Below are 57671 nucleotides of genomic sequence, written 5' to 3'. Positions count from 1 at the left end.
GGAAATCAGGCCGTAATTGGTGACCGTCACGCCGCTGGCGGAGTCGATGTCCACGCCATCGAACTTGTCATCGCGGGAGAAGGTGTCGCCAGTGGAGATCTCGCCGTAGTTAGTGATAGAAGCGTTGGCGCCGGTCTTCATGCCGTCGCTGGCCTCCCCGCGAATCAAGCCACCGGCACGGTTGATGATCGTGGTGGTGACGTTACTGCTGCGCAGCGCATCCAGGTCCAGCCCTTGGCCGGTGGCCGAGCGAATGGTGCCGCTGTTGTCGATCAGCACGCTGCCGCTGGCAACGTTACTGTTGATGCGCAACGCATCATTGGCGCCTTGGATCACCCCACCGGCAAGGTTGTAAATGCTGTACCTGCGCTCCCCGCTGACACTGCCCGAACTGTCGATACCCCGGCCGCCACTGGAGACCAGCTTGCCCGCGTTAGTCACCACCACCCCCGCACTGCGGGTGCCGTCCTTGAGCGTCACTGCTACCCCGGAGGTTGTAATGCTGCCAGGCGCCGACGTGGTCAACGTATCACTGCCACCCAGGGTTTGCCCCTGGGTGGTAGGCGTGTCGATCTGCAGGGTCTTGGCTGCGGCTGCTTCGATGAAACCACCGCCGGCCAACAGGGTGATGGCGAGCGCGAGGCGTTGTGGAGACGGGGGCATGCTGGGCGACCTTGTTATGGCAAGCGAGTCGACCTGTATAGCGGAGGGGAGTTGCAGGAATGTGTCGAAAAGATGACGACAATGAATATGCAATCTATTGCAGATCCTTGAGCCTATTCAGCCTGAGCGCTGCAATATATTGCACATTCTGCACGTCAACCGCGCCGCACGTAGCCCTTGCCGAAATGCCGCTCCATGCGCGCCTGGATCAATTCCAGCCCCAGGGACATCACCCAATAAATGATCGCCGCCGTCGTGAGCATCTCGATATAGCGGTAGCTCGAGCGGCCATAGGACTGTGCCAGGAACATCACTTCCCACACGCCCATCACCGAGATCAGGGAGGAGTCCTTGAGCATCGAGATGAACTGGTTGGTGGCCGGCGGGATGATGGTGCGCATGGCCTGGGGCAGGGTCACGTGCCAGAAGATCGCCCTGTCGCGCATGCCCAGGGCCAGCGCGGCCTCGCGTTGGCCATGGGGCACGCCGAGGATGCCGGCGCGGAAAATTTCACTCAGGTAGGCGCCGTAATTCAGCGACAGCGCGATGATGCCGGCGACGATGGCGCCTGGCACCAGCCCCAGTTGCGGCAGGCCCAAGTAGATCAACAAGATCTGGATCAGCAGCGGCGTGCCGCGAAAGAACGAGGCGTAGAAACTGGCGATGCCGAACGCCACCGCACTTTTGGACAGGCGCCCCAATGCGGTGATAAAGCCCAGCACCGACGAGGCGACGATGGCGCACAGGCACAAGAACAGCGTCAGCGCCGCACCTTGCAGGAAGCCGTTGGGCGCAAGGTGCAGGCCGACCAGGTTGGGCAGCTTGTCGAGGATGATCGAGAACTTCAGGTCAAAGCTCAGGAAGAAACTCGCAAACAGGCCGAACAGCGCCGCCCAGGTCAGGTAAAGCCGTAGGCGAAAACTCATCGGCTGATATCGGCGCCGATCCATTTTTGCGACAGCGCGCTCAAGGTGCCGTCCTGCTTGAGCTGGGCGAAGACCTCACGCACTTTGCTGTCCCACTGCGGGTCGCCTTTCTCGATGGCCACCGAGTTGGGCTCCGAGTACAGCGGCGCACCGGCGAGCTTGAAGCGCTTGTCCTGGCTCAGGCGCGGCTGCGCGGTGACCAGGTTGGTGAGGATCGCGTCCAGGCGCACGCCGGCGCCCAGGCCCAGGTCCTGGAATGCCACATTGTCGGTGTCGTACGGGGCGATCTGCACATCCTCGAACGGGTACTGCAACTGCGTGTCTTCGGCCCCTTCGATCACCAGGTTCTTGTTCAGGTAACTTTCGTAGCTGGAGGCGCTGGTGAGGCCGACTTTCTTGCCGCTCAGGTCCCGGGCTTCGTGGATGCGATCGTCCTTGGCATTGACCACGATCACGGCCGGCGAAGCGTAGTACTCCACCGGGAAGTCGAACACCTCGGCGCGTGCCTTGCTTGGGGTCATGGAGCAGATGCAGATGTCGTAGCGCCCGCTCCAGCGGCCGGCGGCGATCACGTCCCAGGACGGGGTTTCCAGGCGCAACTTCACGCCCAGTTTTTGTGCCACGGCCTTGGCCACGTCCACGTCGAAACCGTCGAGCTGGTTCTGGTCATTGAGAAATGAAAACGGCGGATAGCTTTCCATCAGCACGCCGACCAGTTCTTTCTTCTGCTCGACACGATCCAGCGTGGCACCGCCAAAGGCTTGGGTTGAAGCAGCCAACATCGTCAGGCCCAGGGCCAACAGCGGTCTGAATTTCAAAATCGAACACCTGAATAAAAAAGAGGTTGTTATTAACCGAACGGTACGCATTAAATAGTTATAAGAACGACTCTCATAGTGAGTTATTTTCATAAGCATATGAGTAAAAAGCATATGGGCGCAGTAAGCACAGTAATTCTCGATGGCGGCATGGGCCGTGAACTGCAACGCCGTGGCGCGCCGTTCCGTCAGCCGGAATGGTCGGCACTGGCCTTGAGCGAAGCGCCGCAAGCGGTGGAGGCGGTGCACGCGGCCTACATCGACAGTGGTGCCAATGTAATCACCAGCAACAGTTACGCGGTGGTGCCGTTCCATATTGGCGAAAAGCGGTTTGCCGCAGAAGGCCAGGCGTTGGCCGCGTTGGCCGGCGAGTTGGCGCGACGGGCGGTGCAGGCCTCCGGTAAAGCCGTGCAGGTAGCCGGCTCATTGCCGCCGCTGTTTGGCTCTTATCGCCCTGATCTGTTCCAGGCCGAGCGCGTCAGTGAGTTGCTGACACCGTTGGTGAACGGCCTGGCCCCGCATGTAGACCTGTGGCTGGCGGAAACCCAGAGCTCGATCGCTGAAGCACGGGCGATCCATGCCGGGCTGCCTAAAGATGGGAAGCCGTTCTGGCTGTCGTTTACCTTGAAAGACGAAGACACCGACGAGGTGCCGCGCCTGCGCTCCGGCGAACCGGTGGCGGACGCAGCCGAGGCGGCGGCGCAACTGGGCGTGCAGGTATTGCTGTTCAACTGCAGCCAGCCGGAAGTGATCGGCGCGGCGATTGATGCTGCCCGCCAGACCTTCGACCGACTGGGCGTGGCCATCCAGATTGGCGCCTACGCCAATGCCTTCCCACCGCAACCCAAGGAAGCCACGGCCAACGACGGCCTGGACCCGTTGCGCGACGACCTCGACCCGCCCGGCTACTTGCAATGGGCGGCGGATTGGCAAGCACGCGGCGCCAGCCATTTGGGTGGGTGCTGCGGCATCGGGCCGGAGCATATTGCGGTGCTGGCCCAGCGCCTGACCCACTGATTCACCGCTGGTCAAAACTGTGGGAGCTGGCTTGCCTGCGATGGCATCAACGGGTTTTGCCTGATACACCGAGGTGTCTGTATCGCAGGCAAGCCAGCTCCCACAGATGTGAGCATTAATCCCGACACTCTGTGAGTGTCTTCAACTGGCCCGAATCACTCTGGTTCGCCTCCGACAACCACGCCTCAAACCCGGCACCGACCTTCGGCCATTCCGAATCCAGGATCGAATACCACGCCGTATCGCGGTTCTGTCCCTTGACCACCATGTGCTGGCGGAACACCCCTTCAAAACTGAACCCCAACCGCTCGGCCGCGTACTTGGACCGCGCGTTGCCGTTGTTGCACTTCCACTCCAGCCGACGGTAGCCCTGCTCGAACGCATACTTGGCCAGCAGGTACACCGCTTCAGTACTTTTCGGCGAGCGCTGCATCGGCGCGCCGAAGGTAACGTGGCCGATTTCGATACGGCCTTGCGCCGGGACGATGGACATCAGGCTGAGGATGCCCTGAACCTGGCCCGTCGCACGGTCGATCACGCTGAAAAAGTACGGGTCGCTGTGGGCGGCGTGATTGTTCAACCAGGCGTCGAAGGCACTGCGTTCGGTGAACGGGCCGTAGGGCAAGTAATCCCACAGCTTCGGGTCGGCCCCTGGGCCTTCAAGGGCTTGCCACAGTTGGTCGGCATGGCGCGCCGGGTCGAGCTTTTCCAGGTGGATAAAGCGCCCTTCAAGCAGGTGCGCGCTGGGCGCCGGGGCGCCTTTCCAGTCGGCGAGGGAAGTAGTCATGCTGCGCTCCTTAGAGACCTTTGCGAAATTGAATGAAGCCTGGGCGTTCGGCGATGCGCTCATAGAGCTGGATCGCCGTGGCGTTGGTCTCATGGGTCAACCAGTGCACCTTGCAGCAGCCATCGGCCTTGGCGGTGGCGTAGACGAATTCGATCAGCTTGCGACCCACGCCCGTGCCACGTTGGGCCGGGTCTACCAGCAAGTCCTGCAGGTAGCAGGAGTTCTCGATGCTCCAGTTGGAGCGATGGTAGATGAAGTTGACCATGCCCACCGCCTTGCCGTCCTGCCAGGCCAGTGCCGAATGGGTCGGCTCGCTGGGGTCGATCAGGCGCCGCCAAGTGCTCTGGCTGACGGCGTCCGGCAGTTCGGTGTTATAGAACTTCAAGTACGCCTGCCACAGCGGCAGCCAGGCGGCGTGGTCGGCGGCGCTGACCTGGCGAATGTCGATCAAGCTCATTCTGAAACTCCTTGGGGAATAAAGCGGGCCAGGGTCTGGTCGCGTACATCGGCACTGGCGGCCAGGCCATCACGTACACCGGCCATGTCGGCGGCGCTGCGGTTCTGGCTGAGTTTGCGTTTGCCCACCAGGCGCTCGATCGGCAGGGCGAAGCCGACGATGGCTTTGAGCATGCCGTCAATGTAGTCCGCCGGTGCGTCGCTGACACGCCAGGGCTGGGCGCGGCCGCTTTCATGGCGGTCGGTAAGAGCCGTGACCACCTTGAGCAAGCGCTCGGCGTCGCTGAACACTTCGGGCTTGCCATAGGCGTGCACGGCGATGTAGTTCCAGGTTGGCACCACTTTGCCGTGCTCGGCCTTGGCGGGGTAAAACGCCGGGCTGATATAGGCCTCGGCACCCGCGAAGATCACCAGTGCCTCACTGCCGTTTTGCAGCTCGCGCCATTGCGGGTTGGCCTTGGCCAAGTGGCCGTACAGCGTGCCGTTGGGACCTTCATCGGGGTTGAGCAGCAAGGGCAAATGGCTGGCTTGTAGGCCGTTTTCACCCACGGTGACCAACTGCGCCAAGCGGGTGTGCTGGATCAGTTGCTGGATTTCGGGCAAGTCATCGAGAGCAAAGGCGCGGGGTGTGTACATGGAGATTTTCCTTGGCGAATGCCTGCATCCTAGGCAGGCTATTGGTTCGTTGTAAGAGCCATCTAGCGCTAATTTCATAGGTCCAATATGCCGCCCATTTCGCCGCCGTTGTCCTTCAACCCTGCCGGTATCGAGTTGGACCGCCGCCAGGGCCTCACGCGCCAGCTTTATGAGGCCCTGCGCCAGCGGGTATTGGATGGGCGATTGGTCAGTGGCACGCGGCTGCCCGCGACCCGCGATCTGGCGGCGGCATTGTCGATTTCCCGCAACAGCGTGGTGCGCGCCTACGATCAGCTGTACGCGGAGGGGTTTATCGAAAGCCGGGTCGGTGATGGCACCTATGTTGCCCAATTGCCGATGGCCAAAAAATTATCCACAAAAGTATCCACAGGGTTGTCAACAGGCTTATCCCCAGGGTTATCCACAAAATGGGCGAATTTGCCCGAGGATCTGGATGACGAAGTTATCCACAGTGCCGGGTTGGCGCGGGTGAAAGACCACCATCTGCCACAGCCGCCGTTGGGACCGCCTCGGGCATTTCGGGTGGGCGTACCCGCCTTCGACCTGTTCCCGTTTGAGGTCTGGGCCAAGCTGAATGGGGCGTTCTGGCGCAAGCCCGACCTGGAACAGCTGTGCTATGGCGACCCGGCAGGCGATGGCCGCCTGCGCGGTTTGATCGCCGCGTACCTGCGCAGCTCGCGGGGCATGCAATGCACGGCTGAACAAATTGTGATCACCAGTGGCGCACAGCAGGCCATCAGCCTTTGTGCACAGTTGCTGGTAGAGCCTGGAGACGGCGTGGCGGTTGAAAACCCTGGCTATCGTGCGGCTGGCCATGCATTCGCTTTGGCCGGGGGGCGACTGCACGGCGTGCCGGTGGACGGTGAGGGCATGGATTGCCAGGTGCTCAGTACCTTCAATGATTGCCGCGTGGCGTATGTCACGCCTTCCCATCAGTATCCGCTGGGCGTGGTGATGAGCCTGGCACGACGCCTGGAATTGCTGGCCTGGGCCGAACGTTCAGGCGGTTGGATCGTGGAAGACGATTACGACGGCGAGTACCGCTACAGTGGTGCGCCGCTGTCACCGTTGGCTGCGCTGGATCGCAATGGCCGCGTGCTGTACGTCGGCACCTTCGGCAAAGTGGCGTTTCCGGCGTTACGCCTGGGTTACCTGGTGTTGCCACCAGGCCTGGTGCAAGCCTTCACCCGGCGCCGCGCCGTGGATATGCGTCATTCCGAAGTCAGCACCCAGGCGGTGATGGCCGAGTTCATGGCGACGGGGCATTTCCAGCGTCACATTCGCCGCATGCGTCGCGCTGCGTTGAGCCGACGCAATGCCTTGCTGGCCGGTTGGCCCGACGGGTTGCCCGGCGTCGGCGTCTTGCCCAGTGTGGCGGCGGGGCTGCACATGACGGTGCGCGTGGATAGCCTGGCCCGTGAGCAGGCGCTACTCACTCAGGCCCACGCGGCCGCTGTGGAAATCAACGGCCTGAGCAGCTATTGGCTGACCGGCCCCAGCCCACCGCCGGACCAGCGTGCCGGCCTAGTGATGGGTTTCGCCGCCGTGCCCGAAGCCGACATCGCACAAGCGCTGGCCCGTTTGCGCCAGGCGTGGTTGCCGTAAAACGCGTTCAGCTTTTGAAGAACAGTGAAGTGGCCAGTGGTTTACCAATCCTGCGGCGGTGAATCTCGATGGTGTCCCAGTCGCTGGGGCCGGTACGCTGGCGAGCACCTCCTAAGCGTTGTTGTTCGCGGGTCTTCAGGTGGTCTGCGGTGAAGTCCTCCAGCGCCGCACCTTTGGCGTCATAGTGAAAGTGCGCATACCACAGCACCGTGCCGCTCTCTTTATCGCGAATCTCGTACTCGTCCAGATAGTCCTTGTTGGGCCCTTTCAGGGCACGGCGGCTGACGACCTTGACGATACTGATCAGCCCTTGGCTGTGCAGCCACTCGACACGCTCGGCGGTGGGTGCTTGATGCTTGATCATCTCGATGTAGGTTTTTCTGCCTAGCCGATAGAAGCGTTGCGCGGCATCGCTGAGGTCGCGGTTGGTCGTGGCGGCGGAAGTATGATCGCTTTCGGTGAGGTTGCGCTGGGTCAGGGCTTCTTCGATGTTGTTTGAGGCTCTTTCCAAGTCTCTTGCATAGCCATCGAACATATCTTGAATGTCCTGCGGGGCATGCCAGGGTTTCTTGGTGAAGCTCTGGTATTTGCGGATTTCCGCTTGTTCGCCATCCAACAACGCTTGGCCTGCGTTGATGCTGATGTCCAGGTCCACGGTGGCAGGCGTGGGCTGCTGTGACGGGGTTTTCTCCCTCTTGACCCAAACACCGGGTGCCTTCTCGTGGAACGTGGCGATCACCTTGCCGGTCATGCCTGTCTTGACATCGACCAGCGTACTGTCGCTTTCACGCGGTTCGCCCATCACCAAGCCGTGATGGCGCGTTTTGATCACTTTGCGCCGTGGTGGTGGTTTTGCCTTTGAGCTACCGGGTTTGGGCTCCAGGTTTTTTCTCTCTCTGAGCAACTGTGCCAGGTCGTGCACGGCCCGCTGCTTGAACTCGTCAATCTGCTGGCGAAAACTTTCCAAACGGCTTTTGAGCAAGTGCTGCGGGTAATCGGCATGCAGGTCCAGCAGGCGTTCATCAGCGCTGGAAAATTGCTCAACCAGGCTGTTGAGTACGTCAATACGCTCCTCCAGCGACGTGCTGTCGGCCCGTTCCATCATCTCACTGAAACTTTCGACGTTGAGTTCGGCGGTATCGGCGATCTGGCCCATCCGTTCACGTAGCGTGGCGGGAATCTGGCGCTGCTCTTCATCGATACACAGGTAACGGACCAAGCCGATTTCCAGGGATTTGAGTTCATCGAGATTGAGCTGCGGTAACTCCTGCTTGCTTTTCAGAATGACTGCGGCGCCTGCATCCCCCAGCTCTTCGAGATCGTCGAACCGATCATTTATGAAGGTCAAACGCTCGAGGATCGCCTGGTTCTGAATGGACAGGGCTTGTGCGGTGCTTGCCTGGCGTTTGTAGTCAATGTCTACCTCCGCTTCGAGGATTGAAGATGACGCCCTCAAGGCAACTTGGTAGCTCACCAACTGCTGTTGCAAGGCAAGCTGTGTCAGTTGCACCTGTTGTTTCAGATACCCGCTCATATTGCTCTGATAGGTAGGTACGGCGTCGATGGTACTCAACGACTTCAACTGGCTGATCGCTTCGTCGTACTCCGTCATCCGGCTATCGACTTTGCCGATGAACGACGCACGCCGCAGGTCGGTGGAAGGGCCGGGAGTTGCGTCCGGCGCAGGCATTGATTCAAGTACGTCCAGCTGTTTACTGGCGGCAACTGCGTCAAAGGTGTTGAGCTGGGCCTTAAGTTGCGGGATGCGCTCAGTTTGGTTGACCTTGACGGCTCGGCGTTGTTTTCGAAGGCCTGCGCCGCGCAGCCGCAGCCGGACGTCGACAAACCATTGGCCCGCCAGGTTGCCGATCAACGGTGGGCCGGTACGCAAGGGGTCCTTGGGGTCGACGATAATGACGCTGTCGTTGTCATCCACCTTCACCTCGAACCAACGCTCGCCCACCGGCGCATACCACTTGTCTGCAAGCGGATAGAGATTCAGGTGACGACCGGGGGTCTTGTCTTGTTCGCCCAGCATCTCGGGTTTGGCGATGTTGAAGCTGTCGAGTGTCGTGCCCAGCCCCAGGCGGCTATGGCTCAGGGCACCGCGGGTGTGCACGGCGCCTTGATGCTGGGCGGGCAGTTGGTTGTCGGTAAGAGTGGCCTGTTGTACGGCGGTGTATTTTTTCTCGGTAATAGCCGGTTTGCCTGCTGTTTCGATCGTCGTTGTCGCGGATTCTGCCTCGGTTGTGGGGGTATCGAATTGCTTGAGCGGGCGCGGGTGGCGTAGGGCGATGTGCAGCGTCAGTGCCATGCCCAAGTTGAGGAACACATCCGCCAACGCTGTCCAGGAAGCGCTCTGGTCACCCTTGTTCACCGCCTCCCCGGCAGCTTGCAGATCGTCCATGATTTGCCAGATCCAGGCGGCAACCCCGAGGGTGCGGCCCATGAAGGGCAGGGCGGCATTGAATATCTGCCAGCCGGCATGTCGCAACGTCGCCCAACGTTTTTGCACGTTGGACACTGACTGGCGTGTAGCCAACTCGACCATCGCATTGGCGTTGGTCTTGAATAGCGTCGTCAGGGTGTCATTACCCACTTCTTCATCGCTCAGCGTTATCGGGCCGCTCATGTAAAGCACGGTGAGCGGTTCTACCAGCGCGCGCACCACGGTCCAAGGCGAGGGCAGGGTGTCTGGAAAAACGTATTGGGCATAGTTGAAGCGCTGTGCTTCAGGCAACCAAGCCAACACCGACTCGCGCAAGGCGTGCTCGTGTTTGATGGCGTATAGCAGGTTTTGCCGCGACGCAAATTGCATCAGGGCCGGTTCCATCAGGGGTCGATAAAGTATGCAGGGGCCAGCCTCGGAACGCCTCGGGCCGATCACGAACATATTGGCGACCACATCTTGCTCATGGCCAGGGCGCAGGGTGGGCATGAAAGCCAGGTTTCGGATGACGATTGGCTGTCCGTCGACATGGCGCTCATGTACCTCGGCGTGCACCACCGCGGCGACGTAGCGGTAACCGAGCTCATCGATGCCGTTCTGATTGCGGATTTTCATCTGCAGGGCCAACAGCGGCAGTTGGATTTGCAGGTGGCGGGTATAGAGCTGCTGTCGGTGGCTCGATTGCTGCGGGTCATCGAGCAGTTTCTGTTTGACCAGGGCTGGGTAGTACTGGCCGATGTCGATGTCTTCGATGACGTCTTTCAGATAACGGTAGGTCAGCCAGGCGGGTGCGTTATTGTCCTTGCCGTTGTAGTGCACCGTCGCGTTGCCGGTGGGCAGGCCGGTAAGGTTTTCCAGGGCCAGGTCGATCAGGCTGCGACGAGTGATATCCACCGCCCCGGGAACGACAAACGTACCCCACAGCACCGGGCTCTCGATCACAATCTCAACTTTTTCCAGGTTCAGGTTCACGTCCTTTTCGGGGGCGCGGATACGGCTTTGCAACTGTGACAGGGCATAGTCACGAATAGGAGGGATGCCATCCTGAAAGGTCTCCCCATGGTAATGGCTATGCAGGAGGGCCATGTCGATCAGGTAACGGCTGTAAGCGGTAGTATCAGAGTCGGTCGCCGAGGCTAGCCAATCTGGAATTTGCTGATGAACCTCGCGGATATTCGACAGTTGATGGTCGCTCATCTCTTCGATGCTGGGCATGATACGGACGAGGGTGGGGGCCTGCATCTGCTCCGGCAGACGGGATTCGCCCAGGCTGCCGATGGCTTGGATCTGCAGCGAAATCAAGTTGCAGGCCAGTGCATCGAAGAAGTTGCCGTCAGGCTCGTACAGGCGCCATTGCAAGGTGGTGTCCTGCTCTGGCGCACTCAAGCGCGCGGGCAGCGAGGCGCCGAACTTGTCCAGTGACTCGAACGTCTCGTATCCGTTCACCAACGAGTACGTGAGGACCATCTGGCGCTTGTCGTGCTCGCCCACCAATACGGTGAGGTCCAGAAAGCTAGTGTGGTGGGGCTGGCCGTCCTTGAGGATATCGATATCTACCAGGTAGGCATGGCTGTCGTAAGGGTCTTTCAGCGATCGCCTGGCCCGGTCGGGTTCCTGGAAAACCGTACGGGCCATGGTGCATTCGTGTTCACCCAGGCCTTGCTCTTCAGTGATGTTCCATACCTTCTTCAGGGTGTTGGAAAAGGCCTGCCAGCGCGGACCGGTGCTGTCGTTGGAGGCGTTCCAGAAGTCCAACTGCTGTTCCTGTGCGGCGGTGAACAGCAGGTCGGACAATTCGTTGATCAGGCGGGCGATGTCATCGATTTTTACCGCCAGATGCACAGGCACCGCAGCGTTCGGTTGCAACGTGAGGAAGTGTTGGCCGTCGATGTAGGTCACTCTCTCGTCGGACAGTGCCTGATGTGCCAACACCGAAGTGAGTGACTCGACAAAGGGCGGCGCGCGCTCTATGGCGTTGTCGACCACCTGCCATTGAGGGCTGACCACCACGGCCAGGTCGGGATCGATGTTGAGCGTGGGGTACAGCTCCTTGAGTGCCGAGCGCAGTGTGGCGGCGGCGACTTCCCGGGTGGAGGGGCCGGTGGTCAATTGGGTGAGCACTTCATAGGTACTGGGTGGGCGGTGGTTGTTAGCGATGTCATTGGGCATGTGCCGCTCCTCTGCATTCGATGGCCCGGACGGGCATCAGGAGTCGGCAAGTTAGCGAGCGCCGGTGTGACGAGGGCGGTAGATACGTCGAGGCGCAGCCGTTCAGTGTGGGACAAGCACCCTCGCCACAGGTGGGTGATTTATTTCACGTTGAAAAACAACCGTCGTGCCTGGTCCAGATTGATTTCGCTGAGATAGATCGCGGTTTTCTGCTTCTCGCTAAGGCCGTTGAGGGTATCGGCTTCTTCGCCCCGCCCGTGCTCTTGTGGCGTTTTGAGGCGTGCGCGCAAAAACGCCTTGGCGGGCACCCAGTCGGTGGAGTAATGGAAATGGGCATACCACAGCACGCTTCGGTCGTTGCGGTTACTGATGGTGTACTCGTCCAGATAGTCCTTGTCAGGGCCTTTGATTCGGCGGCGCTTGACGGTTTTCTTGATGACGATCTCGTTGTTTTGCATCAGCCATTCCACACCTTGCACAGTGGGTGGGTGCTTTTTGATTAACAGCGACTTGTAGCTTCGCGCCTCGCTGTAAAGGGCTTGCACTGCTTCGCTGAGTTGTTTGTTGACAACCGCCGCTGAGCCTAGGCGGCTGTCGGTGATATTGCCTTCGGTCAAGGCCTGTTCAATGTTGGCCGAGGCCTGCTCCAATTTCAGCGCGTGCTGGTGATACAGCCATTCGATGCCGATGGCGCTGCGTTCCGGCTTGGCCGCTTGCTCGGCGGCACGTTGCTTGAAGGCTTGTAACTGGTCTAACAGATCCTGTGCCTGATTGACGCAGGTGGCGACATCAAGGGTAGGGGCGGACGATGCTTCGATGGGGCTCTCGCGCTGCACCCAGATGCCTGCGGGTTTTTCGTGAAAGGTCGCGATGATCTCGTCGTTGAGCGGTGATCTGATATCCACCAGTCCGGTTTCCTCGCCTAGGGCTGAGCGGCGGGGCTCCCCAATCAGAACGCCGTTGTAGCGCGTATAGATGATTTTTTTCCTGATTTTTGGAGGGGTGGGTGGCGGTGTGGGTCGGCTTCTGAGTGCTTCGCGGGCATTGTGCAGCAACTCTAGGTGACCCACGGTTTCGTTGTAGAAACCACGGACTTTTTCACGCAGGCGTGTGAGCGGGCTGGTCAGCGCGACGTCGTTGAACTCCTGGGCAAAATCCTGCAGGCGTTCATCAATGATGTTGAATTGCTCCACCAGGCTGGCGAGGATTTCGATGCGTTCGTCCAGCCGCGACTCGCTGCGCTCCAGCAGACTTTCACGAAAACTCAGGATGGTCAGGTCGGCGCTGTCGACAATACGGTCGATGGCATTCCACGCATCCAGTGCGGTGGTGCTGCTCTCGTCCACGCACAGGTTACGCGCCATCGTTACCTGCAGGGCCCTGAGGTATTGGGCGGTGTAGGCCGGCAAGTGCTTGCGGTGCTCGCGAATGGCTTCGAAGCCTTTCTTGCCCATTGCCCTGAGTTGATTAAAGCGCGATTCGATGTAATTGAGGCGCTCGATCATGTCCTGGCTCATATCGGTCAGGGCCCGGGCATCGTCAATCTGACGATCCTGCGGGTGGCTGATCTGATGTTTGATCTGGTCCAGCACGGCTTCGAGCTTGGGCGTAAAGGTGACTTGAGCCTCGCGTATCCCGGTTTCGCTCAGCTTCAGCTCGGCGTCTACATAGCTAACGGCTTGCTCCTGATAGGTTGCGGTCGGCGCGAAGACGTTCAAGATCTTGAGTTGTTGCAGCGCCGATTCGTAGCTGTTTCTCTGGGTTTCGAGTTTCTGCAGGTAGGTGTGACGGCGGGCCTGGGCCGACGTGCTGGCCTGAGGATCGTCCATGGCCACTCGCGCCTGTTGCAGTTGCTCTTGCGTGGCCGTCTTGTCTTGCTCGAATTGTGACAAGCGCTGTTGGGCCTTATCGGCCTCGGCCTGCGCGTCGGTCTGCGACTTTTGCTGCTGTTTCTTGGGGCCGCCGCCGCGCAAGCGCAAGCGTGTGTCGATGAACCATTGGCCCCTGGCGTTGTGGATCAATGCCGGGCCTGTGCGTTCAGGCTTCTTGGGATCGATGATGACCACCGGCTCATCCTCGCCGACGCTCACCTCGAACCAGCGCTCCCCCACGGGGGCGTAGTAGTGCTGCGCCTGGCGGTACAGGTACTGGTACTGGCCTTCGGCAGTTTCAACGGTGCCCAGGTTTTGCGGTTTACTGACCTTGAAGCTGTCGAGCAGTTTGACGAGTTCACCTGGGGCGCGCTTGATTGCGCCATCGATGTGCAAATGAGGTGCGGGCAGCTCATGAGATGCCGACGGCTGTTGTTTGACCGTGACGTCTTTGGCGGTTGTCGCCTTCGGCAATGCTGGCCTGGACTTGCGTGGGTAACCGGGGCGGTGGCTGCGGCTGGCGACGTGCAAGGTGATTGCCATGCCCAGATTGAGGAGCACATCGGTGAGCGCCGACCACTCGGCCTGCTTTTCACCGTGTTCCTGAGCCTCGATAAAGTTCTGCAGTTGATCGACCACCTGCCAGATCCACGCCGCCGTGCCTACGCTACGACCGAGAAAAGGCAGCACGAGATTGAAGATCAGCCAACCGGCGCGCTTGAAGGTGGCCCAGCGGTTTTCGGCGTTGGAGACCGATTGCCGATCGGCCAGTTCGATCAAGGCATCAGCGTTGGCTTTGAACAGCGCGTAGAACCGATCGCCGTTGAGTACCTGCTCACCCAGCGTCATGGGCCCGCTCATGGTCCACAGCTTATCGGGCTCTATCAGGGCATCGGCTACCTGCCAGGGGGATGGCAGCGTGCCGGGAAATACATAATTGGCATAGTCGCTGCGCACGGCTTCCGGTAGCCAGGCCAGCACCGACTCGCGCAGGCTGCTCGACTGCGAGATCGCATAGATCAGATTGGCCGGTGACGGGAACTGCATCAGTGCCGGCGTGAACATCGGCCGATACAGCAGACAGGGTCCCGCCGCCGGGTCGTCGGGGCCGATCACATACATGTTAGCCACCGTGTCCAAAGAAGCCGACGTGCGCCGTAATGGCCGGAAAGCCAATGGCCTGAGCACAAGGGTTTGTCCGTCCACTAGACGGTCAGTGGGGTCGTCCTGTAAGACGGCGGCCACGTAACGGTAGCCACGCTCGTCGATACCTTCCTGCTGGCGAATCTTGGCTTGCAAGGCCTGCATTGGCAGCTGGATACGCAGGTGCTGTTTGAAGAGCGTTTTACGGCGCGAGGATTCCTGCGGGTCATCCAGCAGTTTCTCTTTGACCAGGGCGGGATAGGTGCTGCCGATATCGACAGCGGTGACCAGTGATACAACATAATCCGCGTCCAACCATTCGGGCAGGTTGAAGCCATTTTCGGTCTTGAGAGAGCGATTACCGGTCGGCAGCGCAATCAGATTCTGCAGGGCCAACTCGGCCACGCTGAAGGTGCTGGTGTCGAACTGACCCGGCACCACGAAGGCGCCCCAGATGACCGGGCTTTTTACCTCCAGCCGGATTTTATCCAAGGGAACGTTGGCGCTGTCAGGATGATCCTTGAGCATTTGCGCTTTGGCCATCTTCAACGCGTACGCTTCGATGGAAGGGATATCGTCCAGGTAGGAGCGGCCGTCGTTCTGGCTGTGCAGCGCAGCGAGGTCCTTCAAGTGGCGAGCGAAGAAATCCTGGTCTGCGTTGGAGGCATTCATCAACCAATCGGGCAATTGGCTCTGATACCACGCAAGGTCGGGGCTTTTATCCGTCGCAAGGGGGACGACGGCGGGCGGCGTGCCCACTGCGACATCAGCGGCGTGGGTGTGATGCACGTCTGAAAAATCAATGTCACCCACGGCCTCCACCAGCACAGACACCAACGCGCAAGCTTGCTGATCAAAAAAATTGCCCTCGGGTTCGTACAGGCGCCAATGGATTTCCTGCTTTGCGGTAGAGCCCGGCAAATGCTCAGGCAGCGAATGGCCCAGTTGCTCCAGCGAAGGGAATTTTTCATAACCCTTGAGCAGCGAATGCATGAGGATCGAGGTTTGCCCTTCATGTTCGCCGAGCAGTACCGCGATCACCACCTCATTGCGGTGTGTCACTTGTTCTGCGTCGATTCGGTCGATTTCAATCAGGCAGGCCTTGAGGTTATAGGGGTCTTTACCCTTGCGGTCGGCTTTATCGGGGGACGTGAACAGGGTGCGCGCCATGGCGCATTCGGTGGCGCTCCAGTCATCGGCGGTCTCAACGCTCCAGATCGCTCGCAATACGCTCGACAGTCGCTGCCAGTGAGCGCCGTTGCCGTTGGTCTGGTTCCAATAATCGACCAGCTGTTGCTGGAAGGCCCGCAGCATGACCGGGGCCAGCAGGTTGAGGGTCTTGGCTATTTCACAGATGCGCACGGGCAGGTGCACCGCTGGTTCGACGATCGGTTGCTGGGTGAGAAAGTGCTCGCCCTCGATGTACAGGGCGGGCTCGGCCACGACGGCCTGTATCGCGAGGATTTCACTGAGCGACTGATAATGCGTGGGGCCGGCGACGATCTCAGTGTCGATCAATTGCCAGGTGGGTGTACCGACCATGGCGATGTCCGGGTCAATATCCAGCGTTGGGTAGTGTTCTCGCAGCGACTGGCGCAACAAGTGGGACGCGGTCTCCCTGAATGAGGGACCGACGTAGAGTTCGGTGAACAGCGCTGAACGTTCATCCAGGCGCTTTGCGTTCGTAGAGGGCGTGTTTGCAGCGGCTGAGGTCATGAGGCTTCCCTGTCTGGCCGATTGATGGAAATAACCCGAGGTCCAGGCTCGGGATTTCCATGCTAGGGCTCGGCCAGCCGGGGAGGCGGTGCTTACGTAGGCCTACTGTAAAATCTGCAGGGCGTTACCTGCCGGATTTGATCTTGGTCCAGGCCCGCGTCCTGGCGCGTTCGGCTTTGCTGTCCAGGGGTTTGAGGGTATAGAGCGTGGCCATGGCTGCGTCGGTCGGGTACAGGTTGGGGTTGTTACGAATGGCTGGTTCGACCAACCCGCTGGCATCCTTGTTGGGGTTGGGGTAACCGACAAAGTCGCTGATCGGCGCGATCACGTTGGGTTGCAGCAGGTAGTCGATAAAGGTGTAGGCGTCGCCCGGGTTGCTGGCGCCCTTGGGGATGGCGAGCATGTCGAACCAGATCGGCGCGCCTTCCTTGGGCAGGCGCATGTCCACGGTCACGCCATTCTTGGCTTCCTTGGCGCGGTTGGCGGCCTGGGAGAAACTGCCGGAATAGCCCACCGCCACACAGATGTCGCCGTTGGCGATGTCGGCCATGTATTTGGAGGAGTGAAAGTAGGTGATGTACGGGCGGATCTTCATCAACAGGGCTTCGGCCTTGTCGTAGTCCTTGGGGTTGCTGCTGTTGGGGTCCAGGCCCAGGTGCTGCAAGGCCAGGGGCAGGATCTCCGAGGGCGAGTCCAGCAGTGCGACGCCGCATTGCTTGAGCTTGCTGATGTTCTCTTCCTTGAAGATCAGGTCCCAGCTGTCCACGGGGGCGTTGTCGCCCAGGGCCGCCTTGACCTTGGCTGGGTTGAAACCGATCAGGATGGTGCCGTACATGTAGGGCACGGCGTATTGATTGCCGGGGTCGTTGGCCTCGATCAGCTTCATCAGCTTGGGATCGAGGTGGTTCCAGTTGGGCAGTTGGCTGCGGTCCAGGGGCTGGAACACGCCGGCTTCGATCTGTTTGGCCAGGAACACGTTGGACGGTACCACCACGTCATAGCCGGAGTTGCCGGTGAGCAGTTTGGCTTCCAGGGCTTCGTTGGTGTCAAAGATGTCGTACACCAGCTTGATCGACGGGTGCTGGGCCTTGAAGTCTTCCAGCGCCTTGGGCGTGATGTAGTCGAACCAGTTGTAGACCTTCAGGGTTTTTTCTTCGGCCTGGGCTGCGCCGCTGACAACCACGGCGCACAGGGCGAGCGACTTGAGTATGTTCATTGGGCTGCTTCCTCGAAACCTTCCAGCACGTTGACGGCGTTGATGCCGATTTCTTCCACCGCGTAGCCGCCTTCCATCACGAACAGCGTGGGTTTGCCCAGGCGCGCAATGCGTGCGCCCATGGCTAGGTAGTCGGGGCTGTCGAGCTTGAACTGCGAGATAGGGTCGTCCTTGAACGTGTCCACGCCCAGGGACACCACGATGATGTCGGCAGCGTAGCGCTCGATCTCGGCGCAGGCCTGTTCCAGCGCCGCGCTCCAGACCTGCCAGCCGGAGCCCGCCGGCAACGGATAGTTGAAATTGAAACCCGCGCCTTCGCCTTCGCCGTGCTCATCGGCATAACCGAGAAAGAACGGAAACTCTGCCTCCGGATGGCCGTGAATCGAGGTGAACAGCACGTCGCTGCGCTCATAGAAAATCGACTGCGTGCCGTTGCCATGGTGGTAATCCACGTCGAGGATCGCGACCTTTTTGCAGCCCTGATCAAGGAACGCCTGGGCCGCGATGGCCGCGTTGTTGAGGTAGCAATAACCGCCCATCAAATCGCTGGCGGCGTGATGCCCCGGCGGGCGGCACAACGCGAAGGCACTATGGGCGCCATGGGCGATAGCGGCCTGGGCGGTGAGGGCAACTTGTGCTGCGCTGTAAGCCGCTTGCCAGGTGCCGGCGGTGATCGGCGCGCCACCGTCGAAGCTGTAATAGCCCAACTGGCCGTGCAGGCTGGTGGGCAACACGCGGCGCAACGTGCGCGCAGGCCAGGTGTAAGGCAGCAGGTCGCCGTCCTGGCCGTATTCGGTCCAGCGTTGCCAGGCGCCTTTGAAGAAGTCGAGGTAGTCGCGGCTGTGGATACGTTGCAGCGGTGCCAGGCCGAAATCCTCCGGGGCCTGCACCGGGCCCAGTTCGCGGTCCTTGACCCGTTGCAGCACATGGTCGGCGCGCGAGGGCATTTCGAAGCAGGGCATCAGTTGCCCGTCCATCAGCTCACAGCGGCCATGGTGCAGGTGGTGATCGTCCGAGTAGATCGTCAGCATGTTGTTGTTCTCCGCAGGCTGTATTCGTGAGTGCAGTCTTGCGGCGCACGCGGTTTATGAGAACGACAGGAGCGGCCAAAAGGGGATCAATATGGCCAAAGTGTGTGTCCGCAATTCGCCCCTCATTGGCGCGTCATGCACGAAATTGGCTCGGCGTGACGCCGCTCCAGCGCACGAACGCATGCCTGAAGCTTGCCGTTTCGCTGAACCCCAGCGTCTCGGCAATCCGGTGGATCGGCCACAGGCCGTTAGCCAACAACTGTTTGGCGCGTTCGAAACGCAGCTCATCGAGCAGTTCCTGATAGCTGCAACCCAGGTTGTGCAGGTGCCGGCGCAGGGTGCGCGCAGAACAGTTCATCTGCTGAGCCAGGCCATCGAGCCCAGGTGCGGCGTGCAATTGTGCAGCCAGCAGCTGGCGGATTCGCCCCAGCCAGGCCTCGCGCCCGGTGAATTCGGTGTTCTGTTTGCGGCAACGTTCGACCATGGCCTGGTGGGTGACCGCGTCGGCCAGGGGCAAAGGTTGGGCGAGCCAGCGTTTATCAAAGGCGAACGCGTTGGCGATAGCCTGAAACTGCAGCGGGCAGTCGAAGCTCTCGGCGTAGCGGGCCTGATAATCCGGCGCATCGTGCTCGAACCGAGCGCCCAGCAACGGCAGTGGATGGCCGAGCAGGTCGTCGCAAATGACCTTCAGTGATCCCAGGCACAGCTCGACATTGAAGGCAGTCAGTGCCGGGTTTTCGCGGTAATCGCCGGCCGTGAACCAGATACGCTCGCCGTCCTCTTCCAGGCTCAGTTCGAAGAGTGTTCCCAACAGCGCCGGATACCGCAGGGCCAGGCGCAAAGCGTCACCGAAAGTGGCACTGGTGAGCAGGGCATAGCCCAGTAGGCCGTACGAGGAAACATGCATACGCCGTCCAACGATCAGGCCGATATCACGCTGATGGGCCACGGCATTGGCACACACTTGCATCTCCTGATGTGTGGCGATACGCGTGTCGGCGCGGCTCAAATCCGCCGCACAGATGCCGCTGCCGGCCAGCAATGCTTCAGGGGGCAAGCCTTCGACCTCGAAGGTACGCAGCACTAGGGAAACGGCATTGAGGGTGGTGAGGTGGGAATGCAGCATGGGAACTTCCAGCCAGGGGATAGCTGGAAGTGGAGCAAGTTACATGCCGGTCAGCTCAGCTCGCCGCACAGGTCCAATTCCACCAGGCGGCGGATTTCTGCGCTGTCCAGCCCCGCGCCGATCAAGGCGTTGAGCTTGCCGAAGGCCGCTTCTCGGGTCATGCCGCCGCCGGACAGTACACCCACGCTGCGCAGGCGGCTGCCGGCTTCGTAGACATCCAGTTCCACGCCGCCTTCATGGCATTGGGTGATCGCGACCACCACCACATCCTGGTCCTGCGCACGCTGGAGACTGGCCAGGAAGGCTGGGTTGTCACTTGGGCCGGTGCCGCTACCGAAGCACTCGAGCACCAGGGCCTGGATGCCGCTGTCGATCAATGCATCCAGTTGCGCGGCAGCAATGCCAGGAACCAGCGGCAGGACACCAACGTTGGCCGGGGCCTTGTCGTTGCGGTAGGCCAGCGCGGCGGGAAGCTTGTCTGCCAGCGCAACACCGCCATTGCGTTGCAGTGCGGCAAACGGGTTGCGCCCAAAACTGCGAATTTTCGCGCAGCGAGTCGGCGCCATCAGCGCGCCGTGGAAGTACAGGTGCACACCCGGCTTCAGGCCTTCGCCCAAGGCCGTCAACGCACCGCTGACGTTCTCCCAGGCATCGCTATCCGGTACACCCGCTGGCAGCATCGAACCGGTGAACACCACCGGCGCCGGCAGGCCCAGCAGTTGGAAGCTCATGGCCGCCGCGCTGTAGGCCAGGGTGTCGGTGCCGTGCAGGATCAGCACGGCGTCGCAGCCGGCATCTACCGCCTCGACCACGGCGCTGCGCAGGCGTTGCCAGTAGGCAGGGTTCATGTTGGCGCTGTCGATCAGTGGCGACATTTCCTGGAAGCGCCACGCGGGCAGGTCTGCGCCGGCAAACTGTTCACGCATGCGCACTTCAAAACCAGACGCGGGCGCCAGGCCGTTGGCGCTGGCCTGCATGCCAATGGTGCCGCCGGTATAGAGCACCATCACGTTATTAGCTGATTGCATCGAAAATCTCCTGAACGAAAAACGCCGCCGGGCCCAGAGCATGCCCAAGGCCGGGCGGCGTGTCATCTAGCTGCGATTAACGTTGCGCTTGAGCGCTCAGTTCCGCTGCCGGGGCCGTTTCGGTTTTCACCGGGTTGGCCGGCCATGCCTTGCGGTCCAGGTCCAGGTCGGGGAACTGGCTGGAATCGAACACCGGAGTCTTGATGCCCGCCGCGCGCTGGTTGTCGTAGTCATTGAGGATGCGCATGGCAATCTTGAACAGGAACGCCAGGGCGAACAGGTTGACGAACGCGAGCATGGTCATGGTGATGTCGGCGAAGGCGAACACCGTGCTCAGGTTCTCGATGGAACCCCAGAAAATCAGCACCAGCACCAAGGCGCGATAACCCATCAGCACCTTGCGGTTGTTACCGACCAGGAAGCGCAGGTTGCTCTCGCCCAGGTAGTAGTTGTACATGATCGAGGTGAACACGAACAACGCCAGGGCCACCGAGATGAACATGCGGCCCCAGTCACCCACTACCGCCGCCAGGGAGTTCTGGGTCAGGGCAATGCCGTCACCTTCAAAGCCTGGGGTGTAGAAACCGGACAGCAAAATCAGCAACGCAGTACAGGTGCAGATCACGAAGGTGTCGAGGAACACACTGAACGCCTGCACCACGCCTTGGGCGATCGGGTGTTCTACCGACGCCACTGCCGCTACGTTAGGCGCACTGCCCAAGCCTGCTTCGTTGGCGAACACGCCGCGCTTCACACCCATGATGATCGCACTGCCCACCAGGCCACCGAAGGCTTGGTCGAGGCCGAACGCGCTCTTGACGATGGTCGCGAGCATGGCCGGTACATGGTCGAATTGCAGCACGATCACGTACAGGGTCACGGCGATGTAGACCAGGGTCTTGACCGGCACCAGCAGGTCGGCAATCGAGGCGATACGCTTGATCCCGCCGATGAACACCAGGCCCAGCAACACCGCCAGCGCAAGGCCGGTGTAGGTGGTGTCGAGGCCGAAGGCGTTGTTCAGCGAGTGCGTTACAGCGTGGGCTTGCAGGCCGTTGAAGGCAAAGCCGAAGGTCACCAGCAGCAGGAACGCCATGACCATACCCAGCCAGCGCTTGTGCAGGCCGTGCTGGATGTAATAGGCCGGGCCGCCACGGTAGGTGCCTTCAGCGTCGGTGCGCTTGTACAACTGGCCGAGGGAGCACTCGATAAAGCTCGAAGACATGCCCACCAGCGCGGTAACCCACATCCAGAACACGGCACCCGGGCCACCCAACGTCACGGCAATGCCGACACCGGCGATGTTACCGGCACCCACGCGGCCCGCCAGGCTGAGCATCAGCGCCTGGAACGAGCTGAGTTGGCCGGCGCTGCTCTTGAGGCTGTCTTTAAACACCGAGAACATGTGGAAAAAGTGACGCAATTGCACGAAACGCGAGCGGATCGTGAAATAACCGCCGAGCCCGACTATGAGCACGATCAGTACTTTCCCTGAGAGGAAGTCGTTGATGACTTCGAGCATGGAGTGTTCCTCGCTGATTTTTCTGATGGCAAACGCAGGACGGTCCGACGCATCGCTCGGCACCAGGCAGTGCACGACGCTCGATCCCCATCCTTTTGCGGGTGTTGTTATTCATGCGCTTTCGCGTGGTTCCCGGGCCTCGTTATCGACGGCCGCAGACGCGAAGAGGGGCGGCACTATACCTAGGTGCGCGCCAGCCGTCTGCAAGGGGCGTAATTGACCGAGGAACGGTCAATTGGAAAAATCGCGCCGGGGCCGATAAATAGCTTACCTGTGGCGAGGGAGCTCGCTCCCTCGCCCCAACAGCCATTTGACGACTGTGCTTGGAACGTTAGTGGCAAGCAATGCGCGCCCGGTGTACGGCATCGGGCGCCGCAAGCCTATCAGACTTATACGACGAAACTCACGGAATCGTCCGACTTTACCCTAAGTAAATCCCTCTCCAAAGTTTGGCTTGCTACTGACTTTTCCTTACTCGATTGCCTCGATTGAAATGCGTTACGCGTCAGTTTTCTTATCGAAACGAGCAGGAAAGCACGGTCAAAAAAACCATGGATAAGAGGCAGAACAATGAGCGTAGGTCATTTCATCCGCCAAGGTGACAAAACCAGTTGCGGCGGGGAAGTACTGGACGGAGATCAAAGGACCCATATGCATGGCAGTCTTCGTGCTTGCGAAGGTGACTCAGTCACCTGTGGCAAGGATGGGCAAACGTATAAGATCATCGGCGGCATTTCTTTCATGCGAAGCAATGGCCGGCTTATTGCCGGTACGTTGGACAGCTACAGCGGCTGTCCCTGTAAAGCCGAGCTGATTCCTTCGGTGTTACTCGGCACGTACCACGGCAGAGGTGGCTCGGTTGTGCGCGCCAACAGACAAGCCGTCGATCCGGTCCAGCCAGCGCCCCAATGGTCGGCCCCTTCTCAACGCACTGCCACCGCGCCAAGTTATTCGCCCCGGTCCGCATTTGGCGCATTTAAAGCTCTCTTAGGCGAGGAGCCAGGTTTTTATATCGTCCCCAAAAGCATGACCCGCGAAGCTATGGAAGCCACACTGTTTCCAATTCGGGACCCGGCGGTAATGCGCAAGTTTCAATCGCTGAATCCCAACACAGGACACGTCAAAGCCGGCTTGATGATCGTGCTCAGCGATCCGAACAATACCTCCTGCACCTATCAAGAAGCGCAATTGATGCAGGCTGCTCAACACGTCAGCGCATCTCTGGATTCGCTGACGCCGGACGAGGCTGACTTTCTGTATCGCCACGGTGCCGAAATAGCTGGTTTTATCGGCCATACCTCAACCTGGCTCGGCGTCAGCGCTGTGGTGATGGAAACGCACATGAACAACCTGCGCGACACCCTCCAAGCCATCGAGCGCCTGCATCAACAAAATTATCGTCAGCACGGTCACCTTAAATCGCCCCAGTTCTTCGCGGATCGACAGCGTCTTATGAACCATCTGGATGCCCACCTGCTTAACTCCACGCGCTTACGTGGCCAAACCACCCTGGGTGATCACCCCAAGTTGAAAACGGCCCTAGGTATATCCAGTCGCAGTCTGGTGCATCACTGGGACAAAGCGGGTGGGCCTGGGCAGATTCCGGGTTATTCGGCGCATGTGGAAGCCACCAGCCGCGCGGCCAGATACATGAAGGCAGGTGGTTACATCGGAATTGCCCTTGGCGGCGTATCCGCCTCATTGGCAATACAGCAGGTTTGCAATAACGATTCCGGGGCGGCTTGCGAAAAGATCAAGTTTACAGAGGCTGGAAAGTTCTCTGGCTCGGTTGGCGGAGGTGCTGCTGGCGGGTGGGTCGGTGGTGTTGCTGGTAGTACGATCTGCCTGGGGCTGGGTGTTACGACAGGTATAGGGGGCGTTATCTGTGTAGCGGCTCTGGTTGGGACAGGCGCTTGGGCGGGTACGACTATCGGTGGCAAAGGGGGCGAAATGGGCGGAGAAATTTTGTATGAGAAATCTTTGCCATGACGGCGGAAGAGTTTTGGAAGTCCTGGCTGGCTTTCTGGATGGTTGCCGGTGGCCCGCTTCTGCTTGGCTTTGCCGGCCTCGCATTCAGTCTGTACCTCACCCACCGTCATTTGGACGCCATAAAGGAAGCTTTGAAAAACAGCCGTTATATCTACCTCTGGGGAGACAGCCTTGGGAAGCGCGGTTTGATTTGGTCTCTTTTGGAAATGTCACAAATAGCCGGAATGATCCTGATGCCAAAGTTGCATATCCGGCATGGCAAGTTGGACCCCGTGGACTATGAAAACTTCCCACCCTATCTAAAACGTCTTCTCACAATCGTTACGACGATGATCTCTACCGCCCTGATTTGGATGGCTGTTGTAGCCATTGCGCTGGAGTTCAGGTAACCCAAACGGGCCTCACCCGAGGCCCGACATCAGCAAAAGCCAACTGCCAGCGCACAACCCCTGTGGGCTTGCTCGCGAATGCAGTAGGTCAGTCAACGTATGCAGTGGCTGATATGGCGCATTCGCGAGCAAGCCCGCTCCCACAGGGGGTCTAGGTCAGAAGTAGTAACCGATATTGACGTTGGTGCGGTAATACCAGTCGTTGCTGCCCACCGAATTGGTGCTGGTAAAGCCGCTGCCATTCTCCGCACCACCATAGGGATTGGCGTTACGCGCCCACGTGAGATCGACCCAGGCCATCACCGGCATCGCCAGGAACTGCGCGCCCACGGTGAACATCTGCGAGTCGTCCCAGGCGCTTTTGTCTTTCATCATCCGGCTGTAATCGCTGTACAGCTTGATCTTCTTCAGTTGCCCCAGCCGGGGCGTGTGGATGTCGTAGCCGACGTTGAGCGAAGCCAGGCTGGCCTTGGAGGCGATCAGGTACGCAGGCGTCAGGCCATTGCCGCCCATCAGCACTGAGTCGTTGCTCACCCCGGCCGGGTTTTCGGGGTCGTATTCGTAGCGGATGGCTTGGGTGGTGACGGTCCACAGGCCCTTGCTGATGATGGCGTGCACGCCGGCGGCCCAGTAGTCGCCATTGTCTTTGGTGGTTGCGTTGTACAGTTGGGCGGTGGCGAGTGAGGCACCGACTTCGGTCTTCCAGCCCTCGTTGTTGAAGGTGCGCGCCACGCGGGCGTTGAATTGGTTGCGCTTCTCGTTGTCCTGGCGCGACTGGGTGAAGGCAATCGCGTTGTCATTCAAGTCGGCGTAACGCCCCACTTCCGGCGAGTAACGCAAATCGCTGGGCAGCATGCGCGGGAAGTAGCCGAGTTGCACGTCCCAATCCTGATCCTTGTAGCTGTATTTGAGGCCGGTGCCGGCACTCACCGCGTAGCCCATGAAGAACGGCAGGTGGTAGCTCCAGCCAAATTGCGGATAAGGCTCCAGACCGAAGGGTTTGAACGGCGCCCCCAGTTGCAGGTTGGAGTTGGGATTGAGCCGATAGCCCACGAACCCGCGGTCAATGGAACGCTTGCCGTCATCCTGGAACCAGTAGCCGATATCGCTGTAGAGGCTCTTGTAGGTGGCCTGCACATCCAGACGGAACGTGTCGAACAGAAACCTGCCGTTGTTTTCGGTGGTGTCCCAATGCTCGTCGCGATAGTTGGTACGCAACGCCCCGCCGATGTCCAGGCTGCTGTCGCCGCTATCGCTGCGCCAGGAAATATGCGGGAAAGGTTTGTTGGCGGCGTTGACCCGTACCGGCTCGGAAGGAATGGGTTCTGCGGCGAAACTGCTGAAACTGGCAAACATCAATCCTGCACACAAGACGCGCTTCATAGAGACCTCTCTACCGGGTGATCGGCAACACTCGTCCGCTTGCCTTTAAAGGCAACTAAGGAGGGAGCGGGTCTTACCGGGTTTAAGTGTTGGTTCTTATTGTTTTATCGGCGAAACGCCGTTTAATCAGTGAATGCACATGAGTAGAGCAGGAAGTGTGCCAGGCGGCTTGTTAGTTAATGCTTTATAAAAACATCATCAAAAACAGTTGTTTATATGGGAAACAAAGCGGTTTGTATAACCCATGAAACAACCTGTAAGTGTGGTAACAAAGTTGCCCGTGATAGGTGCGTATTTATTGCACGCTGCCAATGAAACGGGCACTTTGCGGGTGATCCTGTAGGAGCGAGCTTGCTCGCGAAAAACGTTAACGATACTGCGAGCACCTTGGAGTAACGCGGTGCCTGGACGTTCTTCGCGAGCAAGCTCGCTCCTACAAGGGGGGTTAGAGGTCTAGCACCAAGCGTTGGCTCTTGCAGCCTGAAACGCACACCATCATCGACTTGTTCGCAGCCCGCTCGGCCTTGGTCAGCACCCCATCGCGGTGGTCGATTTCGCCTTCCACTACCCGCGTCTCGCAGGAGCCACACACGCCTTCGCGGCAGCTGTGATCAATGTCGCAACCCGCCTCCAGCAGCACATCCAGCAAACTCAAGCCAGGTTCCACCGCCAGGGTTTTGCCGGACCTTTTCAGTTCAACGCTATAACTGCTCTGGGCGTCTTCGCTGGGCGGCAGTTCGGCGGCGGCAAAGCGTTCGATGTGAGCATGGGGATAACCCAGGCGCTCACAGGTACTTTCGAAAGCGTCGAGCATCGGCGTCGGGCCGCAGCAGTACAGATGGGTATCCGCAGGTTGGCCGGCGAGGTAGGCGGCCAGATCGGGCGGCACGCCTTTTTCGTCATTGAAGTGGTAAATCACCCGCGCACCGAGTCCGCCCAATTCTTCTACCAATGCAGCTTCCTGGCGTGAGCGGGCGCAGTAGATCAGCTCGGCGGATTTTCCCAGCGCCAGCAATTGGCGGAACATGCAGTAGATCGGCGTGATCCCGATGCCTCCGGCCACCAGCACACTGTGGCTGGCGCTCAGGTCCAGTTCGAAGTTGTTGCGAGGCGGCGAGATCGACAACGGCATGCCGACCCGCAATTGGCTGTGCACATACTCCGAACCGCCACGGCTGTTGCGGTCACGCAGGATACCGACCACATAACGCCCACGGTCGCTGGGCGAATTGAGCAGCGAATAACTGCGCACCAGGCCGTTGGCCAGGTGCAGGTCGATGTGCGAGCCGGCGTCGAACTGCGCGAATACGGTATCGCCCAAAGGCCGCAGTTCGACGCTGATGATGCCTTCGGCTTCATAGCGCAGGATGTGGACGCGGGCGTTGAGGAGCGCGGCTTTATTCATGGCAATTGCTTCGCGTCGATCAACTCGAGCTGGGCTTTGGCGGCGTTCTTCAGGTAGCGCCGCAGCCGCACTACGCCCAGGTCGTGCTGGTAGAGGTTTTCACGCTGATTGGCATCCGGCTCCATGAACTCCAGCAGCACTCGGTCTTGTTCCAGTACCGCCCAATGCCGAGCTTCCAGGCGGTTCTTGTACAGAAACCGCCAGGTGTCGCGCTGCCAGCCGGTCAGCGGGCGGCAGCGCCAGTGGAACGCGGCGGCCAGCGAGCGGCTGCTGGGGGTGTAGCTGCCGATGATGGTGAAGTTGCCGCCGGGACCGCCGGTTTTCGGGTAGGGGATTTCCAGGCGCAGCCAATGGCAGCCGTTGTCCACGAACTCGGTCCAGTCGAAGTTCACGCCGCGCTGGCCTTCCTTCTCGAAGAAAAAACCGGTGTCGGTGTCGCGGGTGACAAACTTGGCGGTGGCTTCGCCTTCGCTCATCGAGTGCGACATCTTGTGCAGGTAGGTGCCGTGCATCGGGTCCATGACGTTGTCGATCACGTAGCGATAGTCGCCTTTCCACTCGGTGTAGCAGACGAAGCTGCTCCACTCGGGAGAGGTCAATTGTTCGGGCAGCACCAGCTCCGGCGCAACGTCCAGGTGCGGGTCGGTGGCGTTGAACAAGAAGATCGCGCCTGCGGCTTCGCGGGTGTGGAACATACGCGTGGGCCGGCTGCCTTCCAGTTTGCAGCCGGGGCTGCCGGGTACTTTGGTGACGGTGCCGTCGCAGCGCACTTCAACGCCGTGGTACGGGCACTGCAGGCGATCGCCCAGCACCGGCCCTTGGGACAGCGGGGCGCCGCGATGGGGGCAATGGTCTTCCAGCGCATGAACGCTGCCATCGTTGTCGCGCCACAGGGCGATCTTGTAGCCCAGGCGTCGTATCGACAGCGGCTTCTCACCCAAAAGGTCCGACGGCAATATCGGGAACCAGAGGTCTTTGAGGCCATTGGCCAGATGCTGTTCAACAGGGTCGACGGTCAATTGCATGTTCATTTTTATTCCTTCTGCCGGGTCATTCGCCCAGCCGGGCCATCAGGGTTTTGTAGGCATCTTCGGTCCACTCGCCGCTGGTCAGCGGGCACGGCGGGCCGGCCAGGTTCAAATGCGCGAGCAGGGCCGGCAGTTCGGTCACGCCACTGCCAAACGCGCGCTCGATGGAGTCGCCCAGCAACTCTTCGAACTGGGTGTTGGGTCGTTTACGTGCCTGATGGGGTTGCAGGTAGGGTTCGTGAGTACTCATGGTGTTGACCTCCGTACAGGTGTGTTCAGGCTGCGTGAGTTGTTGGGACGCCCCAGGCGTCGTAGCCGTAGACCCAATCGGCATTACCGCCGTCCTTGAGCCACTGGTTGCCCCGCGAGCCGATCTGGATCTGGCTGGTGCGTTCCAGGCGCGCTTGCTGGTAAGCCTGCAACGCGCCGGCCACCGAGGCCTGGCTGTCGAGGTCTTGCAGGTAGCGGGCGAGCACCACCGCATCTTCGATGGCCTGGCCGGCGCCCTGGGCCATGAACGGCATCATCGGGTGGCAGGCATCGCCCAGCAGGGTGATCGCGCCCTTGGACCAGAACGGCAGCGGGTCACGCTCATACAACGCGGTCTTGAGCACATCGGTGCAGGCATCAAGCAGGGCGCGGGCGTCCGGATGGAACGCCTGGTAGTGGCTGCGCAGCTCATCGGCATCGCCGGCGCTGGTCCACGACTCTTCGTGCCAGCTGTCCTGGGCGGTGGTGGCGAAGATGAAGATGTCTTTGCCCTGGTTCAGCGGGAAGGTGACGATCTGGCTTTGCGGGTTCGGCCCCCACCATTTGGTGAACGCCTGGATGTTCGGCACATGCGCCACCTGTTCGGCCGGTACCACCGCGCGATAGGCCACCACTCCGGTAAAGCGCGGATGCTCTTCGCCAAACAGCGCGCTGCGCACCACTGAGTGGATACCGTCTGCGCCAATCAGCACGTCACAGCGGTGCTGGCTGCCATCCTTGAAGTGCAAGGTAATGCCGTCGTCAGCCTGTTCTATCCGTTCGGCACGCTTGGCGAACTGCACGTTGTTCAGCGGGAACACTTCGGCCAGGGCCGCGAGCAGGTCGGCGCGGTGGATGGTCAGTTGCGGCGCGCCGTATTTTTGTTCGGCAGCATCGGACATTTCCAGGCGCGAGGTTTCCTCGCCGGTGTCCCACATGCGGCTGATGCGGTGCGTGGGGCGAGCGGCCGGGATGCGTACGGCGGGGCCAATGCCCAGGCCATCCAGCGCACGGACCGCGTTGGGGGTGAGGTTGATATCGGCACCGACGCGCAAAAAGGCCTTGGACTGTTCGAACACGGTGACCTGGTGACCGGCGCGATGCAGGGCGATGGCGGCGGTCAGGCCGCCGATACCGGCACCGGCGATAGCAATATTCAGGGAAGGCATGGGCGACTCCTGCTCAAGGTTTGGGTTTGTCGGTGAGGAACTTGCCTTGCGGCGCTTCGACGTGTTGCTGGCGCCGGGTGTTGCCGTCGATACCGCCAGCAATGGCCCATTCAGCGAAGACCGTAGGGCCGGGCTCAAAGGTGCGTGGCTGCCATTCGCCGGTCAGTTGGTCTTCATCGGCGTAGTACTCCACCAGCGCGCCGGCCGGGTTCTTGAAGTACCAGAAAAACGCCGAAGACACCGGGTGGCGGCCCGGCCCGATTTCGGTCGGCCAGCCGCTGCGGGACACATGCATGCCGCCGCCAAACACCTCATGAACGTCGCGCACGGTAAAGGCCACGTGGTTCAGCCCCGCCCGTGGTGCCGGCAGTTGCAACATGAACAGGTCGTGGTGGCCGCCTTCTTCGGCGGTGCGCAGGAAGGCGCCGCGGTCCGGGTAACGGTCCGAGGCCTGGAAGCCGAAACGCTCGTGGTAGAAGGCTTCGCAGGCGTTCACGTCCTTGACGAAAAACACCACGTGGCCGACTTCAATCGGCGTGGCGCGCTCATAGATCGGCGCCGCCTTGTTGATCCGGCCCTTGGTCTGCCAGGTGTTGTGGCCGCTGCATTCAATCTCCAGTTCACGCTTGCGCGTGACTTGCAGGCGGATCGCCAGACCGTTGGGGTCGGTGCAGCCGATGCGCCCGTCACATTCGACAAACCCCGGGTCATTGGCGATGCGTTGGCTGTACAGCGCCAGGTCGGCGGTGCTGGCTACGCCCCATACCACTTCGCGCACCGTGGAGCCGGCTTCGATGGCCGGCGGCAGGCCCGGCTTGTTCAGGTCCGCAAGCACTACGCGACAGCCGTTGAGGGTCTCGAACACCACCTCGTCCGATTGCGCGCTGACTTGGGTCAGGCCCCAGTCGCTGAAAAAACGTACGCAGGTGTCCAGGTCCTCGACGCCGTAAGTGACTTCATCAATACCTAAAACGCTCATTGCGCTACCTCTCGTGGCACACCGGCCCAGGCCAGTGGCTGTTCGTTCATGCCCCAGTAGAGGCTCTTCTGTTCCATGTACTGCAGGATGCCCAGGCGACCTTTTTCGCGGCCCAGGCCGCTGTCGCGCCAGCCGCCGAAAGGCGTGGAGATCGAGAACTGCTTGTAGGTGTTGATCCATACCGTACCGGCCTGCAAACGCCGGCCCAGGGCCCAGGCGCGCTTGTAGTCACGGGTCCAGATGCCGGCGGCGAGGGCGTAGACGCTGTCGTTGGCCTGCTCCAGCAGTTGTGCTTCGTCGTCGAACGGCATGGCGACCAATACCGGCCCGAAGATTTCCTCCTGGCACACTTGCTGGTGGTTGCTCAGGCCCTCCAGGATGGTCGGCGGATAGAAGTAACCCTGGTCATACACATTACCGCTGGGGCGCTGCCCACCCAGGCGCAGGCGCCCACCTTCGGCCAGGCCGAGGGCGACGTAACGCTCCACCGATTCGCGGTGGCTGGCGCTGATCAACGGGCCCATCTGTGTATGCTCGTCGGCCGGGTCGCCCACCCGCAGGTTCGCGGCGGCAGCGACCAGGCGCTGCATGAACGGCTCGTACAAGGCGCGGGCGATGAACAACCGGGAGCCGGCGATGCAGGCTTCGCCCGACGAACTGAAGATGCCGTACAGCACCCCGGCCACCGCATGCTCAAGGTCGGCGTCCTCGAGGACGATGGTCGGTGACTTGCCGCCCAGCTCCAGGGACACCGGCATCATCTTGTCGGCGGCAATATGGGCGATGTGCTTGCCCGTGCGCGTGCCACCGGTAAACGACACGCGCTTGATCAGCGGGTGGCGGGTGAGCGCATCCCCCAGCAACGAACCCTTGCCCGGCAACACGCTGATCAAACCCTTGGGCAGGCCGGCCTCTTCACACAGACGCGCCAGGCGCAGGGCCAGCAGCGGGGTGATTTCCGCCGGTTTGATCACCACCGCATTGCCCGCCGCCAATGCCGGAGCGACCTTCTGCGCCTCGCTGGCAATCGGCGAGTTCCACGGGGTGATCGCGGCGACCACGCCCATCGGCTCATACACGCTCATGCTGACGAAATCACCGCGTGACGGCGTGATGGTTTCTTCCAGGGTTTCGCAGGCCGCGGCGAAGAACTGAAAGGTGCCGGCCGCACTGGCTACCAGGGCGCGGGTTTCATTGATCGGTTTACCGTTGTCCTGGCGCTGCAGTTGCGCTAGCTCTTCGCTGTGCAGGCGGATCAACTCGGCGATGCGATACAACACGCCGGCCCGCTCGTGGGGTTTGCGCTGGGCCCAGCCGCTGTGCAAAAACGCCTGGTGCGCGCCCTGAATGGCTTCTTCCACATCCTGCAGGTCGGCGGCATTGAGCCAGGCCACGGCTTCGCCGGTGGCCGGGTAGCGGCTGGCATAACGCTCGCCACGGCCTGGGCGCCACTGGCCGGCGATGCAGATGGGTAATGTCTGTTCGGTGTTCATCGACGGCTCCTAAATGGAAATCGCGTGGGCATGGTTGCCCAAGGCACGGACCACGCTGTACACGGTCAGCGCCGAGGTCTTCGGGTTGGCCAGCAAGGGCTTGCCGCGCAGGCTCAACTCGAAACGGCCAAAGGCGCCCCGGGCTTCGAAGTGGTGGACGTTTTCATCGCTGTGGGGGTCGGCGATCAACGTGACATGGGTGCGGTCCAGGCCCAGGCCGGCCAGCGACAGAGTGGCCGCGACGTTGGCGTTCTTGGGGTACAGCCGCGCCGCTTCGCGGGCGCTGCCCTGGAAGATCACCGTGGCTTGCTCGATGGTGTCCAGGTCACAGGCCTGCTCGCCGGGGGTGTTCTTCCAGGCGCGGGCCGGCTTGCGGCCGGTGTAGTTGACCGCGTCCAGCCCGCCGACCTTGGCCGCCGACAGCGCATCGATGCCGCCGATGGCGCCAGGCAGCAATTCGATGCGGGTCTTGCCGCGTTCCGCCGCCGCCTCCAGGCGCTCCACCAGGCCGATCTCGGACAACGCGCCCACCGACACAATCAGGCAGGCAATCCCACGCTCCAGCGCCGGCAGCACATGCTCTTCAATGGCGCGATGCCCGGCGCACTCCACCAGCAAATCCGGGCGGGCATCGGCGGGCAAGGCCGTCAGCACCTGCGGCGGCTGTTTGAAACTGGCCAGGCGCTGGCGCACCAAGGCTTCGGAGCCCTCAGACGCGATGACGTAATCCACGCACAGCTGTGGGTCGTTCTCCAGCAGCTCCAGCACACCGACGCCAATGGCACCGCAGCCGATCATGGTGATATGCAACATGGTGCGATCCTCAGGCGGTGGCCTTCTGGGCTTTGGTTTCGCTGTTGGGCGGGCCGGCAAACTGGGTGGCGAAGTTGCCGACGCTGAGCATGTCCACTTCCAGCAGGAACGGGCCTGGCTGGCTCAGGGCGCTGTCCACCACCGTGCCGAAGTCCTTGAGATCAGTGACCAGGCCATGGCGCAGGCCCAGGGACTCGGCAAGCTTGGTGTAGTCCGGGGTGTGCAGGTCGACGTAGCAATGGCGGCTGCCGTAGACCGCGTCCTGGATATTGCGGATCACCCCGTAACGCTGGTCGTTCATCAGCAGGATCACCAGGTTGGCGCGCTCCTGGACCAGAGTCGCCAGCTCACCCAGGTTGAGGATGAAACCGCCGTCACCTGCGATTGCGAACACTTTGCGCTCCGGCGCCGTTTCCGCTGCGGCGACGGCTGCGCCGATGCCCATGGCCAACCCCTGGCCAATCCCGCCGCCCAAGGCATGCACACCCGCGCGTGGGTGATACAGGGTCAGCAGGCGGTTGCCCCAGATGCTGTTGGACAGGGTCACGTCGCGTACCCAGGAGAAGTTGCGCCCGGTCACGACCTGCAATTGCTCGACCATGGCCGAGTACGGCCCGAGGTCGGCCATCAGTTGGCTACGTGATTGTTCGCGCACGGCTTTGAGTTCAGTGAGAAAGCTCGGGTCGGTGTGCAAGCGACCTTCCAGGCGATCCGCCAGGCCCTCGAGCGCCAGCGCCGCATCGCCGCAGACAAACAGTTCGCTGGCGTAACTGCGCCCTTCGATCGCCGGGTTGGCGTCGATGCGCAAGAGATTCGAAGGCAGTTTCAGTGCGTACTTGAAGGTTTCGTTACTGCGCAGGCGCGAGCCGGCGATCAGCAGCGCATCGCAGGTTTGCAGGAACTGTTCGACCCGCTTGTTCTGCGAAAAAGCCCCCAGGCAACGCTCGTCGTCTTCATTGACCACGCCGCGACCTTGCGTGGAGGTGATCACGCCCACGCCCATCGCCAGCAGGCGCTTGACCTGTACGCCGGCATGGCGGGCGCCGCCGCCGAGCCAGAGCATCGGTCGCTTGGCGCTGGCCAGGCGGTCGGCCATCAGGTCCAGGGCATCCGGCGCGGGCACGGCCACCGGGATCGGCAGGGGCGACAGGTCGGTGGGCATCGGGATAAAGGTGGACTGGATGTCGATGGGGATTTCGACGCTGACCGGCCCGGTGGGCGCGGTCAGGGCGGTCTGCACCGCGAGCTTCATGGTGCTCAGGGCGGTCTCGACACTGCGTACGCGAAAGGCGGCCTTGGACACGGCCTTGAGCATGTTCAACTGGTCGCGGGCTTCGTGGATGTAGGCCAGCTCCTGGTCCAGGTACGGCGTTTCGATCTGGCCGGTGATGTGCAGCAGCGGGGTGCCTGCAGTTTGGGCTTCGACCATCGCGCCTGCGGCATTGCCGGCGGCGGTGCCGGTGGACGTCAGGCACACACCCAGGCCGCCGGTGGTGCGGGCATAGGCGTCGGCCATGTTGGCGGCGCCGGCTTCGCCCCGGGCCATGACGAAGCGGATATTGCCGCGCACTGCAAAGGCATCGAGGATCGGCATGTTGTGGATCGAGATCACGCCGAACACAGCCTTGACGTCGCATTGCTCGAGAAAGGCGGTGATGGCAGCGCCCACGGTGACAGTGTTGTTTTCATTACGCATGGCGGGACAGGCCTCCGGATACATCGATATGGCTGCCTGTGGTGTAAGCCGACAGAGGCGAGGCCAGAAACAGGATCGCGCGGGCCGCTTCAATCGGCAGGCCCAGGCGCCCCAAGGGAATGTGTTTTTGTTGTGCCAGCCGTGCGGTCCATTGCGCCCAGCCGAGGTCGCGTTCTTCGCGCGCTTCGAAACGCCTGCGCCATTGCCCGGATTCCACCAGGCCGATCAGGATGCCGTTGACGCGGATGCCCTGCGGGGCGAATTCAGTGGCCATCGAGCGCACCAGGTTCTTGAGCCCGGCGCGTGCGGCAGAGGTGGCGACCATGTGCGGTTCGGGCTGGCTGGCCAGCAGCGAATTGACGCAGACGATGGCGGCGTCAGGCTGGTTTTCCAGCTGAGGCTTAAACGCGCGGACCGGGTTGATCACCGAGAAAAACTTCAGGTTCAGCTCTTCGGTCCAGGCGCTGTCGGTGGTGTCGGCAAAGGTCGAGACCCGGCCTTGCCCGGCGTTGTTGATCAGCACATTGGCCGCTCCCAGCGCAGCCAGGCTGGCGGCGGCAAACGCGTTGACCGACTCGGCATCGAGCACATCGCAGGCCTGGGCCAGCAGGCGGGCCTTTGGGAAGCGCTCGCGCAAACCGGCTTCAGCACCGCGCAGGCGCTCTTGATCACGACCGCAGAACGCCACCGCCGCACCGGCTTCCAGCAGCAGTTCGACACAGGCCAGGCCGATGCCCGAAGAACCCCCGGTGACAATGGCGACGCGGCCCTGCAATTGGTAAAGGCTCATGTCAGTCTCTCATCAAGGCGGTAACGCGGGGCTGGCCGTTATGGGCGCCGCCGTTGTAGTTGAGCAGGCGTGACAGCTCGTCGGCGCTGCGCCGGACCTGATTCAAGAGTTCTTCAAAGTTGACGTGGCCGATCTGCGCGGTAGGGATGGTCACGCCCAGGGCTGCGACAATGCCGCCGCTCTGGTCACGCACCGGCGCGGCCACCGTGGAAATCGCCGACTCGAAAAAGCCTTCGCCGCTGACAAAACCGCGCTGGCGGTCGGCCTGGACCAGGTCGAACAAGGCCATCACGGTTTTTGGTGTGCAGGGCGAGTGTTGTTCCAGGTGCTCTTCGGGGTACAACTCACGCAACTCGGCCAACGACAGGTCTTCGAGCAGGATGCGCCCCAACACAGTGGCGTGGGCGGGCAGGCGAGTGCCGACGTTGACCGCGTTGGAGAACACCGACGGCGGTGAAACCTTGGCCACGTAGACAATCGAGCGACCATCACGCACCACCAGGTTGCTCGGGTAATTGACCCGGTCGCACAGGCGCGCCAGCAGCGGTTGGCCAAGCTCGGTCAGCTCCAGCGACGCCAGGTACTCGAAGCCCAGGCGCAGCACGGACATGCCGAGGCGGTATTCATTGCCGCTGCGGGTGACGAAGCCCATGGTCTCCAGGGTGGTCAGCAGACGGAAGATGGTCGAGCGAGGCAGTGCCAACCGGCGTGCCAGCTCCGGCGCGGTCAGGGTGCGGTTGCGTCGGCTGAACTCACAGAGCAGGAGCAGGCCGCGCTCCAGGCCTGGAACGATGTATTTGTCCTGAGCGTCTTTGAGCAGATCGGAATCGTTCATAGGGTTCTACCTGTCAGGGATTGATGAATGGCGCAGGCCAGGCGCCCGGCTACCACTTGGGGTTGCTCGATGGGGCTGGCGTGGCCGGCGTCGGCAATCAGGTTGAAGCTGGCGCCCAGCGCCTTGGCCACGCTCAGGCAGGCCTCGGCGGGGGTGATGCTGTCGGCTTCACCGCAATGAACCTCGCAGGGCATGGCCGGTTGGCCATGGCGCAGCAGGTCATCGCCGCACAGCAATTCAATGGCCTGGCGATAACCAACGGGGTTCAGGCGCGCCATGTTCCAGCGCACCCAAGCCAGGGCCTGGGGCGTGGCACGGGGCGACAGCATGTGAGCGCTGCGTTGTTCAGCCAGGCCGGCGATGCCCAGGCGTTGCAGGTTGTCCAGGCGTTGCTGACGCACCTGCTGGCGCTGTTGGCCAAGGGCTGGTGCGCCATAGCCGCGCGCCGGGCTGATCAGCACCAGCCGGTTGACGCGATGGGCCTGTGAACTACGGGCGAATGCAAGGGCGGTGAGGGCGCCGAGGGAATGGCCGACCAGCACACATTCCTCCACACCCAGTGCATCCAGCATCTGCGCCAGACGGGCTGCGTATTGCTCGGCCTTGGGCGCATCCGACTCCAGCGGGCTGGAATCGCCGTAGCCGGGAGCGTCCCAGGCGATGACCCTGGCCTGGGGCGCCAGTTGCCGCGCCACTTGCAGCCAGGATGCCGCTCCGGAGCCGATACCGTGCAGCAACACCACCACCGGCCCCGCGCCACATTCGCGCAATGCCTGCTGCCCACCGGCCGAGGCCACCAGGCGTTGGGGGAAATCACGCTCCAGTTGGGCTTGCAGGTCCGCCGTCGGCGCGGCTTGAGAGAGTCCTGGCAGCATGGGCTTATCCGCGCTTGATCGAAGCCAGAGGGTGCTCTGGCGGGTAGGTCGGCGTGATGGGTTTTTTCGCGCCGAGCATCACGCACATCAACGCGTCTTCATCGCCGATGTTGATCTCCTCGCGGTACACGCCCGGTGGCACGGAAATCACGTCGCGGTCAGTGAGGATGGTCTCGAAGCGCTCGCCGTCTTTTTCCAGCACCACCTTGAGCTTGCCGCGTAGCACGAAGAACACTTCTTCGACGTCGATGTGCAGGTGCGGCGGGCCTTCGTGGCCAGCCGGGATCACCATGGTGGAAAAGGTGAAATGCTCCGACGGGATGGTGTTCATGTCGGTGCTGATGCCGGTGCCGCCGGTGCCGATGTAGCGCATTTGTGCGCGGCGGAACTTGGGGTCGTAGTCGGCCTGGAACTTCAGCGCATCCCAGTCGTACTTGCGCGTTTCGTAACGGGCGATACGGGTGTTCATCCAGCTTTCCAGGCTGGCGCCGGCCGGGCGGTCCCAGCTTTTCGGGGTGTCGTTTTGGGCAGATAGATCAGTCATGACAGTCTCCAGATCAAGGCATGACGAACCCGCCGTTGACCGGCAGGGTTTGTCCAGTGATGAAGCGGGCAAGGTCGGACAGCGCGAACAGCACGGCGCCGCTGACGTCTTCGGGCAATTGCGGGCGTTGGATGGCCCGCTGGTCGTTGTACAAACGGTGACGAGCCTCGGGCACGTAGGCGGTGGCTTCCACCAGCACCAGGCCAGGGGCGATGGCGTTGACCGTGATGTTGTCGGCGCCCAGCTCGCGGGCCAGGCTGCGGGTCATGGCGATGATTGCGCCCTTGCTGGCAACGTAGGCCAACAGGTTTGGCGCGCCCCACAGGGGCGTGTCGGAGGCCAGGTTGACGATGGCGCCGTGGCCACTGGCACGCAGTGCCGGCAGGCAGGCGGTAGTCATCAGCCAGGTGCCGCGCACGTTGACCTGCATCACCTGGTCCCAGGTGTCGATGCTCAGGTCTTCGCAGCCTTTGCCACCGGAGTTGGTGATGGAGGCGTTGTTCACCAGGCCATCGAGGCCGCCCAGCAAATCGAGTGTCGCGCTGATGCATGCCTGGATCGACTCAGGCTGGGCCAGGTCGACAGTGACAGCCTGCACGTCCAGCCCCAGGGCTTGCAGTTCACACGCCGCCTGTTGCACACGGTCTTGCAGCACATCGGCAATCACCACGCGAGCACCGGCCTGGCCGATGGCCTGGGCGAACCCGTAACCCAGGCCACGGGCGCCGCCGGTCACCAGTACGCGGCGACCTTCGAGCAAACGATTACGGTCGGTCATCATTGCGTGCTCAACATGGCTTTGGGCATGTAGTGCAGGACGCGTTTTTCTGCCCACACCACGGCGCCGTAGGCGACCACCCCAATCAGGGTGAGCATGACGATGGCGACGAATACACCGGCCGTGTTGCCTTGGCCCTCGGCGTCCACCAACAGAAAGCCCAGGCCCTGGTTGCCGCCGACCAGCTCACCGACGGTGACGCCGATCACGGCCAGGGTGGAGGCGATGCGCAGGCCGGAAAACAGCGCGGCCATGGCTGAGGGAAATTCCACCAGGCGAAAGATCTGCCAGCGGCTGGCGTTCATGGTGCGCACCAGGTTGATCATGTCCGGGTCGACCGTGCGGATCGCCGAGAGCACGTTGATCATCACCGGGAAAAACACAATCAGGATTGCGATCAGAATTTTCGGGTAGATGGTGTAGCCCAGCCACATCACGAACAGCGGCGCAAAGGCGACCTTCGGTGCAATCTGCAACGCCAGGATGTAGGGCGACAGCATTGCTTCCGCCGCGGGCGACAGGCCCAGGGACACACCAATCATCACGCCCAGCAAGGCGCCCAGGGCGAAGCCGACGACGATCTCCATGGCGGTGATCAGGGTGTGTTGCAGCAGGCCGCCGCTGTGCCACATCACCAGGCTTTCCTGGGCCACGCGGCTGAGTTTGGGCATGACGAATTCGGGCATGCCGAGCAGCCCGGGGCCCCATTGCCAGAGCGCCAGGAACAGGATCAGCAGCGCCACGCTACCGAGCACGGAGGGGTTCAGGTTTTTCATCGTATGCGTACCTTGTTGTCCGGTGCGTTATTGCGCGGCGACCGGGCTGTCGACGAATTGGTTGGTGAACAGCTCATCCAGCGGGGTTTCCCGGGGGACGATGCCTTCGCTCACGTAGAACTGGCGGACCTTGTCCAGGCGCTCGGGGTCGATGTGCCCCAGTACGCGCTGGTTGGCGTAGACGTGCTCGACATAGAGCTTGAAGATTTTCTCCAGTGAGTCTTCCTTGCCGGCGTAGGTCGGGACCGCTTTGGCAAAGGTGACGGCGGCGGCACGCGGGTCCTGGATAATGTCGTGCATGCCTTTGAGCGTGGCCTGCACCACACCGCGCACCACCTGGGGGTGGTTTTTGATGGCGTCATCCGAGGCGAGGATGGCCTGGGCCATGCTTTCGAAGATCTGTTCCTGGGGAATCAGCTTGATCTGCGCGCCGGCTTCTTCGGCGGTGACCATCCAGTCCGGCACGCCGGCCATAGCCTGGGCCTTGTTGGCCGTAAACAGTTGCCAGACGCCGGCAGGCCCAGCGGCCTGGATGTCCACATCGTTCTTGCCAAGGCCGGCCTTGCGCAACGAAGCGAGCAGCGCGTAATAGGTGGTGTCGGAATACGACATCACCGTCATGGTCTTGCCCTTGAGGTCGCTGACGTTATTGATGTTGTCCTTGGAATGGGTGGCGATCATGGTCACGCCGCCCGCGCCCAGCACCGCCACGGCGCGCACCGGAATACCGTTGCCGCGCACCATGATCGGCGTGTCGCCGATGGCGCCGCCGAGCAGGGCATTGCCGGCGCCGATCTGCTTGGCCACGTCGACGCCACCTTTGGCGGCAATGAACGTGAGGTTCAGGTCCTGGGCCGCGTAGTAGCCTTTTTCCTTGGCGATGATCCACGGTGCAAAGGCTGGCAAGTTAGGTGGGGCCGGCAGCAGGTAGGTGACGTCGGTTGGCTGCGCCTGGGCCGCGCAGGTCAGGCCGAGGCCAAGGCTGAGCGCGCAGAAACGTTGGAACAGAGACTTGAGCATGGGAACTCCTGAATCGGTTGGGGGCCGCAAGCGCGGCAATCAGTGCAGTTCGGTGTCGGCGCCGACGTGCAGCAGTTCCATCAGGCGACCGACCAGCGGGCCAATCTCCGGTAGCTTGCGGCGCTCCAGCGGGTTGTCGCGAAACGGCAGGTCGATGCTGATTTCTTCGATGATGGTGCCGGGGCGGGCGCTCATGACCAGCAACCGGTCGGACATGGCGATGCCCTCGATCAGGTCGTGGGTGATGAACAGCGCGGTCTTCTTTTCATCGAACAGCATCCGCGCCATGTCCTGCTGCAGGATCATCTTGGTCTGGGCGTCGAGGGCGGAAAACGGCTCATCAAGGAACAACACCTGGGGGTCGATGGCCAGGGTGCGTGCCAGGGCAGCGCGTTGGCGCATACCGCCGGAGAGTTGGAACGGGTAGTGATCGGCGAAGCCGTTGAGGTGGCAACGGTCGAGCAAGTCCAAGGCTACCTTCTGCCGGGTCGCGCTGGGCACGCCTTGAATCTCCAGGCCCAGTTCGACATTGCGGCGAATGCTGCGCCACGGCATCAGCAAATCTTTTTGCAGCATGAACGCGACTTGCGGCACAGGCCCGGTCACCGGTTCGCCGCCCACGAAGACTTCACCTTCAGTGGGGCGATACAGGCCAGAACCCATGTTGAGGATGGTGCTCTTGCCACAGCCGGACGGGCCGATGATCGACACGACCTCGCCGCGACGGATCTTGAAGTTCACATCGCGAATGGCAAAGGGCGCTTCTGTTTTACCTTTGGCTGGGAAACATTTACCGACATTACGGAATTCAATTTCAGTCGGCTCCAGCTCTTCCTTAAGTGCGGGCGTATTCCATTGGGGCGTCACGGCGTACATCTCTTTCACAGCCATCAGGAAGGTACTCTGGTCTGTTTTATAGGTGATACGCCGTTTAGTGCATGAACAATGCCAGTGAGTTAATTCCTACAAAGGTTTGTTGAATTACCTTTTAAATTAGCGGCTTATGTTTATATGGATCAAAATCGCACGTTTCATATATGAAACCATTGTTCTTATATGGCACGAAATTGCACACCGCTTGTGCACGGAATGGGAAGTTGCAATCAATTAATGCTTTTTCAAGTAACGCAGTCGGGGCGCATGTTTTATATGTGAAACGCAGTTGAAAGATGTGCGCTGTATATAAGAAGAATTACAGGCAAAAAAAAGGGCCTGAAGAACGAGTCTTCAAGCCCTCAAAAGGTGAGAGGTGTCTAGTCCCTCAGCCTGGTGAGCGGTGCAACAAACGCTTAGGCCTTCAGCGGGACCAAGCGTGGGGCAATCATGTTTTCGGGGCGCAGGATGTCGTCGAGCATGGCGTCGTCGAGCAAGCCTTCTTCACGCACCAGTTCCAGCACGCCGCGCCCGCTTTCAAGCGCGATACGCGCAATGCGGGTGGCGTTTTCATAGCCGATGTACGGGTTCAGCGCGGTGACCAGGCCGATGGAATGTTCCACCAGTTCGCGGCAGCGGGCTTCGTTGGCGGTGATGCCGACGATGCAGTGCTCGCGCAGCATGTCCATGGCGCGTTGCAGCAGGCGGATCGAGTCGAAGATCTTGAAGGCGATCAGCGGCTCCATCACGTTCAACTGCAGTTGGCCGCCTTCGGCTGCCATGGTCAGGGCCAGGTCGTTACCGATGACTTGGAACGCTACCTGGTTGACCGCTTCCGGGATGACCGGGTTGACCTTGCCGGGCATGATCGAGCTGCCTGGCTGGCGAGCCGGCAGGTTGATCTCGTTGATGCCGGTGCGTGGGCCGCTGGACAGCAGGCGCAGGTCGTTGCAGATCTTGGACAGCTTCACGGCAGTACGCTTGAGCATGCCGGAGAACAGTACGAAAGCGCCCATGTCGGAGGTGGCTTCGATCAGGTCGGCCGCCGGTACCAGCGGCTGACCGCTGATGGTGGCCAGGCGTTGTACGGCGAGGGCCTGGTAGCGCGGGTCGGCGTTGATGCCGGTACCGATCGCGGTTCCGCCCAGGTTCACTTCGGTCAGCAGCTCTGGCGCCAGGGTTTTCAGGCGGGCCAGGTCTTCACCCAGGGTGGTGGCGAACGCGCGGAATTCCTGGCCGAGGGTCATCGGCACGGCGTCTTGCAGCTGGGTGCGGCCCATTTTCAGCACATGGCTGAACTCGGCGCCTTTGGCGGCGAACGCCTGGATCAGGCTGTCGAGGCTGGCCAGCAGCGCGTCATGGCCCAGCAGCAGACCCAGGCGGATCGCGGTCGGGTAGGCGTCGTTGGTCGACTGCGCCATGTTCACGTCGTTGTTGGGGTGCAGGTACTGGTATTCGCCCTTCTGGTGACCCATGGCCTCCAGCGCGATGTTGGCGATGACTTCGTTGGCATTCATGTTGGTTGAAGTGCCAGCGCCGCCTTGAATCATGTCCACCACGAACTCTTCGTGGAAATCGCCGCGGATCAGACGAGCACAGGCTTCGCTGATGGCAGCGTGCTTGGCTTCGCTGAGCTGGCCCAACTCGCGGTTGGCGTCAGCCGCTGCTTGCTTGACCATTGCCAGACCGACCACCAATTTCGGGTAATGCGAAATCGGAACGCCCGAGAGGCGGAAGTTATTCACCGCTCGCAGGGTCTGGATGCCGTAATACGCTTGAGCCGGTACTTCGAGTACGCCAAGCAGGTCTTTTTCGGTACGGAAAGATGCAGCAGAGGACATGACGGAGATCATCTCAATATGGACCCGGGACTGGCCGGAACGCTGCGAATGCTAGGCTTGTAGGACTTTTTGGGCCAATGCTGTTAAACACTGGCCTATGCACAAACGGCATAATGTGGATGTGACCCGGTTATCTTGGCGGGCGTGTGTGCCAAAATGGTGCATTCCGTGGGAGGCAGTGATGAACCTTGAGAGCAAGTGGTTGGAAGACTTCAGCGCCCTGGCGGCGACGCGTAGTTTTTCCCAGGCGGCTGAGCGGCGCTTTGTCACCCAGCCGGCGTTCAGTCGGCGTATCCGCAGCCTGGAAGCCGCGTTGGGGCTGACGCTGGTCAACCGTTCACGCACGCCGGTGGAGCTGACAGCGGCCGGGCAGTTGTTTCTGGTGACGGCGCGCACGGTGGTCGAACAGCTGGGCGAAGTGCTGCGCCATTTGCATCATCTGGAAGGCGGGCAGGGCGAAGTCATGCAAGTGGCGGCCGCCCACTCCCTGGCCTTGGGGTTCTTCCCACGCTGGATCGCGCAGTTGCGCAACGAAGGGCTGAACATTGCCACGCGGCTGGTGGCCACCAACGTCGGCGACGCCGTGCACGCCCTGCGCGAAGGCGGTTGCGACCTGATGCTGGCGTTCTATGACCCGGACGCGGCGATGCAAATGGACGCCGAGATTTTCCCGTCGCTGCACCTGGGTAACACCGAAATGCTCCCGGTATGTGCCGCCGATGCCGATGGCAAGCCGCTGTTCGACCTGGAAGGCGAGGGCAGTGTGCCGCTGCTGGCCTACAGCGCCGGCGCGTTCCTGGGCCGCTCGGTGAATTTGCTGCTGCGCCAGCGGGCCCTGCGCTTTACGACCATTTACGAAACCGCCATGGCCGACAGCCTCAAGAGTATGGCGCTCGAAGGCCTGGGTATCGCCTGGGTACCGCAGTTGAGCGTACGTGCAGAGTTGGCACGGGGCGAACTGGTGGTGTGCGGCGGGCCGCAATGGCATGTGCCGCTGGAGATTCGCTTGTATCGCTGCGCGTTGGTGCGCAAGGCGAATGTGCGGTTGTTGTGGCGCAAGCTGGAAGGTGCGGCAGCGCAAGGAGATCGAGGTCTCGCTTGAATGAAATTGAGTGGTTTAGTGCTCAATAAATCGATTTTTATCATGTTTTGATCATTTTTGTGCCCAAAAAGTATTGTTCAATACGTGATCACTTGCCGGGATAAATATTGGCTAGAATACTGATCAGAGGTTTGTGTAAATCCATCTTTTGATCAGGAAACTGCACAAAATGCGAATGACGACGATGAGTGAGCAAGCTATCGCACAAACGATTGGCTCGCGCGTTGAAGCCTTGAGGGTGAAGAAGAACATCAATCAGGAAACGGTTGCCGAGGAGGCGGGTATTTCCCGCACGACGTTACGGCAGTTGATGGCGGGCAAGGGCACCTTGCTCAATCTGATTGCGGTATTGCGGGTGATCGGGGAACTGGATCGGTTGAGTTCTCTGGTCGAGGAGGTGCGTTCAAGCCCCATCCAGATGGCGAAAATGGCTGGGAAAAAACGTCAGCGCGCCTATACCACCCGCAAAGACTCATCCGAAACCACCTCTATACCGGGCCAGAAAAAGCGCCTTGTGCCCGACGCAGTCAAAAAGGACACCCGTTGGTGATTGCACAGATCTATTTATGGGATTTATACGTCGGAGCGCTCAATTGGGACGAGACAACCCAGGTGGGCGAGTTCGAGTTTTCACCCGAGTTTGTCGCCACGGGGCTTGAGATCTCGCCCATTCACATGCCCGCCCGCGCCGGGTACACCTACGCATTCACCAACCTGAACCGGGAAACCTATAAGGCGCTTCCGGCGATTTTTGCCGACTCGCTTCCGGATGATTTCGGTAATGCATTGATCAACGCGTGGTTGGCGCAGCAGGGTCGCGACAAGCTTTCGTTCACGCCGGTGGATCGACTCCTTTACCAAGGTAATCGCGGGATGGGCGCGCTGGAATATCGGCCGGCCATGAATACTGAGGCGAATGAGGCCCAAACGATCGAGATCGCGGCGCTGGCCCAGTTGGCTGGGGAGGTGCTCTCGGGGCGCCAAAGCCTGGAGGACCGGCTGGCATCCAATGACCCTAGCGTCGACGACGCCGCGTTGCAGCGCTTGATCCAGGTGGGCACAAGTGCCGGTGGCGCTCGCGCAAAGGCGATCATTGCCATCAATCGCGAAGGGCATATCAGGTCAGGGCAGGTTCCAGCGCCCAAAGGCTATAGCTACTGGTTGCTCAAGTTCGATGTCGCAAAAAACACCGACGTGCTTGCCGATAGCCAGGGGTTTGGTCGCATTGAATATGCCTACCACCTGATGGCCAGGCAAGCCGGTGTGGTAATGGCTGAGTGCCGTCTGCTTGAAGAGGGGGGGCGTGCTCACTTCATGACCAAGCGATTCGACCGCACCGATGACGGCGACAAGATTCACACCGCGACGTTGTGCGCACTGGACCATGCCGACTACAAAAAACCGGGTGAGTACTCCTACGCCGAGGCCCTGAGCGTGTTCAGGGCGCTGAAACTGGGGCGCCGGGAGGCGGAGCAGTTTTTCAGGCGCATGGTGTTCAACGTTATCGCTCGAAACCAGGACGACCACACCAAGAACATCAGCTTTTTGCTGGACACTGACGGTACCTGGTATTTGTCGCCTGCCTATGACGTTACCTGGTCCTACATGCCTGGAAACTTCTGGGTCGACAGCCATCAGATGAGTATCAACGGTAAGCGCGACAATTTTGTGGTCGATGACCTGCTCAGTGTGGGCAGCCAGATCAAAGGGCTGAAGGCCATGCAGATCATCCGTGAGGTGCATGAGGCGGTGGCGCAATGGCCTGTGATCGCTGCAGAAGTGGGGGTCTCGTCGGTCATGATCGATGCCATTGCCAAGACCCATCGAATGGACCTCGCGCCTGACTCTTAAGTCAATAAAACTGCCACTTTGCGCCGCTAGACAGATGGTCATCCCAGGGGCTGTTTATCTGGATTATTACGGTATACTGCGCGGCCTTCGGCCGGTCCAACCGGCCTTAATTCGTACACCAAGCCACGCCGGTCTCCCGCGTGGCTTGTTGTTTTTTGACGCGCCTGCGGGCGCCCAGAGAGAAGAGGCACGACGATGAGTGCATTGGTTGGCGTGATCATGGGCTCCAAGTCCGATTGGTCCACCCTTAGCCACACCGCCGATATGCTGGAAAAACTCGGCATTCCGTACGAAGTGAAGGTGGTCTCCGCCCACCGCACCCCGGATTTGCTGTTCCAGTATGCCGATGAAGCAGAATCCCGTGGCATCGAGGTGATCATCGCCGGTGCCGGCGGCGCGGCGCACTTGCCTGGCATGTGTGCGGCCAAGACTCACCTGCCCGTGCTTGGCGTGCCGGTGCAGTCGTCGATGCTCTCGGGCGTGGATTCGCTGTTGTCCATCGTGCAGATGCCGGCCGGCATCCCGGTGGCAACCCTGGCGATCGGCAAGGCCGGCGCGATCAACGCAGCCTTGCTGTCGGCCAGCATCCTGGGTGCCAAGCACCCGCAGTTTCATGCGGTGCTGAAAAAATTCCGTGCTGAGCAGACAGACAGCGTGCTGGACAATCCAGACCCACGCATCGCCTGAGGTTGTTATTGATGAAGATCGGTGTAATCGGTGGCGGCCAACTGGGCCGCATGCTGGCTTTGGCGGGTACGCCGCTGGGGATGAACTTCGCTTTCCTGGACCCGGCGCCGGACGCCTGCGCTGCGGCCCTGGGTGAACACCTACGCGCTGACTACAGCGACCCGGACCACCTGCGCCAACTGGCCGATGAAGTCGACCTTGTGACCTTCGAATTCGAAAGCGTCCCGGCTGAAACCGTGGCCTTCCTGTCGCAGTTCGTGCCGGTGTACCCGAGCGCCGAAGCCTTGCGCATCGCTCGCGACCGCTGGTTCGAAAAGAGCATGTTCAAGGACCTGGGCATTCCGACACCCGCCTTCGCCGATATCCAGTCCCAGGCCGACCTGGACGCCGCAGTCGCCAGCATCGGCCTGCCGGCGGTGTTGAAAACCCGCACCCTGGGTTACGACGGCAAGGGCCAGAAAGTCCTGCGCACCGCCGCCGATGTGGTCGGTACCTTTGCCGAGCTGGGCAGCGTCGCCTGCCTGCTGGAAGGCTTTGTGCCGTTCACCGGCGAAGTGTCTCTGATCGCCGTGCGGGCCCGTGATGGTGAAACCCGCTTCTACCCGTTGGTGCACAACACCCACGACAGCGGCATTCTCAAGCTTTCCGTGGCCAGCACCGACCACCCGCTGCAGGCCCTGGCCGAAGATTATTCCAGCCGCGTCCTCAAGCAACTGGATTATGTCGGCGTGATGGCGTTCGAGTTCTTTGAAGTCGACGGTGGCCTGAAGGCCAACGAAATCGCCCCGCGTGTGCACAACTCCGGGCACTGGACCACCGAAGGCGCCGAGTGCAGCCAGTTCGAAAACCACCTGCGGGCGGTGGCGGGCTTGCCGTTGGGCTCCACGGCCAAGATCGGCGAGAGTGCCATGCTCAACTTCATCGGTTCTGTGCCGCCAGTGGAGCGCGTGATGGCGATCAAGGATTGCCACGTGCATCACTACGGCAAGGCCTTCAAGGCCGGGCGCAAGGTCGGCCACGCCAACCTGCGTTGCAAGGACCGCGCGACGCTGCAGGCGCAGATCCTCAAGGTTGAAGCGCTGATCGCCGAACAATAAGCCTGGCCCTGGCGGGAACCATTGGGGTTCTGCGTCTCTCTGATTGCAGGATGCCAAAGCCTGACTAGGCTTTGGCATGACTCATACCAATCAGAGGGAAATGCCATGGGTATCATCGGAACCATCTTTATCGGCTTGATCGTCGGCCTCCTGGCGCGCTTCCTCAAGCCTGGCGACGACAGCATGGGCTGGATCATGACCATCCTGCTGGGTATCGCCGGTTCCCTGGCCGCGACCTACGGCGGTCAGGCCCTGGGGATCTACCAGGCAGGCCAGGGCGCAGGTTTCATCGGCGCGCTTGTGGGTGCCATCGTGTTGCTGGTGATCTACGGCCTGATCAAAAAGAAGTAATCAGCCGACAAAGTCCTCTGCGCTGCGCAGGCGCAGAGGGCTAGAATGCTCGGCACTTGTATTTGCCGAGCCTCTCCATGCGCCGTCTTCTGTTAACGCTTCTTCTGCTGGGCTCTGGCCTGGCGCACGCTGGCGAACTGCCGGAAACCGACTGGCTCGACCTGATGCCGCTGTCGGATCAGAAAGCCCTCGAGGCCATGCCCGAGATCGACCACAACTCCCCCGAAGCCCAAGGCACGTTCACCGAAAAGGGTGGCTTGAAGCAGAGCAAAGGTTTGCCTGCGGTGATGTATTCCACCAAGACGGTGGCGGCCATGAACGGCAAGAATATCCGCATTGGTGGCTACCCGGTGCCGCTTGAAACGGACGCCAAGGGCCGCAGCACGCTGTTCTTCCTGGTGCCTTACCCGGGCGCCTGCATACACGTGCCGCCACCGCCGCCTAACCAACTGGTGCTGGTGCGCTATCCCAAGGGGCTGAAGCTGGATGATATCTACACGCCGCTGTGGGTCACGGGCACGTTGAAGGTGGAGAAGGTCAATAACGACTTGGCGGATGCCGCGTATGCGCTGGAGGCGGGGAAGGTGCGGGTAGTAAAGGAATCTGATCTCTAACTGGCGCTACCAATCTCTGTGGGAGCTGGCTTGCCTGCGATGCAGACGACTCGGTGTGTCAGTTGCACTGAGGCGATGCTATCGCAGGCAAGCCAGCTCCCACATTTGATTGGGTTTACAAGGCCAGGGCCGTGATGCTCACGCCCAAGGTGTGGCTTTCGCCGGGCGCCAGGTTCACCACATCATCCAGCACATTCGCTGTCTCGATGCACAACATACCCTGCCAGCCGTCATCGGCCATATCGTCGAAAGCCTTGGCGCGTTCGGTCCAGGGGTTCCAGACCACGGTGGATTTGGAGCCTTCGCTGGTGAGCTGGATACGGCGCTGCCAGTCGCTATCAACGATATTCAACTGTGCCGGCGTATTCAGGTAAATGCGGTCTGTCTCGGCGCGAAAGTGAAGCAGCCCGGCTTGCTGCTTCTCGGCCCACCCATCGGCGGTATCGATGTAATCCACGCCATCCAGGCCCTCGACCTGCACCTTGCGCACATCGCTCACCGCGAAGTAGGTGTGCAATGCCTGGCTGAGGGTCACGGTGTCGGTGCCACGGTTGTGACTGGTCAGGCGGATATGCAGGTGATCGTCCAGCAGCAGGCTCAGCGTCAGGTCTACCTGATGGGGCCAGCCTGGAAAGCCGCCCGCCGGCACCGGCAATACCAGGTCCACTCGCAGCGTCTGGCCGTCGAGTTCGGTGGTGGCCAGCTCCCAACGCGCGGTGCGCACAAAACCGTGGGCGCCGGCAGGCTGATCGCTCTGGCGCATGGCTTTGACGCTTTGCGGGTTGCGGTCGAACACCCCAAACCACGGCCAGCACACCGGTACGCCGGTACGAATGCCTTTGCCCTGCTTGAACACGGCCTCAGGGTTCGGCCAGATCAACGGCTGTTCGCCCTCGCGCTGGTAACTGAAGATATGCGCACCCTGTTGGGCCACCATCAACTCGGCGCCGTTGTGGCGGATGCGCCAGCAGTCCAGCTCGTCGATTTTTACCGTCTCAACGTGGGGCGTAGGCATGACAAAGCTCTCTTAGTGGCAGGCAATGGGGCAATTGACCGTTAAAACCCGGCGAGGTTTAACGCGCCCGTGACGGTACCGAGCGCGTGCGGCCGCTGCCATCGATGGCGACGAACACAAATACGGCTTCGGTCACCTTGCGCCATTCGCTGGACAACGGATCGTCGCTCCACACTTCGACCATCATCTGGATCGAGCTGCGGCCGATTTCCAGGGCCTGGGTATAGAAGGAAAGCTGCGCACCCACGGCCACCGGCACCAGGAACGCCATGCGATCAATGGCCACGGTGGCCACGCGCCCACCGGCGACCTTGCTGGCCATTGCCGTGCCCGCCAGGTCCATCTGCGCGACCAACCAGCCGCCGAAGATATCGCCAAAGCCGTTGGTTTCACGCGGAAGCGCGGTGATTTGCAGGGCGAGATCGCCTTGCGGGATAGGATCTTCTTGTTCGAGTTCGATCATGCCGGGGGTGCCTCTGACCCGTGACTCTTGGACTATGTAATCGGTGAATAGCCGTCTTGGAAAAACGATTCAGCCCCGAACATACTACGTTCGTCACGTTTTTCGAAAGGCGCCTTGAGGGAAACTCTGCGAAATCGGCTGGCCGGTGCCAACGACGGTTTCGCGCAACTTCCACGCAATAGACAGGTGCAGGGCTGGGAGTATATCGGTCGATAGCCTGCGCGACGACCATCTGCTCCTGATTTTGTGCATCTATATAGACGAGTTTCCAGGCGTCAAAAAATTGGCCAAAACGGTCATTCAAGTTGAGGGGTTTGACCATTGTTTCTTTTTAGCGCTGGCCGTCAGTATCTGATGGCGTTTTCGGCCCCCCATAACAATTCGGAAAGGGAATAAGGCGCTTCGCAAGTGGGGATGCTTGCGAGGTGGCGCTGATGCGGCGCAAGGGTTTGGACTGTGCTTTTCCGGGCAATTTGCTATCGTGCCGGACCTGCCAGGCGCAAACCCACGCTGTTGCGGATTCCTGATCTGACTAATAAGAGAAGCCTTGCCATGACCACAGTGCCTTCAAGCATTGCGCCGCCCGCACGACCGCTTAACCGCAACGACTACAAAACCCTGTCGCTGTCTGCCCTGGGTGGGGCGCTGGAGTTCTACGACTTCATCATCTTCGTGTTTTTCGCCACCGTGGTTGGGAAGCTGTTCTTCCCCGTCGACATGCCCGAATGGCTGCGCATGATGCAGACCTTCGGCATCTTCGCCGCAGGCTACCTGGCCCGCCCCTTGGGCGGCATCATCATGGCGCACTTCGGTGACCTGCTGGGCCGCAAGAAGATGTTCACCCTGAGCATCTTCATGATGGCCGTGCCGACCCTGATCATGGGCCTGCTGCCCACCTACGCGCAGATCGGCCTGTGGGCGCCGGTCCTGTTGCTGCTGATGCGCATCATCCAGGGCGCGGCGATTGGCGGCGAAGTACCGGGCGCCTGGGTGTTCGTCTCCGAGCACGTGCCGCCGCGCCACATCGGCTACGCCTGCGGCACCCTGACCAGCGGCCTCACCGCCGGTATTCTGCTGGGCTCGTTGGTGGCTACCGCCATCAATAGCGCCTATACACCGGAACAGGTCTCTGATTACGCCTGGCGGATTCCTTTCCTGCTCGGCGGCGTATTCGGCCTGCTGTCGGTGTATCTGCGTCGTTGGCTGCATGAAACCCCGATCTTCGCCGAGATGCAGCAACGCAAGAGCCTGGCCGCTGAACTGCCCTTGCGCGCGGTGTTGCGCGATCACCGTGGCGCCATTGTGCTGTCGATGCTGTTGACTTGGTTGCTGTCGGCCGGCGTGGTGGTAGTCATCCTGATGACCCCGACCGTGCTGCAAACTATCTATCACTTCAGCCCCACGGTGGCACTGCAGGCCAACAGCCTGGCCATCGTGACCTTGAGCCTGGGTTGCATCGCCGCAGGTGCGCTGGCCGACCGTTTTGGCGCCGGCCGCGTGCTGGTCACCGGTTGCGCACTGCTGCTGGCGACTTCCTGGACGCTGTATCACAGCCTGATGGCGCATCCCGACTGGCTGTTCCCCTTGTATGCCCTGACCGGCCTGTTTGTCGGCACCATCGGCGTAGTGCCCTACGTGATGGTCAAAGCCTTCCCGCCGGTGGTGCGCTTCAGCGGCCTGTCGTTCTCCTACAACGTTGCTTATGCCGTGTTCGGCGGATTGACGCCCTTGGCGGTGTCGCTGCTGATGAAGGAGAGCCCGATGGGCCCGGCTTATTACGTAGCCGTGCTGTGCGTGATGGGGATGCTGGTAGGCGGGTATCTGTGGAAACGCGGTCGCTGAAGCCTGCACATTCAGATAGTGGCCTTTCATCTAATTGTCATATTTCAGACATAGAGTGTTCACACGGCCTGCCGATACTTGGCCCCGATCCAATTATCCCTATCTGCTAGGAGCAAGGCATGAAACTGAAACGTTTGATGGCGGCAATGACTTTTGTCGCTGCTGGCGTTGCGACCGCCAACGCGGTGGCCGCTGGTGTTGATCCGGCAATCCCGGCTTACGTCAAGACCACTGGTGTGTCGGGTAACCTGTCCAGCGTCGGTTCCGATACCCTGGCTAACCTGATGACCCTGTGGGCCGAGGGTTACAAAAAGGAATACCCGAACGTCAACATCCAGATTCAAGCTGCCGGCTCTGCCACGGCGCCACCTGCGTTGACTGAAGGCACCTCCAACCTGGGCCCGATGAGCCGCAAGATGAAGGACACGGAACTTGCGGCCTTCGAGCAGAAGTACGGCTACAAGCCAACCGCTATCCCGGTTGCCGTGGATGCCTTGGCGGTGTTTGTGCACAAGGACAACCCGATCCAGCACCTGACCATGGAACAGGTCGATGCGATCTTCTCGTCGACGCGTCTGTGCGGCGCCAAGGCTGATGTGAAAACCTGGGGCGACCTGGGCGTGACCGGCGACCTGGCCAACAAGCCAGTGCAACTGTTCGGGCGTAACTCGGTATCCGGCACCTACGGCTACTTCAAGGAAGAAGCCCTGTGCAAAGGCGACTACAAGCCAAACGTGAACGAACAACCGGGCTCGGCTTCGGTTGTGCAGTCGATCAGCTCCTCGCTGAACGGCATCGGTTACTCGGGCATCGGCTACAAGACCGCCAGCGTGAAGACCGTGCCACTGGCCAAGAAAGGCAGCACTGACTACATCGAAGACTCCGAAGAAAACGCCCTGAACGGCAAGTATCCGCTGTCGCGTTTCCTCTACGTGTACGTCAACAAAGCCCCGAATAAGCCACTGGCGCCGCTGGAAGCTGAGTTTGTGAAACTGGTGCTGTCCAAGCAGGGCCAGGAAGTCGTGGTCAAAGACGGCTACATCCCACTGCCAGCCAAAGTCGCCGCCAAGGCCCTGGCTGACCTGGGTTTGAAAGAAGGCAACTAAGCCTGCGATACCTGATGTAGACGCATGCTTTTTTGTGGGAGCGGGCTTGCCCGCGATGCTGGCGACGCGGTTTAGCGTTGAAATCGTGTTGATGCCATCGCGGGCAAGCCCGCTCCCACATAAGCAGTCTGCATCCCTAATTTTTTATCCGCTGCCAGCCCTGCTTCGCGGCGGATTTGTTGCGTCACTGCACTGTCATCTTTCTGTCATACAGGATCGCTAGGGTGTGCGCATGAATGATCTGGCCAATTCCACCATGACGACGACTTCCCCTCCCAAGCGCATTGATTTCAATACGCCTGAGCTGCAACGCAAGCGCCGAATCCGCGCGCTCAAGGATCGCTTCACTCGTTGGTATGTGCTGGTCGGCGGGCTCGCCGTGCTGGCCGCCATTACCCTGATCTTCTTCTTCCTCGCCTATGTGGTTGCGCCATTGTTCCAGGGCGCCTCGTTGACCAAGGAAGACGCGTTGACGCCCGCCTGGATGCAAGACGCCGGCAAGCCGTTGATGATCTCCCTCGAAGAACAGAACCAGGTCGCCATGCGGGTTTCCGACAAGGGCCAGGCGCTGTTCTTTGCCGTGGACACCGGTGCCGAGCTCAAGCGTGTCGACCTGCCGATTCCGGCCGGTACCAGTGTTGCTTCCATTGGTGAAGATCAGCCGGGCAGCCCGCTGGTGATTCTCGGCTTGTCCAATGGCCAGTCCCTGGTGTTCCGCCACACCTATAAGGTGTCGTACCCGGACGGCAAGAAAACCATCACCCCGGCAATCGAATACCCCTACGGCGAAACGCCGATCGTGCTGGATGACGCCGGTCGCGCTCTGGAACACGTCGCGCTCAACGCCACCGACACCTCGCTGGTGGTGGCAGGTTCCGCTGGTTCGCACTTGAACGTGCTGACCCTGAGCCGTGAAGAAAACATGATGACCGGTGAAGTCACCAGCGAGCAGAAACGTGTCGAGCTGCCGCAGATGACCGAGCCGGTGAAGGCGATCTTCATCGACCCACGCCAGCAGTGGCTGTATGTGATCAACGGCCGTGCCCTGGCCGACGTGTTCGGCCTGCGCGACAAGAGCCTCAACGGTCGCTACAAACTGCTGGAAGACGCCGACACCGAAATCACCGCCAGCACCCAGTTGGTTGGTGGTATCTCGCTGATCCTGGGTAACTCCAAAGGCGGCCTGGCCCAGTGGTTCATGGCCCGCGACCCGGATGGCGAACAGCGCCTGAAGCAGATCCGCACCTTCCAGATGGGCACTGCGCCCGTCGTCGAAATCAGCGCTGAAGAGCGCCGCAAAGGCTTCACCGCCCTGGATGCTGCTGGCCAGTTCGGCGTGTTCCACAGCACCGCCCACCGCACCTTGCTGGTGGACCCGGTGGTCGACGGCCAGGGCCTGTTCGGCATGTCGCCACGGGCCAACCGTGTGATCGTCGAGGCGGGTGGCAAGCTGCAACCGTTGCTGCTCGACAACCCGCACCCGGAAGTGTCGTGGAGCGCGTTGTGGAGCAAGGTCTGGTACGAGAACTACGACGAGCCTAAATACGTCTGGCAATCTACGGCCGCCAACACTGACTTCGAACCCAAGATGAGCCTGGCTCCGTTGACCTTCGGTACCTTGAAGGCTGCGTTCTACGCCATGCTGCTGGCGGCGCCACTGGCGGTTGCCGCAGCGATCTACACCGCTTACTTCATGGCACCGAGCCTGCGCCGCAAGGTCAAGCCGGTGATCGAGCTGATGGAAGCCATGCCGACGGTGATCCTCGGCTTCTTCGCCGGCCTGTTCCTGGCGCCGTATGTGGAAGGGCACCTGCCGGGCATTTTCAGCCTGTTGATGCTGTTGCCGATTGGCATCCTGGTCGCCGGCTTTGTCTTCAGCCGTTTGCCTGAGTCGATCCGCCTGCGTGTTCCCGATGGGTGGGAAAGCGCGATTCTCATCCCGGTGATCCTGTTCGTGGGCTGGCTCTCGCTGTACATGAGCCCGTACCTGGAAACCTGGTTCTTCGGCGGTGACATGCGCATGTGGATCTCCCACGATCTGGGCATTACCTACGACCAGCGCAACGCGTTGGTGGTCGGCCTGGCCATGGGTTTTGCGGTGATCCCGAACATCTACTCCATCGCCGAAGACGCCGTGTTCAGCGTGCCGCGCGGCCTGACCCTGGGCTCCCTGGCCCTGGGTGCCACGCCGTGGCAGACCATGACCCGCGTGGTCATCCTCACTGCCAGCCCGGGCATCTTCTCGGCGCTGATGATCGGTATGGGCCGCGCCGTGGGCGAGACCATGATCGTGCTGATGGCCACCGGCAACACCCCGGTGATGGAGATGAACCTGTTCGAGGGCCTGCGCACCCTGGCGGCCAACGTTGCGGTGGAGATGCCCGAGTCGGAAGTGGGCGGCAGTCATTACCGCGTGCTGTTCCTCTCGGCGCTGGTGCTGCTGTTGTTCACCTTCATCATGAACACCCTCGCCGAGCTGATTCGTCAGCGTCTGCGCAAGAAATACTCGTCGCTTTAAGAAAGGTAGAAGTCTGTGAAACAGAACTCCCTGAATGGATGGTTCAAGAGCGGCGCCCCCGGCGTCTGGATCAGCGGTGGCGCGGTGTCCATCGCGGTCATCATGACCATTGGTTTGCTGGCTGTGATTGCGGTGCGGGGCCTGGGCCATTTCTGGCCGGCCGACCTGATCCAGGCCAACTACAACGTGCCAGGCCAGGCCAACCACATCGTGATCGGCGAAGTGGTGCAGAAAGAAGAAGTGCCGCGTGAGCGCCTGAAAAGCGCGGGCCTGCCGGTGCCGGACCAAGGCCCGGAATTCATGACCCGTGAGCTGATCAAGGTCGGCAACCGCGACCTGAACGGCAACGATTTCACCTGGATCGTCGGCGAGTGGCTGAAGGACCAGACCAAGCCTGCGAACCTGATGGCCATCGAGCGTCGTGAGTGGGGCAACTTCTACGGCACCCTGGTCAACGTCAAGCAGGATGGCAAGGTTATCGCTGAAGGCGAAGCTGCGTGGCCGGAACTGCAGGCGCGTGTCGAGCGTGTGAACAAGCTCGCCGCTCAGCTCAAGACCTTGGAAAAATCCGATATCGGCGCGATCAACGCCGGGCTGGAGCGCATCCGCCTGCACGGTCGCAAACTGGAACTGGAAGGCAAGCTCGACGCAGCCGCCCAGGCCGACATGGACGCCGACCGCGCTGAGCTGAACGCCCGCTACCAAGACATCGAAGCGCGCCTGGCCGACCTGCACGCACAGTTCAACCGCGACGCCCTCACCGCACGTGACGGCAACGGTAAGGAAGTGGAAATCGGTATCGGCAAAGTGGTGCACGCCTACCAGCCGAACGCCATGGGCACCATGACCAAAATCGGCTTCTACTTCAGCAAGGTCTGGGAATTCCTCAGTGATGACCCACGGGAAGCCAACACCGAAGGCGGGATCTTCCCGGCCATCTTCGGCACCGTGATGATGACCCTGATCATGGCAATGATCGTGACCCCGTTTGGCGTACTGGCCGCGGTGTACCTGCGTGAGTACGCCAAGCAGAACACCTTGACCCGCATCATCCGCATCGCCGTGAACAACCTGGCCGGTGTACCGGCTATCGTCTACGGCGTTTTCGGCCTGGGCTTCTTCGTGTATGTATTGGGGGGCTCGGTCGACCGTCTGTTCTTCGCTGAAGCCCTGCCGGCGCCGACCTTCGGTACGCCGGGGCTGCTCTGGGCCTCGCTGACCCTGGCCCTGCTGGCGGTGCCGGTGGTGATCGTGGCCACCGAAGAAGGCTTGGCGCGCATTCCCCGCACTGTGCGTGAAGGCTCCCTGGCACTCGGCGCGACCAAGGCGGAAACGCTGTGGAAGATCGTGCTGCCGATGGCCAGCCCGGCAATGATGACCGGCATGATCCTCGCCGTGGCGCGTGCCGCCGGTGAGGTGGCACCACTGATGTTGGTGGGTGTAGTGAAGCTGGCGCCGTCGCTGCCGCTGGACGGTAACTATCCGTACCTGCACTTGGACCAGAAGATCATGCACCTGGGTTTCCATATTTATGACGTCGGCTTCCAGAGCCCCAACGTCGAAGCCGCACGGCCGTTGGTGTACGCCACTGCCTTGCTACTGGTACTGGTGATCGCCACGCTCAACCTGTCGGCGGTGTGGATTCGTAACCACCTGCGCGAGAAGTACAAGGCGTTGGACAGTTAATGCGATCCAATGTGGGAGCTGGCTTGCCTGCGATGCAGACGACGCGGTGTATCAGTAAGACCGCAGTGATGCCATCGCAGGCAAGCCAGCTCCCACAGGCACAGAATTTGAGTAAGCCGCCCCGGCGGTTCAACGAAATGAATTGGTAGCACAGGGAGCATCCCATGCAACACGAAACCCAATCCCACGGCATCAACATGTCTGCCCTGGGTCG

Annotated in this window: 48 protein-coding genes and 1 pseudogene (2 of these 49 only partly in view); 16 read left to right on the top strand and 33 right to left on the bottom strand. The window is 61.0% G+C overall.

Translation table 11 applies throughout. From position 1 onward, the window contains the following. The 3 genes from TX24_RS15110 to TX24_RS15100 form a co-directional block, all read right to left on the bottom strand. Positions 1 to 663: the 5' portion of an autotransporter outer membrane beta-barrel domain-containing protein gene (locus TX24_RS15110; protein WP_057710614.1), read on the bottom strand. It extends 2304 nt beyond the left edge of the window; 663 of the gene's 2967 nt are visible here — the first part of the coding sequence; the start codon lies at positions 661 to 663; the stop codon falls past the left edge of the window. A gap of 155 nt (positions 664 to 818) precedes the next feature. Beyond that, complete coding sequence (locus TX24_RS15105) at positions 819 to 1589, bottom strand: amino acid ABC transporter permease (protein WP_034134101.1); 771 nt, start codon at positions 1587 to 1589, stop codon at positions 819 to 821. After that, entirely contained in the window at positions 1586 to 2407 is an 822-nt protein-coding gene (locus TX24_RS15100) for an ABC transporter substrate-binding protein (RefSeq protein ID WP_057710613.1), read from the bottom strand. The genes TX24_RS15105 and TX24_RS15100 overlap by 4 nt, the downstream gene beginning before the upstream one ends. Positions 2408 to 2521: 114 nt before the next feature. Between TX24_RS15100 and TX24_RS15095 the strand changes: the two genes are divergently transcribed. Continuing rightward, the gene (locus TX24_RS15095; RefSeq protein WP_057710612.1) at positions 2522 to 3424 is read left to right on the top strand and encodes a homocysteine S-methyltransferase family protein; all 903 of its coding nucleotides are present in this window, start codon (positions 2522 to 2524) and stop codon (positions 3422 to 3424) included. A gap of 115 nt (positions 3425 to 3539) precedes the next feature. Here the strand turns inward: TX24_RS15095 and TX24_RS15090 are convergent, their stop codons facing one another. From TX24_RS15090 to TX24_RS15080, 3 genes are read right to left on the bottom strand one after another with little or no spacing between them, the layout of a single operon-like run. Further along, positions 3540 to 4211 (bottom strand): GNAT family N-acetyltransferase, encoded by a 672-nt coding sequence (locus tag TX24_RS15090; protein ID WP_057710611.1) that lies wholly within the window; start codon positions 4209 to 4211, stop codon positions 3540 to 3542. A gap of 10 nt (positions 4212 to 4221) precedes the next feature. Beyond that, on the bottom strand, positions 4222 to 4668 hold the full coding sequence (locus tag TX24_RS15085) for a GNAT family N-acetyltransferase (RefSeq protein ID WP_034134097.1): 447 nt from the start codon (positions 4666 to 4668) through the stop codon (positions 4222 to 4224). Beyond that, complete coding sequence (locus tag TX24_RS15080; protein WP_003195715.1) at positions 4665 to 5303, bottom strand: FMN-binding negative transcriptional regulator; 639 nt, start codon at positions 5301 to 5303, stop codon at positions 4665 to 4667. Before TX24_RS15080 ends, TX24_RS15085 begins: the two co-directional genes overlap by 4 nt. A gap of 87 nt (positions 5304 to 5390) precedes the next feature. Between TX24_RS15080 and pdxR the strand changes: the two genes are divergently transcribed. After that, positions 5391 to 6929, top strand: a complete 1539-nt coding sequence (pdxR, locus tag TX24_RS15075) for a MocR-like pyridoxine biosynthesis transcription factor PdxR (RefSeq protein ID WP_057710610.1) — start codon at positions 5391 to 5393, stop codon at positions 6927 to 6929. 7 nt (positions 6930 to 6936) lie between these two features. On the opposite strand, the gene TX24_RS15070 is transcribed toward pdxR, so the two are convergent. From TX24_RS15070 to TX24_RS15040, 7 genes are all read right to left on the bottom strand, one after another. After that, positions 6937 to 11547: a dermonecrotic toxin domain-containing protein gene (locus TX24_RS15070; protein ID WP_057710609.1), complete on the bottom strand. Its 4611-nt coding sequence runs from the start codon at positions 11545 to 11547 to the stop codon at positions 6937 to 6939. 140 nt (positions 11548 to 11687) lie between these two features. Further along, entirely contained in the window at positions 11688 to 16277 is a 4590-nt protein-coding gene (locus tag TX24_RS15065) for a coiled-coil domain-containing protein (RefSeq protein ID WP_057710608.1), read from the bottom strand. A 124-nt stretch (positions 16278 to 16401) separates the two neighbouring features. After that, the gene (locus tag TX24_RS15060) at positions 16402 to 17493 is read right to left on the bottom strand and encodes a polyamine ABC transporter substrate-binding protein (RefSeq protein ID WP_057710607.1); all 1092 of its coding nucleotides are present in this window, start codon (positions 17491 to 17493) and stop codon (positions 16402 to 16404) included. Next, positions 17490 to 18524 (bottom strand): histone deacetylase family protein, encoded by a 1035-nt coding sequence (locus TX24_RS15055; protein WP_057710606.1) that lies wholly within the window; start codon positions 18522 to 18524, stop codon positions 17490 to 17492. The genes TX24_RS15060 and TX24_RS15055 overlap by 4 nt, the downstream gene beginning before the upstream one ends. A gap of 133 nt (positions 18525 to 18657) precedes the next feature. Further along, positions 18658 to 19650, bottom strand: a complete 993-nt coding sequence (locus TX24_RS15050) for an AraC family transcriptional regulator (protein ID WP_003195702.1) — start codon at positions 19648 to 19650, stop codon at positions 18658 to 18660. 50 nt (positions 19651 to 19700) lie between these two features. Then, positions 19701 to 20678, bottom strand: a complete 978-nt coding sequence (locus tag TX24_RS15045; protein ID WP_057710605.1) for an asparaginase — start codon at positions 20676 to 20678, stop codon at positions 19701 to 19703. Positions 20679 to 20754: 76 nt separating this feature from the next. Beyond that, positions 20755 to 22200 (bottom strand): alanine/glycine:cation symporter family protein, encoded by a 1446-nt coding sequence (locus tag TX24_RS15040; RefSeq protein ID WP_003195697.1) that lies wholly within the window; start codon positions 22198 to 22200, stop codon positions 20755 to 20757. 570 nt (positions 22201 to 22770) lie between these two features. Here TX24_RS15040 and TX24_RS32945 point away from each other — a divergent pair. Both TX24_RS32945 and TX24_RS15030 read left to right on the top strand, forming a co-directional pair. Beyond that, a pseudogene (locus tag TX24_RS32945) lies at positions 22771 to 22911 on the top strand (PAAR domain-containing protein); the annotation flags it as partial. Positions 22912 to 24185: 1274 nt separating this feature from the next. Then, entirely contained in the window at positions 24186 to 24578 is a 393-nt protein-coding gene (locus TX24_RS15030; protein WP_003195693.1) for a hypothetical protein, read from the top strand. 156 nt (positions 24579 to 24734) lie between these two features. On the opposite strand, the gene TX24_RS15025 is transcribed toward TX24_RS15030, so the two are convergent. From TX24_RS15025 to aspA, 18 genes are all read right to left on the bottom strand, one after another. After that, positions 24735 to 25961: a hypothetical protein gene (locus tag TX24_RS15025; protein ID WP_032900945.1), complete on the bottom strand. Its 1227-nt coding sequence runs from the start codon at positions 25959 to 25961 to the stop codon at positions 24735 to 24737. A gap of 445 nt (positions 25962 to 26406) precedes the next feature. Then, positions 26407 to 27366 carry a PDR/VanB family oxidoreductase gene (locus TX24_RS15020; protein ID WP_057710604.1) on the bottom strand — a complete coding sequence of 320 codons (960 nt, stop codon included), beginning with the start codon at positions 27364 to 27366 and terminating at the stop codon, positions 26407 to 26409. Then, positions 27363 to 28397, bottom strand: coding sequence for an aromatic ring-hydroxylating oxygenase subunit alpha (locus TX24_RS15015; protein WP_057710603.1), 1035 nt, complete (start codon positions 28395 to 28397; stop codon positions 27363 to 27365). The genes TX24_RS15020 and TX24_RS15015 overlap by 4 nt, the downstream gene beginning before the upstream one ends. Positions 28398 to 28416: 19 nt before the next feature. Continuing rightward, positions 28417 to 28644, bottom strand: a complete 228-nt coding sequence (locus TX24_RS15010; RefSeq protein ID WP_003195684.1) for a recombinase-like helix-turn-helix domain-containing protein — start codon at positions 28642 to 28644, stop codon at positions 28417 to 28419. A 25-nt stretch (positions 28645 to 28669) separates the two neighbouring features. After that, positions 28670 to 29812 carry an FAD-dependent monooxygenase gene (locus TX24_RS15005; RefSeq protein ID WP_034134088.1) on the bottom strand — a complete coding sequence of 381 codons (1143 nt, stop codon included), beginning with the start codon at positions 29810 to 29812 and terminating at the stop codon, positions 28670 to 28672. A 13-nt stretch (positions 29813 to 29825) separates the two neighbouring features. After that, complete coding sequence (locus tag TX24_RS15000; RefSeq protein WP_003195680.1) at positions 29826 to 30791, bottom strand: VOC family protein; 966 nt, start codon at positions 30789 to 30791, stop codon at positions 29826 to 29828. Further along, the gene (locus TX24_RS14995) at positions 30788 to 32284 is read right to left on the bottom strand and encodes an aldehyde dehydrogenase (protein ID WP_003195678.1); all 1497 of its coding nucleotides are present in this window, start codon (positions 32282 to 32284) and stop codon (positions 30788 to 30790) included. The genes TX24_RS15000 and TX24_RS14995 overlap by 4 nt, the downstream gene beginning before the upstream one ends. A 9-nt stretch (positions 32285 to 32293) precedes the next feature. Next, the gene (locus TX24_RS14990) at positions 32294 to 33097 is read right to left on the bottom strand and encodes an aspartate dehydrogenase (RefSeq protein ID WP_003195676.1); all 804 of its coding nucleotides are present in this window, start codon (positions 33095 to 33097) and stop codon (positions 32294 to 32296) included. A 10-nt stretch (positions 33098 to 33107) separates the two neighbouring features. Next, positions 33108 to 34793 carry a thiamine pyrophosphate-binding protein gene (locus TX24_RS14985; protein ID WP_057710602.1) on the bottom strand — a complete coding sequence of 562 codons (1686 nt, stop codon included), beginning with the start codon at positions 34791 to 34793 and terminating at the stop codon, positions 33108 to 33110. Then, positions 34786 to 35583, bottom strand: a complete 798-nt coding sequence (locus TX24_RS14980) for an SDR family oxidoreductase (RefSeq protein WP_003195673.1) — start codon at positions 35581 to 35583, stop codon at positions 34786 to 34788. Before TX24_RS14980 ends, TX24_RS14985 begins: the two co-directional genes overlap by 8 nt. Before the next feature lies 1 nt (position 35584). Continuing rightward, a complete protein-coding gene (locus TX24_RS14975; RefSeq protein ID WP_003195671.1) occupies positions 35585 to 36418 on the bottom strand; it encodes an IclR family transcriptional regulator in 834 nt (277 codons plus the stop codon). Continuing rightward, positions 36415 to 37293 carry an alpha/beta fold hydrolase gene (locus tag TX24_RS14970; protein ID WP_034134084.1) on the bottom strand — a complete coding sequence of 293 codons (879 nt, stop codon included), beginning with the start codon at positions 37291 to 37293 and terminating at the stop codon, positions 36415 to 36417. The genes TX24_RS14975 and TX24_RS14970 overlap by 4 nt, the downstream gene beginning before the upstream one ends. A gap of 4 nt (positions 37294 to 37297) precedes the next feature. Further along, complete coding sequence (locus tag TX24_RS14965; RefSeq protein ID WP_014720525.1) at positions 37298 to 37837, bottom strand: cupin domain-containing protein; 540 nt, start codon at positions 37835 to 37837, stop codon at positions 37298 to 37300. A gap of 13 nt (positions 37838 to 37850) precedes the next feature. Next, the gene (locus TX24_RS14960; protein ID WP_003195665.1) at positions 37851 to 38618 is read right to left on the bottom strand and encodes an SDR family oxidoreductase; all 768 of its coding nucleotides are present in this window, start codon (positions 38616 to 38618) and stop codon (positions 37851 to 37853) included. Next, a complete protein-coding gene (locus TX24_RS14955; protein WP_034134082.1) occupies positions 38615 to 39391 on the bottom strand; it encodes an ABC transporter permease in 777 nt (258 codons plus the stop codon). The genes TX24_RS14960 and TX24_RS14955 overlap by 4 nt, the downstream gene beginning before the upstream one ends. A 27-nt stretch (positions 39392 to 39418) precedes the next feature. Next, the gene (locus TX24_RS14950) at positions 39419 to 40411 is read right to left on the bottom strand and encodes an ABC transporter substrate-binding protein (protein ID WP_003195661.1); all 993 of its coding nucleotides are present in this window, start codon (positions 40409 to 40411) and stop codon (positions 39419 to 39421) included. Between the two features lie 39 nt (positions 40412 to 40450). Then, positions 40451 to 41287, bottom strand: coding sequence for an ABC transporter ATP-binding protein (locus tag TX24_RS14945; RefSeq protein WP_050499539.1), 837 nt, complete (start codon positions 41285 to 41287; stop codon positions 40451 to 40453). 413 nt (positions 41288 to 41700) lie between these two features. Next, a complete protein-coding gene (gene aspA, locus TX24_RS14940) occupies positions 41701 to 43125 on the bottom strand; it encodes an aspartate ammonia-lyase (protein ID WP_003195657.1) in 1425 nt (474 codons plus the stop codon). Positions 43126 to 43306: 181 nt separating this feature from the next. Between aspA and TX24_RS14935 the strand changes: the two genes are divergently transcribed. From TX24_RS14935 to TX24_RS14905, 7 genes are all read left to right on the top strand, one after another. After that, on the top strand, positions 43307 to 44227 hold the full coding sequence (locus tag TX24_RS14935) for a LysR substrate-binding domain-containing protein (protein WP_057710601.1): 921 nt from the start codon (positions 43307 to 43309) through the stop codon (positions 44225 to 44227). Positions 44228 to 44396: 169 nt separating this feature from the next. After that, positions 44397 to 44777: a helix-turn-helix domain-containing protein gene (locus TX24_RS14930; RefSeq protein ID WP_032900943.1), complete on the top strand. Its 381-nt coding sequence runs from the start codon at positions 44397 to 44399 to the stop codon at positions 44775 to 44777. After that, entirely contained in the window at positions 44774 to 46078 is a 1305-nt protein-coding gene (locus TX24_RS14925; RefSeq protein WP_082628810.1) for a type II toxin-antitoxin system HipA family toxin, read from the top strand. The genes TX24_RS14930 and TX24_RS14925 overlap by 4 nt, the downstream gene beginning before the upstream one ends. A gap of 195 nt (positions 46079 to 46273) precedes the next feature. After that, a complete protein-coding gene (purE, locus tag TX24_RS14920; RefSeq protein ID WP_003195648.1) occupies positions 46274 to 46765 on the top strand; it encodes a 5-(carboxyamino)imidazole ribonucleotide mutase in 492 nt (163 codons plus the stop codon). Between the two features lie 11 nt (positions 46766 to 46776). After that, complete coding sequence (locus TX24_RS14915; protein ID WP_003195644.1) at positions 46777 to 47862, top strand: 5-(carboxyamino)imidazole ribonucleotide synthase; 1086 nt, start codon at positions 46777 to 46779, stop codon at positions 47860 to 47862. Positions 47863 to 47967: 105 nt separating this feature from the next. Beyond that, entirely contained in the window at positions 47968 to 48213 is a 246-nt protein-coding gene (locus TX24_RS14910; protein ID WP_005792540.1) for a GlsB/YeaQ/YmgE family stress response membrane protein, read from the top strand. Between the two features lie 77 nt (positions 48214 to 48290). Then, a complete protein-coding gene (locus TX24_RS14905; protein WP_003195640.1) occupies positions 48291 to 48827 on the top strand; it encodes a DUF3299 domain-containing protein in 537 nt (178 codons plus the stop codon). Positions 48828 to 48942: 115 nt separating this feature from the next. On the opposite strand, the gene TX24_RS14900 is transcribed toward TX24_RS14905, so the two are convergent. Beyond that, positions 48943 to 49842, bottom strand: coding sequence for a D-hexose-6-phosphate mutarotase (locus TX24_RS14900; protein ID WP_057710599.1), 900 nt, complete (start codon positions 49840 to 49842; stop codon positions 48943 to 48945). 58 nt (positions 49843 to 49900) lie between these two features. Beyond that, positions 49901 to 50305, bottom strand: coding sequence for an acyl-CoA thioesterase (locus TX24_RS14895; RefSeq protein WP_003176975.1), 405 nt, complete (start codon positions 50303 to 50305; stop codon positions 49901 to 49903). Between the two features lie 561 nt (positions 50306 to 50866). Here TX24_RS14895 and TX24_RS14885 point away from each other — a divergent pair. From TX24_RS14885 to pstB, 5 genes are all read left to right on the top strand, one after another. Beyond that, positions 50867 to 52147: an MFS transporter gene (locus tag TX24_RS14885; protein WP_167348425.1), complete on the top strand. Its 1281-nt coding sequence runs from the start codon at positions 50867 to 50869 to the stop codon at positions 52145 to 52147. Positions 52148 to 52266: 119 nt separating this feature from the next. Further along, a complete protein-coding gene (locus TX24_RS14880) occupies positions 52267 to 53253 on the top strand; it encodes a phosphate ABC transporter substrate-binding protein PstS (RefSeq protein WP_003195633.1) in 987 nt (328 codons plus the stop codon). A 484-nt stretch (positions 53254 to 53737) separates the two neighbouring features. Beyond that, a complete protein-coding gene (locus tag TX24_RS14875; RefSeq protein WP_169878767.1) occupies positions 53738 to 55771 on the top strand; it encodes an ABC transporter permease subunit in 2034 nt (677 codons plus the stop codon). A gap of 15 nt (positions 55772 to 55786) precedes the next feature. Beyond that, positions 55787 to 57457 (top strand): phosphate ABC transporter permease PstA, encoded by a 1671-nt coding sequence (pstA, locus tag TX24_RS14870; RefSeq protein WP_003195629.1) that lies wholly within the window; start codon positions 55787 to 55789, stop codon positions 57455 to 57457. Positions 57458 to 57621: 164 nt separating this feature from the next. Next, positions 57622 to 57671, top strand: partial view of a phosphate ABC transporter ATP-binding protein PstB gene (gene pstB / locus TX24_RS14865; RefSeq protein ID WP_003195626.1) — the 5' portion only. It continues 784 nt past the right edge of the window; only the first 50 of its 834 coding nucleotides appear in the window; its start codon is at positions 57622 to 57624; its stop codon lies off the right edge, out of view.

The organism is Pseudomonas lactis, assembly GCF_001439845.1.
Taxonomy (GTDB): domain Bacteria; phylum Pseudomonadota; class Gammaproteobacteria; order Pseudomonadales; family Pseudomonadaceae; genus Aquipseudomonas; species Aquipseudomonas lactis.
The sequence above is the reverse complement of the archived record's forward strand: the minus strand, read 5'-3'. Positions and strand labels throughout refer to the sequence as shown.

What these genes read in the sequence shown, in the direction of transcription:
- TX24_RS14960 (WP_003195665.1), bottom strand. Translation starts at nt 38,618, where the DNA reads ATGATGACCGACCGTAATCGTTTGCTCGAAGGTCGCCGCGTACTGGTG.
- TX24_RS15015 (WP_057710603.1), bottom strand. Translation starts at nt 28,397, where the DNA reads ATGAACATGCAATTGACCGTCGACCCTGTTGAACAGCATCTGGCCAAT.
- TX24_RS14980 (WP_003195673.1), bottom strand. Translation starts at nt 35,583, where the DNA reads ATGAGCCTTTACCAATTGCAGGGCCGCGTCGCCATTGTCACCGGGGGT.
- TX24_RS14875 (WP_169878767.1), top strand. Translation starts at nt 53,738, where the DNA reads ATGCAAGACGCCGGCAAGCCGTTGATGATCTCCCTCGAAGAACAGAAC.
- TX24_RS14950 (WP_003195661.1), bottom strand. Translation starts at nt 40,411, where the DNA reads ATGCTCAAGTCTCTGTTCCAACGTTTCTGCGCGCTCAGCCTTGGCCTC.
- TX24_RS14975 (WP_003195671.1), bottom strand. Translation starts at nt 36,418, where the DNA reads ATGAACGATTCCGATCTGCTCAAAGACGCTCAGGACAAATACATCGTT.
- TX24_RS14990 (WP_003195676.1), bottom strand. Translation starts at nt 33,097, where the DNA reads ATGTTGCATATCACCATGATCGGCTGCGGTGCCATTGGCGTCGGTGTG.
- pdxR (WP_057710610.1), top strand. Translation starts at nt 5,391, where the DNA reads ATGCCGCCCATTTCGCCGCCGTTGTCCTTCAACCCTGCCGGTATCGAG.
- TX24_RS15055 (WP_057710606.1), bottom strand. Translation starts at nt 18,524, where the DNA reads ATGCTGACGATCTACTCGGACGATCACCACCTGCACCATGGCCGCTGT.
- TX24_RS14915 (WP_003195644.1), top strand. Translation starts at nt 46,777, where the DNA reads ATGAAGATCGGTGTAATCGGTGGCGGCCAACTGGGCCGCATGCTGGCT.
- TX24_RS14970 (WP_034134084.1), bottom strand. Translation starts at nt 37,293, where the DNA reads ATGCTGCCAGGACTCTCTCAAGCCGCGCCGACGGCGGACCTGCAAGCC.
- purE (WP_003195648.1), top strand. Translation starts at nt 46,274, where the DNA reads ATGAGTGCATTGGTTGGCGTGATCATGGGCTCCAAGTCCGATTGGTCC.
- TX24_RS15085 (WP_034134097.1), bottom strand. Translation starts at nt 4,668, where the DNA reads ATGAGCTTGATCGACATTCGCCAGGTCAGCGCCGCCGACCACGCCGCC.
- TX24_RS15005 (WP_034134088.1), bottom strand. Translation starts at nt 29,812, where the DNA reads ATGCCTTCCCTGAATATTGCTATCGCCGGTGCCGGTATCGGCGGCCTG.
- TX24_RS14955 (WP_034134082.1), bottom strand. Translation starts at nt 39,391, where the DNA reads ATGAAAAACCTGAACCCCTCCGTGCTCGGTAGCGTGGCGCTGCTGATC.
- TX24_RS14910 (WP_005792540.1), top strand. Translation starts at nt 47,968, where the DNA reads ATGGGTATCATCGGAACCATCTTTATCGGCTTGATCGTCGGCCTCCTG.
- TX24_RS14895 (WP_003176975.1), bottom strand. Translation starts at nt 50,305, where the DNA reads ATGATCGAACTCGAACAAGAAGATCCTATCCCGCAAGGCGATCTCGCC.
- TX24_RS15000 (WP_003195680.1), bottom strand. Translation starts at nt 30,791, where the DNA reads ATGAGCGTTTTAGGTATTGATGAAGTCACTTACGGCGTCGAGGACCTG.
- TX24_RS15095 (WP_057710612.1), top strand. Translation starts at nt 2,522, where the DNA reads ATGGGCGCAGTAAGCACAGTAATTCTCGATGGCGGCATGGGCCGTGAA.
- TX24_RS15060 (WP_057710607.1), bottom strand. Translation starts at nt 17,493, where the DNA reads ATGAACATACTCAAGTCGCTCGCCCTGTGCGCCGTGGTTGTCAGCGGC.
- TX24_RS14905 (WP_003195640.1), top strand. Translation starts at nt 48,291, where the DNA reads ATGCGCCGTCTTCTGTTAACGCTTCTTCTGCTGGGCTCTGGCCTGGCG.
- TX24_RS15070 (WP_057710609.1), bottom strand. Translation starts at nt 11,547, where the DNA reads ATGCCCAATGACATCGCTAACAACCACCGCCCACCCAGTACCTATGAA.
- TX24_RS15030 (WP_003195693.1), top strand. Translation starts at nt 24,186, where the DNA reads ATGACGGCGGAAGAGTTTTGGAAGTCCTGGCTGGCTTTCTGGATGGTT.
- TX24_RS15010 (WP_003195684.1), bottom strand. Translation starts at nt 28,644, where the DNA reads ATGAGTACTCACGAACCCTACCTGCAACCCCATCAGGCACGTAAACGA.
- TX24_RS14930 (WP_032900943.1), top strand. Translation starts at nt 44,397, where the DNA reads ATGCGAATGACGACGATGAGTGAGCAAGCTATCGCACAAACGATTGGC.
- TX24_RS15050 (WP_003195702.1), bottom strand. Translation starts at nt 19,650, where the DNA reads ATGCTGCATTCCCACCTCACCACCCTCAATGCCGTTTCCCTAGTGCTG.
- TX24_RS14985 (WP_057710602.1), bottom strand. Translation starts at nt 34,793, where the DNA reads ATGCGTAATGAAAACAACACTGTCACCGTGGGCGCTGCCATCACCGCC.
- TX24_RS15045 (WP_057710605.1), bottom strand. Translation starts at nt 20,678, where the DNA reads ATGCAATCAGCTAATAACGTGATGGTGCTCTATACCGGCGGCACCATT.
- TX24_RS15040 (WP_003195697.1), bottom strand. Translation starts at nt 22,200, where the DNA reads ATGCTCGAAGTCATCAACGACTTCCTCTCAGGGAAAGTACTGATCGTG.
- aspA (WP_003195657.1), bottom strand. Translation starts at nt 43,125, where the DNA reads ATGTCCTCTGCTGCATCTTTCCGTACCGAAAAAGACCTGCTTGGCGTA.
- TX24_RS14965 (WP_014720525.1), bottom strand. Translation starts at nt 37,837, where the DNA reads ATGACTGATCTATCTGCCCAAAACGACACCCCGAAAAGCTGGGACCGC.
- TX24_RS15025 (WP_032900945.1), bottom strand. Translation starts at nt 25,961, where the DNA reads ATGAAGCGCGTCTTGTGTGCAGGATTGATGTTTGCCAGTTTCAGCAGT.
- TX24_RS15020 (WP_057710604.1), bottom strand. Translation starts at nt 27,366, where the DNA reads ATGAATAAAGCCGCGCTCCTCAACGCCCGCGTCCACATCCTGCGCTAT.
- TX24_RS14995 (WP_003195678.1), bottom strand. Translation starts at nt 32,284, where the DNA reads ATGAACACCGAACAGACATTACCCATCTGCATCGCCGGCCAGTGGCGC.
- TX24_RS15080 (WP_003195715.1), bottom strand. Translation starts at nt 5,303, where the DNA reads ATGTACACACCCCGCGCCTTTGCTCTCGATGACTTGCCCGAAATCCAG.
- TX24_RS14945 (WP_050499539.1), bottom strand. Translation starts at nt 41,287, where the DNA reads ATGTACGCCGTGACGCCCCAATGGAATACGCCCGCACTTAAGGAAGAG.
- TX24_RS14935 (WP_057710601.1), top strand. Translation starts at nt 43,307, where the DNA reads ATGAACCTTGAGAGCAAGTGGTTGGAAGACTTCAGCGCCCTGGCGGCG.
- TX24_RS15105 (WP_034134101.1), bottom strand. Translation starts at nt 1,589, where the DNA reads ATGAGTTTTCGCCTACGGCTTTACCTGACCTGGGCGGCGCTGTTCGGC.
- TX24_RS14880 (WP_003195633.1), top strand. Translation starts at nt 52,267, where the DNA reads ATGAAACTGAAACGTTTGATGGCGGCAATGACTTTTGTCGCTGCTGGC.
- TX24_RS14900 (WP_057710599.1), bottom strand. Translation starts at nt 49,842, where the DNA reads ATGCCTACGCCCCACGTTGAGACGGTAAAAATCGACGAGCTGGACTGC.
- TX24_RS15065 (WP_057710608.1), bottom strand. Translation starts at nt 16,277, where the DNA reads ATGACCTCAGCCGCTGCAAACACGCCCTCTACGAACGCAAAGCGCCTG.
- TX24_RS15090 (WP_057710611.1), bottom strand. Translation starts at nt 4,211, where the DNA reads ATGACTACTTCCCTCGCCGACTGGAAAGGCGCCCCGGCGCCCAGCGCG.